Annotated in this window: 52 protein-coding genes and 1 pseudogene (1 of these 53 running past the window's edge); 9 read left to right on the forward strand and 44 right to left on the reverse strand. The window is 71.1% G+C overall.

Annotated elements, in window-relative coordinates; all coding sequences use genetic code 11:
* Complete coding sequence (locus IH48_RS0106995) at positions 1-1854, reverse strand: chloride channel protein (RefSeq protein WP_078849532.1); 1854 nt, start codon at positions 1852-1854, stop codon at positions 1-3.
* Between the two features lie 99 nt (positions 1855-1953).
* Between IH48_RS0106995 and IH48_RS0107000 the strand changes: the two genes are divergently transcribed.
* A complete protein-coding gene (locus IH48_RS0107000) occupies positions 1954-2478 on the forward strand; it encodes a MarR family winged helix-turn-helix transcriptional regulator (RefSeq protein WP_030900582.1) in 525 nt (174 codons plus the stop codon).
* Between the two features lie 33 nt (positions 2479-2511).
* Here the strand turns inward: IH48_RS0107000 and IH48_RS37595 are convergent, their stop codons facing one another.
* Positions 2512-3000 carry a DUF4396 domain-containing protein gene (locus tag IH48_RS37595; protein WP_420705452.1) on the reverse strand — a complete coding sequence of 163 codons (489 nt, stop codon included), beginning with the start codon at positions 2998-3000 and terminating at the stop codon, positions 2512-2514.
* 90 nt (positions 3001-3090) lie between these two features.
* Here IH48_RS37595 and IH48_RS0107015 point away from each other — a divergent pair, with 90 nt between their 5' ends.
* Positions 3091-4089, forward strand: coding sequence for a PP2C family protein-serine/threonine phosphatase (locus IH48_RS0107015; RefSeq protein WP_234434174.1), 999 nt, complete (start codon positions 3091-3093; stop codon positions 4087-4089).
* A 34-nt stretch (positions 4090-4123) separates the two neighbouring features.
* Here the strand turns inward: IH48_RS0107015 and IH48_RS0107020 are convergent, their stop codons facing one another.
* From IH48_RS0107020 to IH48_RS0107030, 3 genes are all read right to left on the reverse strand, one after another.
* On the reverse strand, positions 4124-4840 hold the full coding sequence (locus IH48_RS0107020; RefSeq protein WP_030900590.1) for a class F sortase: 717 nt from the start codon (positions 4838-4840) through the stop codon (positions 4124-4126).
* A complete protein-coding gene (locus IH48_RS0107025; RefSeq protein ID WP_030900591.1) occupies positions 4837-5637 on the reverse strand; it encodes a hypothetical protein in 801 nt (266 codons plus the stop codon). The genes IH48_RS0107020 and IH48_RS0107025 overlap by 4 nt, the downstream gene beginning before the upstream one ends.
* A gap of 153 nt (positions 5638-5790) precedes the next feature.
* The gene (locus IH48_RS0107030) at positions 5791-6591 is read right to left on the reverse strand and encodes an alpha/beta fold hydrolase (RefSeq protein WP_030900594.1); all 801 of its coding nucleotides are present in this window, start codon (positions 6589-6591) and stop codon (positions 5791-5793) included.
* Positions 6592-6701: 110 nt separating this feature from the next.
* On the opposite strand from IH48_RS0107030, the gene IH48_RS0107035 reads away from it, so the two are divergent.
* Positions 6702-7598, forward strand: a complete 897-nt coding sequence (locus IH48_RS0107035; protein WP_051839319.1) for an AraC family transcriptional regulator — start codon at positions 6702-6704, stop codon at positions 7596-7598.
* Positions 7599-7620: 22 nt separating this feature from the next.
* Here the strand turns inward: IH48_RS0107035 and IH48_RS0107040 are convergent, their stop codons facing one another.
* The 17 genes from IH48_RS0107040 to IH48_RS36885 all read right to left on the reverse strand — a co-directional run bounded on the left by IH48_RS0107040 (position 7621) and on the right by IH48_RS36885 (position 25815).
* Positions 7621-8835, reverse strand: a complete 1215-nt coding sequence (locus tag IH48_RS0107040) for a PP2C family protein-serine/threonine phosphatase (protein WP_030900600.1) — start codon at positions 8833-8835, stop codon at positions 7621-7623.
* Between the two features lie 207 nt (positions 8836-9042).
* Positions 9043-10881, reverse strand: a complete 1839-nt coding sequence (gene asnB / locus IH48_RS0107045; protein WP_030900602.1) for an asparagine synthase (glutamine-hydrolyzing) — start codon at positions 10879-10881, stop codon at positions 9043-9045.
* Between the two features lie 124 nt (positions 10882-11005).
* Entirely contained in the window at positions 11006-12034 is a 1029-nt protein-coding gene (locus tag IH48_RS0107050) for a TIGR03842 family LLM class F420-dependent oxidoreductase (protein WP_030900605.1), read from the reverse strand.
* 57 nt (positions 12035-12091) lie between these two features.
* Positions 12092-13483 (reverse strand): dihydropyrimidinase, encoded by a 1392-nt coding sequence (gene hydA, locus IH48_RS0107055; RefSeq protein ID WP_030900609.1) that lies wholly within the window; start codon positions 13481-13483, stop codon positions 12092-12094.
* 35 nt (positions 13484-13518) lie between these two features.
* Entirely contained in the window at positions 13519-14817 is a 1299-nt protein-coding gene (locus IH48_RS0107060; protein WP_030900613.1) for an aspartate aminotransferase family protein, read from the reverse strand.
* A complete protein-coding gene (locus tag IH48_RS0107065) occupies positions 14814-15686 on the reverse strand; it encodes a nitrilase-related carbon-nitrogen hydrolase (protein WP_030900616.1) in 873 nt (290 codons plus the stop codon). The genes IH48_RS0107060 and IH48_RS0107065 overlap by 4 nt, the downstream gene beginning before the upstream one ends.
* A gap of 268 nt (positions 15687-15954) precedes the next feature.
* Positions 15955-17151, reverse strand: a complete 1197-nt coding sequence (locus IH48_RS0107070) for an alginate lyase family protein (protein WP_030900618.1) — start codon at positions 17149-17151, stop codon at positions 15955-15957.
* 571 nt (positions 17152-17722) lie between these two features.
* Positions 17723-18163 (reverse strand): DUF6278 family protein, encoded by a 441-nt coding sequence (locus tag IH48_RS0107075; protein WP_030900621.1) that lies wholly within the window; start codon positions 18161-18163, stop codon positions 17723-17725.
* Positions 18164-18281: 118 nt separating this feature from the next.
* Positions 18282-19346, reverse strand: a complete 1065-nt coding sequence (locus IH48_RS0107080) for a DUF2891 domain-containing protein (RefSeq protein ID WP_037841204.1) — start codon at positions 19344-19346, stop codon at positions 18282-18284.
* Positions 19343-19984, reverse strand: coding sequence for a pyroglutamyl-peptidase I (gene pcp / locus IH48_RS0107085; protein WP_030900625.1), 642 nt, complete (start codon positions 19982-19984; stop codon positions 19343-19345). The genes IH48_RS0107080 and pcp overlap by 4 nt, the downstream gene beginning before the upstream one ends.
* A gap of 21 nt (positions 19985-20005) precedes the next feature.
* The gene (locus IH48_RS0107090; RefSeq protein WP_030900626.1) at positions 20006-20974 is read right to left on the reverse strand and encodes a DUF979 domain-containing protein; all 969 of its coding nucleotides are present in this window, start codon (positions 20972-20974) and stop codon (positions 20006-20008) included.
* On the reverse strand, positions 20971-21684 hold the full coding sequence (locus tag IH48_RS0107095) for a DUF969 domain-containing protein (RefSeq protein WP_030900629.1): 714 nt from the start codon (positions 21682-21684) through the stop codon (positions 20971-20973). The genes IH48_RS0107090 and IH48_RS0107095 overlap by 4 nt, the downstream gene beginning before the upstream one ends.
* A gap of 129 nt (positions 21685-21813) precedes the next feature.
* Positions 21814-22521, reverse strand: coding sequence for a GntR family transcriptional regulator (locus IH48_RS0107100; RefSeq protein ID WP_030900632.1), 708 nt, complete (start codon positions 22519-22521; stop codon positions 21814-21816).
* 149 nt (positions 22522-22670) lie between these two features.
* Positions 22671-23450 carry an exodeoxyribonuclease III gene (locus IH48_RS0107105; RefSeq protein WP_030900635.1) on the reverse strand — a complete coding sequence of 260 codons (780 nt, stop codon included), beginning with the start codon at positions 23448-23450 and terminating at the stop codon, positions 22671-22673.
* A gap of 45 nt (positions 23451-23495) precedes the next feature.
* A complete protein-coding gene (locus tag IH48_RS0107110) occupies positions 23496-24128 on the reverse strand; it encodes an MBL fold metallo-hydrolase (RefSeq protein WP_030900638.1) in 633 nt (210 codons plus the stop codon).
* A 58-nt stretch (positions 24129-24186) separates the two neighbouring features.
* Positions 24187-25539 carry a 4-carboxymuconolactone decarboxylase gene (gene pcaC, locus IH48_RS0107115; protein ID WP_030900641.1) on the reverse strand — a complete coding sequence of 451 codons (1353 nt, stop codon included), beginning with the start codon at positions 25537-25539 and terminating at the stop codon, positions 24187-24189.
* Positions 25540-25551: 12 nt separating this feature from the next.
* Positions 25552-25815, reverse strand: coding sequence for a hypothetical protein (locus IH48_RS36885; protein WP_030900643.1), 264 nt, complete (start codon positions 25813-25815; stop codon positions 25552-25554).
* Positions 25816-26060: 245 nt separating this feature from the next.
* Between IH48_RS36885 and IH48_RS0107125 the strand changes: the two are divergent.
* Positions 26061-26720: pseudogene (locus IH48_RS0107125) on the forward strand (ABC transporter); the annotation flags it as partial.
* Between the two features lie 346 nt (positions 26721-27066).
* Here IH48_RS0107125 and IH48_RS0107135 read toward each other — a convergent pair.
* From IH48_RS0107135 to IH48_RS0107190, 12 genes are all read right to left on the reverse strand, one after another.
* Positions 27067-28380 carry a Dyp-type peroxidase gene (locus IH48_RS0107135; protein ID WP_030900650.1) on the reverse strand — a complete coding sequence of 438 codons (1314 nt, stop codon included), beginning with the start codon at positions 28378-28380 and terminating at the stop codon, positions 27067-27069.
* Complete coding sequence (efeO, locus tag IH48_RS0107140) at positions 28377-29645, reverse strand: iron uptake system protein EfeO (RefSeq protein WP_037841207.1); 1269 nt, start codon at positions 29643-29645, stop codon at positions 28377-28379. The genes IH48_RS0107135 and efeO overlap by 4 nt, the downstream gene beginning before the upstream one ends.
* A complete protein-coding gene (gene efeU / locus IH48_RS0107145) occupies positions 29632-31284 on the reverse strand; it encodes an iron uptake transporter permease EfeU (protein WP_051839321.1) in 1653 nt (550 codons plus the stop codon). Before efeU ends, efeO begins: the two co-directional genes overlap by 14 nt.
* 182 nt (positions 31285-31466) lie before the next feature.
* The gene (locus IH48_RS0107150; RefSeq protein WP_199809903.1) at positions 31467-32609 is read right to left on the reverse strand and encodes a copper resistance D family protein; all 1143 of its coding nucleotides are present in this window, start codon (positions 32607-32609) and stop codon (positions 31467-31469) included.
* Positions 32610-33166: 557 nt separating this feature from the next.
* The gene (locus tag IH48_RS0107155) at positions 33167-34915 is read right to left on the reverse strand and encodes a glycoside hydrolase family 35 protein (protein ID WP_030900662.1); all 1749 of its coding nucleotides are present in this window, start codon (positions 34913-34915) and stop codon (positions 33167-33169) included.
* Positions 34916-35043: 128 nt separating this feature from the next.
* Positions 35044-36036, reverse strand: a complete 993-nt coding sequence (locus tag IH48_RS0107160) for a LacI family DNA-binding transcriptional regulator (protein ID WP_030900664.1) — start codon at positions 36034-36036, stop codon at positions 35044-35046.
* 239 nt (positions 36037-36275) lie between these two features.
* Complete coding sequence (locus IH48_RS0107165; RefSeq protein WP_030900666.1) at positions 36276-37625, reverse strand: ABC transporter substrate-binding protein; 1350 nt, start codon at positions 37623-37625, stop codon at positions 36276-36278.
* A 30-nt stretch (positions 37626-37655) separates the two neighbouring features.
* On the reverse strand, positions 37656-38546 hold the full coding sequence (locus tag IH48_RS0107170; RefSeq protein ID WP_051839386.1) for a carbohydrate ABC transporter permease: 891 nt from the start codon (positions 38544-38546) through the stop codon (positions 37656-37658).
* Between the two features lie 54 nt (positions 38547-38600).
* Complete coding sequence (locus tag IH48_RS0107175) at positions 38601-39536, reverse strand: carbohydrate ABC transporter permease (RefSeq protein WP_030900670.1); 936 nt, start codon at positions 39534-39536, stop codon at positions 38601-38603.
* Between the two features lie 145 nt (positions 39537-39681).
* Positions 39682-39882, reverse strand: coding sequence for a ferredoxin (locus IH48_RS0107180; RefSeq protein ID WP_030900673.1), 201 nt, complete (start codon positions 39880-39882; stop codon positions 39682-39684).
* The gene (locus IH48_RS0107185; protein WP_030900675.1) at positions 39879-40559 is read right to left on the reverse strand and encodes a TetR/AcrR family transcriptional regulator; all 681 of its coding nucleotides are present in this window, start codon (positions 40557-40559) and stop codon (positions 39879-39881) included. Before IH48_RS0107185 ends, IH48_RS0107180 begins: the two co-directional genes overlap by 4 nt.
* Positions 40553-41770 (reverse strand): cytochrome P450, encoded by a 1218-nt coding sequence (locus tag IH48_RS0107190; RefSeq protein WP_030900678.1) that lies wholly within the window; start codon positions 41768-41770, stop codon positions 40553-40555. Before IH48_RS0107190 ends, IH48_RS0107185 begins: the two co-directional genes overlap by 7 nt.
* Before the next feature lie 285 nt (positions 41771-42055).
* Here IH48_RS0107190 and IH48_RS0107195 point away from each other — a divergent pair, with 285 nt between their 5' ends.
* The 4 genes from IH48_RS0107195 (at position 42056) to IH48_RS35725 (ending at position 46610) form a co-directional block, all read left to right on the forward strand.
* Positions 42056-44251: an MMPL family transporter gene (locus tag IH48_RS0107195; protein WP_030900680.1), complete on the forward strand. Its 2196-nt coding sequence runs from the start codon at positions 42056-42058 to the stop codon at positions 44249-44251.
* A gap of 77 nt (positions 44252-44328) precedes the next feature.
* A complete protein-coding gene (locus tag IH48_RS0107200; protein WP_030900682.1) occupies positions 44329-45519 on the forward strand; it encodes a sensor histidine kinase in 1191 nt (396 codons plus the stop codon).
* Positions 45520-45561: 42 nt separating this feature from the next.
* Entirely contained in the window at positions 45562-46239 is a 678-nt protein-coding gene (locus IH48_RS0107205; RefSeq protein WP_030900684.1) for a response regulator transcription factor, read from the forward strand.
* Positions 46240-46352: 113 nt separating this feature from the next.
* Entirely contained in the window at positions 46353-46610 is a 258-nt protein-coding gene (locus tag IH48_RS35725) for a hypothetical protein (RefSeq protein WP_030900687.1), read from the forward strand.
* A gap of 16 nt (positions 46611-46626) precedes the next feature.
* On the opposite strand, the gene IH48_RS0107215 is transcribed toward IH48_RS35725, so the two are convergent.
* The 8 genes from IH48_RS0107215 to IH48_RS0107250 form a co-directional block, all read right to left on the reverse strand.
* Entirely contained in the window at positions 46627-47004 is a 378-nt protein-coding gene (locus IH48_RS0107215; protein WP_030900690.1) for a hypothetical protein, read from the reverse strand.
* 36 nt (positions 47005-47040) lie between these two features.
* Positions 47041-47520 carry a peroxiredoxin family protein gene (locus IH48_RS0107220; RefSeq protein WP_030900691.1) on the reverse strand — a complete coding sequence of 160 codons (480 nt, stop codon included), beginning with the start codon at positions 47518-47520 and terminating at the stop codon, positions 47041-47043.
* Positions 47521-47640: 120 nt separating this feature from the next.
* On the reverse strand, positions 47641-48231 hold the full coding sequence (locus IH48_RS0107225; RefSeq protein ID WP_030900694.1) for a hypothetical protein: 591 nt from the start codon (positions 48229-48231) through the stop codon (positions 47641-47643).
* Positions 48228-49388 (reverse strand): ROK family glucokinase, encoded by a 1161-nt coding sequence (locus IH48_RS0107230; RefSeq protein WP_030900695.1) that lies wholly within the window; start codon positions 49386-49388, stop codon positions 48228-48230. The genes IH48_RS0107225 and IH48_RS0107230 overlap by 4 nt, the downstream gene beginning before the upstream one ends.
* Positions 49389-49628: 240 nt before the next feature.
* Positions 49629-50495: an ATP-binding cassette domain-containing protein gene (locus tag IH48_RS0107235; RefSeq protein ID WP_037841218.1), complete on the reverse strand. Its 867-nt coding sequence runs from the start codon at positions 50493-50495 to the stop codon at positions 49629-49631.
* Positions 50492-51559 carry an ABC transporter permease gene (locus tag IH48_RS0107240; protein WP_030900699.1) on the reverse strand — a complete coding sequence of 356 codons (1068 nt, stop codon included), beginning with the start codon at positions 51557-51559 and terminating at the stop codon, positions 50492-50494. Before IH48_RS0107240 ends, IH48_RS0107235 begins: the two co-directional genes overlap by 4 nt.
* A complete protein-coding gene (locus tag IH48_RS0107245) occupies positions 51556-52602 on the reverse strand; it encodes a sugar ABC transporter substrate-binding protein (protein ID WP_420705453.1) in 1047 nt (348 codons plus the stop codon). The genes IH48_RS0107240 and IH48_RS0107245 overlap by 4 nt, the downstream gene beginning before the upstream one ends.
* Positions 52603-52717: 115 nt before the next feature.
* Positions 52718-53473 carry a GntR family transcriptional regulator gene (locus IH48_RS0107250; protein WP_078849536.1) on the reverse strand — a complete coding sequence of 252 codons (756 nt, stop codon included), beginning with the start codon at positions 53471-53473 and terminating at the stop codon, positions 52718-52720.
* A 102-nt stretch (positions 53474-53575) separates the two neighbouring features.
* Here IH48_RS0107250 and IH48_RS0107255 point away from each other — a divergent pair, with 102 nt between their 5' ends.
* Positions 53576-54580 (forward strand): Gfo/Idh/MocA family oxidoreductase, encoded by a 1005-nt coding sequence (locus tag IH48_RS0107255; RefSeq protein WP_030900706.1) that lies wholly within the window; start codon positions 53576-53578, stop codon positions 54578-54580.
* A gap of 42 nt (positions 54581-54622) precedes the next feature.
* On the opposite strand, the gene IH48_RS0107260 is transcribed toward IH48_RS0107255, so the two are convergent.
* Positions 54623-55798, reverse strand: coding sequence for a cytochrome P450 family protein (locus tag IH48_RS0107260; protein WP_030900708.1), 1176 nt, complete (start codon positions 55796-55798; stop codon positions 54623-54625).
* Positions 55799-55868: 70 nt separating this feature from the next.
* Positions 55869-57040, reverse strand: the 3' portion of a protein-coding gene (gene alc, locus IH48_RS0107265; protein WP_078849537.1) for an allantoicase. Its footprint extends 7 nt past the window's final position; the window shows 1172 of its 1179 coding nt (coding positions 8-1179); its start codon lies beyond the right edge, outside the window; the stop codon is at positions 55869-55871.

Genomic DNA, 57040 nt, shown 5'->3' on the forward strand with positions numbered 1-57040 from the left:
TCAATCCCGGGCGTGACCCACCTGCGCCGGCGCGTTCCGCGTCTCGGCCCCGCTCCCTCCCACCGTGTCCCTGTGGAGAGCGTGCAGAACCGACTGGTGGGTGATCCAGCCGACGAGACGAGTACGGGACGCGTCGAAGACGGGCAGGCCCGCCCCCTCCGCGGAGACGAGCGCGTCGAGCGCCTCGGTCAGGGCCGTCTCCTCGGTGACAGGCCTGGGCAGATGGACGACGGAGCCCACGTCAGGAGGGGACTCCCCCGCGGCTGCCAGCCCCTCCGCCGCGGAGCGCGCCGTTACGGTGCCCAGGTACGTGGCGTCCTCCGCGAGCACCGGCAGCACACCGTGGCGGGAGCGTGCCAGCGCCTCGGCGGCGTCGGCCAGCGGCGCCGAGGCGCGCAGCGGGTCGGGAAGCGCCTCCATGACGGAGGCGACGAGGCGCCCGGCGAGCGGCGCGTCGCGCGGCGTCTCGCCGATGTCCACACCGCGGCGGCGGAGCTTGAGCGTGTAGACGCTGTCGCTGGACAGGGCGCGGCTGACCCCGGTGGCGACGACGATGGCGGCCATCAGCGGAAGGATGATGGAGTACTCGCCGGTCAGCTCGAACATGATGATGACCGCCGTGATGGGCGCTTTCGCGGCCCCGGCGAACACGGCTCCCATGCCGATCAGGCCGTACGCCCCGACGGGCCCCGCGCTCCCCGGCAGGAGCTGGTGGGCGACCGCGCCGTAGCCCGCGCCGAGCATCGCCCCCATGAACAGCGAGGGAGCGAACACGCCTCCGGAGCCGCCGATGCCGATCGTCAGGCTGGTCGCGGCGATCTTCCCGACGAGCAGCACGAGCAGGAACACGACGGTGTACTTGCCGGCCACCGCGTTCTCCAGGACCGGGTAGCCGACGCCGTACATCTGCGGCAGCACCAGCAGGAGCCCCCCGAGCAGCGCGCCGCCCACGGCGGGCCGCGCCCATTCAGGCCCGCGCCAGACGAAGTCGCAGGCGTCCTCGATCCAGTAGAGAACCCGGGTGAAGCCGACGCCCACGGCGCCTGCAAGCAGTCCCAGCACGACGAACAGGGCGTACTCCGACAGGTGGTGCACCGCGAACGGCGGCAGGTGCAGGAACGGTCCACCGCCCAGGGCCGCCCTGCCGATGACGGAGGAGACCACCGAGGCGAGCACCACCATGCCGAAAGACTCGGCGGTGAAGTCGCGCAGGATCAGCTCCATCGCGAAGAAGACCCCCGCAAGGGGCGCGTTGAAGGTGGCGGCGATGCCGCCGGCCGCGCCGCAGGCGACGAGCACGCGCATGCGGTCCTCGGCGACCCGCACCAGCCGGCCGAGCGTGGAGCCGAGGGCGGAGCCGATCTGGACGATAGGCCCCTCGCGCCCCACCGAGCCCCCGCCGCCGATGCACAGCGCGGAGGCGAGGGACTTCACCAGGGCCACCTGCGACCCGATCTTCCCGCCGCGCCGCGCCACAGCGAACATCACCTCGGGAACACCGTGACCCCGCGCCTCCTTGGCGAACAGCTGTACGAGCGGCCCGTACAGCAGCCCGGCCACCACGGGCGCCAGCACGACGAACCACTTGCCGAGCCAGGGCAGATGGGGGTTGCCCGTGTGGGCCGCGGCAGAGTAGTCGGCGTGACCGGAGAGCAGCAGCGTGAAGGTCTTGATCAGCCAGCGGAACGCGACCGCGCCCAATCCGGCGCCCGCCCCGACGACGAGGGCGAGCAGGAGCAGGCCGCCCTTGGCCTCCCTCAGGAGCGCGAGCAGGCGCGGCACGCCCGTGGGAACGAGGAGGGACTCTTCTGCCGCGAGCGCGGGGCGCGGCACACGGCGGGCTCTGATCGGCATGTTTGCATTATGCAATATCAATCATTGCTCTATGCAATGCTCCGCATGGTGAGACACGGCCCTAACCCGCCGCGCCGCCCGGCGCGGTAGAAAGGGGGGATGCCTGAGCGAGCGCCCACCCCACACCCCGCCGACCCGCAGGACGGGGAGGCGGACGAGGTCGTCTCCGCCGTGCTCACCGCGTCACGCCTGCTCGTCGCCGTGTCCGCGCGCTCGCTCGCGTCCGTCGAGGAGACCCTGACGCTGCCCCAGTTCCGGATGCTGGTGGTGCTCTCGACGCGGGGGCCGATGAACATCTCCCGTCTCGGCACGCATCTGGACGTCATCCCGTCAACGGCCATGCGGATGGTCGAGCGACTGACAGGCGCGGGGATGCTGGAGCGCGAGCTGAACCCCAGGAACCGGCGCGAGATCCTCATCCGCCTCACCACCGAGGGCCGCAGGGTCGTCGACACGGCAACGGACCGCAGGCGGGCGGAGATCGCCCGCATCGTGGGCGGCATGCCGCCAGCGCATCGCACGGCGCTCGTCGAGGCGCTGCGGGCCTTCAACGAAGCGGGTGACGAGCCTCCCGCCGCCGAGCAGGCGGCCCCGGCGCGGACGGGAACCGACATGCGCTGGTGAACGCGAGGGCTGGACGATCCCACAGGCCTGCCGTCACCTGGCCTCCTTGACGCCCAGGCGGATGAGCCGGGTGTCGCCCGGCCACGACGTGAGGAACCCCGCGACCATGCCGATCTGCATGAGGAACCAGTGGACGGGAGCGCCGGGGTGCAGGTGGTGCGGTGCCGGGAGGAAGACGAACGCTGGAAGACGAACGCCATGAGCGCCATCCGGCCGAAGAGGCAGGCCTCGGAGACGGCCGGCGACAGCATGTCGCAGTGCGACGGCAACATGGATACCCCGCCCTGGTACCACGAACCGGTGGACCGGAGACCCCGGCGCCCGCAGGCGGCCGCGCGCACGGCCAGGACAGCCGACACGGGGACCGGCCGGGGCATGCGGCAGGCCAGACGTCGATTGAGTAACTTCTGAGTGGGCGGGACACCACGGGGCAGGCCTGTTCCTGTCCTCATGACGCAGAAGCTGAGGGGAGGCCAGGTGACACCTCGGACCGGACGGCCCTCGCCGCGCGCCGCCGCCCACGCCCCCTCGGCCCCCACCGCTCAGGCGGCCGCCGCGGGCCGTTCGCCCGAGGTGGCGCGCAGGATCCTGAGCGTGCTCCCGTTCGGCGTGATGGCCCTCGTCGTGGTCGTCGACGTCACGGCGGGTTCCGGGGTCGGCCTGCTGCCGCTGATCTCCCTGGGCCCCGCCTTCTCCGGCCTCGTGGGCGGGTGGCGGCGCACCCTGGCGGTGGGGCTGCTCTCCCTGCTGCTGTGCGCCGCCCTCGGCTGGTACGACGGGCTCCTCGACAGCCGCCGCGCGTACACCGCGCTGGCGTCCGTGGCCGGGGTGACCGCCGCGGGGCTGCTCGCGTCGGTCAGCAGACTGCGGCGCGAGCGCGAACTGGCCAGCGTGCGCTCCATCGCCGAGGTCGCCCAGCGTGTGCTGCTGCGGCCCGTCCCGCGCCACGCCGGCCACCTGACGACCGCGGTCGCCTACACGTCGGCGGTGGCGGAGGCCAGGATCGGCGGCGACCTGTACGAGGTCACGACCGTCCCCGACGGGGTGCGCGTCATCATCGGCGACGTCCAGGGCAAGGGCCTCGAAGCGGTGGAGACCGCGGCCGTCGTGCTCGGCGCGTTCCGTGAGGCCGCGCCCGAGGAGGCCCTGCTGACCGAGGTCGGCGCCCGGGTGGAACGTGCCATGGAGCGCGAGTTGAACGGCGAGAAGTTCGTCACCGCGCTGCTCGTCGACATCAGCCCGCAGGACGGCGCCACGTTCCTGAACTACGGGCATCCGCCGCCCATGTGGGTGCCGTCGCACGGCGAGCCCGTGTTCCCCGAGCCCGAGGAGTTCGCGCTGCCGCTCGGTCTCACGGCGCACGGCATGGAAGGCCCGAAGCCCTTCCATGTCGACTTCGGGCCCGGCGACCAGATCCTGCTCTACACGGACGGCGTCACCGAGGCTCGCGACGCGGACGGCACCTTCTATCCGCTCGGCGAGCGCGCCGGCCTGCTGGCGGACGCCGATCCCGAGCGGGCGCTCGCCGCGCTCCGTGCCGACGTGGAGCGGCACGTGGACGGGCCGCTGCACGACGACGCGGCGACGCTGCTGCTGCGCCACCGCAGCTGAGCCGGCAGGGGATGGCACGCACGCGGGCGCCGCGCTACTTCGTGAGGTGCCCGTAGACGACGGTGTTCCCGTCGTACTCGTGCCTCGCGGCATTCCAGTCGCTGCACGTGATCAGCCGGATTTCCGGGTCCGGTGTGTTGCCGTAGACCTGGAGCGTGGGGAAGTCCTTCTTCTCGTACTTCCGCACGGCGTCCACGGTGAAGTGGACGGTGCTGTGATCGGCCCGCGTGACAGTGATCCGGTCGTGCCGACGCACGGAGCCGAGGCGGTAGAACACGGCGGGGCCCGTCTCGTACGAATCGACGTGGCCGAGTATGACGGCGGGTCCGTCCTGCCCCGGCCGTGGCGAGTCGTGGAACCATCCGGCCTGGAGGGGCTTCTTCGGCACCTCGACGGTGCCGTCGCCGCCCAGGCCGAGGTCGAGCAGCGTGCTGTGGACGCCGATCGCCGGGATGTCGATGGCGGTGGGACGTGCGGTGGGCGCCTGGGATGTACGGCTCGGCGAGGGGGCCGGCTCCGTCGCGCCGTCACCCGCCGTCGAGGACGGGGACGGCGCCGGGACCGCGGGCCCGGCCGTGTGGACGGGCAGGTGCCCGGCCTCCGCCGGGCGGGGCTGCGGCGGGGGTGACCCGCCGCCGCCCCAGCCCACGGCGACAGCCGTCAGGCCGCCCGCCACGCAGGCCACGACGAGCGCGATGACGAGGATCATGCGCCGCGTGCGGCCGGTGGTGTTCGGCTCGGACGGTGTCATCGCGCGCCGGCGCTCCTGCGGCGCAGGGCGTAGCCGCCGGCCGCCGCACCGAGCAGCGCAAGGGCGCCGCCGCCGGCGACCAGTCCGGTGTCCGGGCCTTGGGCCTGCGTGGCGCCGTCGCCCGTGGCCGCTCCGCCGTTGGGCATGGACGACATCTGCGACGCGGCCAGCGCGCCGCACAGGGCCGGGTCCGTGGCCTCGGCGGGCAGGGACTTGTCGAGCTCGCTGGCGCCGAGGACGTTGTCGTACTTGCCGTTGCCGTTGTAGTCGACGCCGTGCACGACGATGACGGCCTTGCCCGACTTGATGTTGTCGGCGACCTTCGACGAGACGGTCATCGTGCGGCTGTAGTCGACACTGGAGCCGGACGGGAAGCGCTTCACCGCGAGGGCGCTCTTGGCGCTGTTGTCGCCGCTCGTGGTGAGCGACGTGCCGATCATGCCGTAGTCCTTCATGGCGTCGGCGACGTTGATGGAGCTGTGCCCGTTGTGGTCCTTCGCCTCGGACGGCTCGGGGCACGTGCCGTTGCCGCCGATGTGGATGTGCATGGCGTGCGGTGAGGCCCCGCCGACGAGACCGTCGGCCTTGACGGTGACCTTCGCCTGGTCGCCGGAGAGCTGGATCATCGCGTGGCCGCTGCCGGTCACCTTGTTGGCGGTGACGGGGTCGAGGGAGGCCTGGTACGTCGTCCAGCCCGAGGAGGAGGACGTGGACGACGCCCACGCCGTCGCCGGAAGCGCCAGCGGCACGGCCACCACCGCGGCCGCCGTCAGAACACGTGCCTGTATCGCATGCATGATGGTGCCCTTCACTCGCCGGTTCCGCGGGCCGGGCGGCGCGCGGTCCCGGGGGACGTTCCTTCCACCGCCTATTCGGAACGGCGCGGCCCGTGGATTGGAGCGACCCGCGAGAGCCCGGCAGGGACGCCGGTGACGAGGGGACACGCACCTTCATTGCCGAAGGCGCGTCAGGAAGGTTCGCAGAGCGGCCGCGACGGCGGCAGGCGCTTCCAGGGGCAGCAGGTGACCTGCGGCGGGGACGATGGCCAGGTCCGCGTGCGGGATGTGCGGCAGGAGGCACTCGCGCAGCACGGACGGCGGTTCCACCCTGTCGTACTCCGCGGCCAGCACGGCCACCGGGACCCCGATGCCGCCCACGGTGTCCGTGATGTCCCGCGCGATGCCGTGCAGCGGCCACTCGCGCCCGGCCCCGGCGGCCGAGGCGAGGCTGTCGCGCACCGCCGCGGCCCGCCTGTCCGCGGGCAGGGGTGTGGCGGTCAGGACGTGGTCGAGGGCGTGCGCGACCGTCTCGGGCGAGTCGTACGCGTGGGCGAGACCCTGGCGGTACTCCTCGGTCACGGTGGCGGGCGGCCGCGGCGGCGCGGGCGCGACGAGCACCAGGCCCGCGAGCCCGGCCGGCCTGCGGGCCGCGACGAGCTGGGCCGCCTTGCCGCCCATCGAGTGGCCGACGAGGACGTAAGGACCCGGCACGCAGGTGCCGGCCACGCGTGCGAGATCGTCGGCGAGCCGGTCGAGGCCGTAGGGGCCCGGCAGTGCACGGGAGCGGCCCCAGCCGCGCTGGTCGAAGCGGACGGTCGCCTGCTCGGGTGGCAAGTGGCCCAGCACGCCGCTCCAGGTGTCCGCGGAGCCGCCCCAGTAGTGGGCGAACACCAGAGTGGGTCCTTGCCGGCCGCCGGCTCGCGCGTGCAGGACGCCGCCCGCCACGGGGACCGGTATGGTCTTTTCCGTCATCGTCACACCTCTCACTTCGGCTGCGGGGAAACACCTGATGTGCGCATCAGGCCAGTTCCGACAGTACGGATGCGGTCGCGTGCCCCTTGGTGTGAAGGGACTGGAAGATTGTGGAAAACGGACACACCGCAGTGCGGCAGCTGCGCTACCTGCCCGCCGTGGGATCGCCGTACGGCGTGGAGGTCATCGACTTCGCCGCGCTGCGCGCCATGGATCCCCAGCGCCGCCGTGTGCTGCCGCAGCGCCCCGACTTCCACGTCCTCGCCCTGGTCGCCTCCGGCACGGGCAGCCACGAAGCGGACTTCCTCGGCTACCGGCTGACGCGGGGAAGCGCCGTGTGGATCAGGCCCGGCATGGTGCACCGGTGGAGCGACGTCGACGCCTGCGACGGCCCGCTCGTCCTGTTCAGGCCCGGCTTCCTCCCCGCCACGGTGGCGGAGGCGGCCGCGCCCGTCTGCTGGCACCTGGACAGGCAGCCGCTCGACCTCGCACTCCTCGCGGCAGCGCATCTCGGCCGCGAGCACGAGGCGGCGGCGAGGACACCGCGCCCCGTCTCCCCCGCGCTCCTTTCCCACCTGCTGGCGGCACTGGTCCTGCGTGCCCTGCCGGACGCGCCCGCCTCGGCGGACACGACGCGTGCCGCCGGCGGGTACGGGGAGGTGTTCCGCGCCTACCGGGCCGCCGTCGAGGAACACTTCACCGACCGGCACCACGTGGCCGACTACGCGCGTGCGCTCGGCTACGACGTGCGCACGCTCACCCGGGCCACGCGCAGCGCCGCGGGTACCGGCGCCAAGACCTTCCTCGACCAGCGCATCCTTCTTGAGGCCAAGAGGCTGCTCGCCCACACCGACATGCCGGTCGCCGGCTGCGCCCGGCGCCTCGGCTTCCGGGACACGGCCAACTTCGCCACGTTCTTCCGGCGTCAGACCGCCACGCCGCCGGCCGCCTGGCGCACCGCGTACGGTGCCTCCGGCGTGCTCCCCGTCGCACCGCCCGCCGGATGACGCGCCGCCACCGCCCGTTCCCTCACAGCGCGCCGGAGGCTGTGCCGCCGCGCCACTCCGCGAACACGACCGTGGCGTCGTCGTTCAGCTTCCCCTCGTGGTGTGCCATGAGGGCGCGGATCAGCCGCCGCAGTGTCTCGGCCACCGGCAGCCCCTCGGACTGCTCCCTGAGGACGAAGTCGACGAACCGCGCGAGACCGAATTCCTCGCCCGCCGCGTCCCGCGCCTCGATCGCACCGTCGGTGTACATCAGGACCCGGTCCTCCGGCTCGAGTTGCTCGTAGCACAGCTTGGTGGTGAGGCCGAGATCGGTGCCCATCGGATGGCCGGGCTCGCACCGCAGGGTCCGTGCCGAGCCGCCGCGGATCAGGACCGGCTCGTGGTGGCCCCGGTTGACCCAGGCCAACTCGCCCGACGCGGTGTCGAGTTCCGCGAACAGGCCGGTGGCGTAGCGGCCCGTGCCGAACTGGTCGAGCAGCGTGCGCTCGATGACGTTCGTCGTGCCGATCAGCCCGATGCCCCTGCGCCTGCTGGCCCGGCAGGCGGCCATCGCCAGGTTCGCCGTGAGCCCGGCGGCGCCGTCGTGGCCCATCGCGTCGACGATGGCGAGGTGCAGGGTCTGCCCCGCGACGGCGTAGTCGAAGGCGTCGCCGGCGATCTCGTAGGCGGGCTCCACGGTGGCGGCGAGCACGACCTGGTCGTCCGCGAAGGACATGGGCGGCATGAGGGACCACTGCATCTCCGCGCTGATGCCCATGGACTTGGTGCGTACGAGCCGGGCGTACGAGTCGCTCGCCGAGCGCTTGGCGACCAGCAGCATGGAGGTCAGCGAGGCCAGGTCACGCAGCGCCTCCTCCACGGCGTCGCGGTCGGCCGACGCGCCGATGTCGGCGCGCAGCACACCGATGCGCTCCGTACCCCCGAGCAGCGGCAGCCACAACCGGCCGGGTACGTCGCGGGCGGCGGATCCGCCGGTGACGCGTGTGTGCCGGTACACGAGCCCGGCCAGGCTGCCGTCCACCGGGAGGGTCTCGCCGCCGGCTCCCGCGTTCGTCCCGCGGCCGGTGAGCTCACGCAGCACCTCTTGGCGCAGGTCGACGACGTAGATGTGGACGTTGTCGATCCCGAGGGCCGCCGCATGCCGTCTCAGGAGCCCGGGCAGCTGCTCCACACCGACCAGCTGTCCGGCCCGCAGCAGGCTCCGCAGTGTCGACCCGATCGGCGACGGCTCGGGCATATCAACACCACCAAGGGCCCACGCCGGCGCGAACCCGGAGAGCGAGTAGGCCATGGCCCCCGAAAGCCACCCCGGCAGCCGCGGTCGGCCACCGGCACGCGGCGCCCCTCCGGCCGGGAGCGCCCGCGGACACCACCACACCAGCCTATCCCGCCGCGGCGCGCCGGCGGAGCCCGCAGGCCGCGGGCCCCACCCCTGTCACACGCGTCAGACCCGGATCTCGGGGCGGTACGTCTCGAACCACGTCCCGAGGTCGAGCGTCCGCTCCAGCAGCATGCGCTGCCCCTGCGTGACGGCGTCGGCCGCCACGGTCGTGGCCGCCGAAAGAGCCCGCTCGTCGATCAGCCCGACGGCCGGGTGCCCGGCTGTGAGCAGGTCGGCGGCCTGGTCCTGGATGGCGGTGACGTAGCTCGGGTCGAACGTCCCCGGGTAGCCGCTCTTCTTGCGTTCGGCCACCGACGCGGGCAGCAGCTCCCTGGTCGCCGCTCGCAGCAGGCTCTTCTCCCTGCCGTCGAAGGTCTTGAGCGACCACGGCGCGTTGAAGACGTACTGCACGAGGCGGTGGTCGCAGAACGGCACGCGTACCTCGAGGCCGACCGCCATACTCATCCGGTCCTTGCGGTCGAGCAGGATCTGCACCATGCGCGTCAGGTGGAGGTGGCTGACCACCCTCATCCGTGCGTCGAGGCCCTTCTCGCCGGGCAGCAGCGGGGTCTCGGCGACGGCCGTGCGGTAGCTGTCCGCGACGTAGGACTCCAGGTCGAGCACGGCGGCGAGGTCGTCGCTCACCTGGCGTCCGCCCACCAGGGACTGGGCGCCGGGCTGCTGCCGGGCCATCCAGGGGAAGGTCTCCGCGTGCCGGCGGTCGTCGTGGAACCACGGGTAGCCGCCGAACACCTCGTCCGCCGACTCGCCCGACAGCGCCACCGTCGAGTGCTTGCGGACGGCGGCGAAGAGCAGGTACAGCGAGTTGTCGCGGTCGCCGATGCCCGCCGGTATGTCCCGTGCACCCACCGCGGCGCGGCGGACGGCGGGGGCCGACAGCGCGGTGCCGTCGAGGATGATGTCCTCGTGCCGGTTGCCCAGGTGCTCGGCGACGGCGTGCACGTACGGGGTGTCCTGCGTCGGCGCGACGTCGATCGCCTGGAAGTGCTTGTCCTGGTCGGGGAAGTCGACGGCGAAGCTGCGTACCGTCTCGCCCTGCGGGGCGAGGTGCAGCGCGGACAGGGCGGTGAGCGCCGACGAGTCGAGGCCGCCCGACAGCAGCGTGCAGCGTGGCACGTCGGCCACGAGCTGCCGTTTGACGATGTCGTCGAGCAGCTCCCTGACGTGCGCCACCGTCTCCTCGCGGCTGTCGGTGTGCGGCTGAGAGTGCAGCCGCCAGTAGGTGCGCCGCCGCAGGCCCTGCCTGTCGACGACGACGATCTCGCCGGGCTTGACCTCGCGCATACCCTCCCAGATCACCATGCCCGGCGTCTTGACGAAGGAGAACAGCTCGCGCAGGCCGTCCCGTCCGACGACGGGCGACACGAGCGGGTTGGCGAGGATGGCCTTGGGCTCGGAGCCGAAGACGACGCCGTCGTCCGTCTCGCAGTAGTAGAACGGCTTGATCCCCATGCGGTCCCTGACCATGACGAGCCGCTCGCTGCGTGCGTCCCAGATTGCGAACGCATACATTCCGTTGAGGTGCTCGACCAGTTGCTCGCCCCACTGCACGTAGCCGCGCAGCACGACCTCCGTGTCCGAGTCCGTGTCGAACCCGTGTCCCTGGCGGCGCAGCTCGTCGCGCAGTTCCGTGTAGTTGTAGGCCTCCCCCGAGTAGACCATCGACACGTCGCCGTCCGGCGTCCCGACGGTCATCGGCTGGGCCCCGCCCGGCAGATCGATGACGGCGAGGCGGCGGTGGCCGAGTGCGGCGTGGCGCGCGTACCAGGTGCCGGCCGCGTCGGGACCGCGGCACGACATGGTCTGCGTCATCGCTTCGAGATCGTGTCGGTGGCTGGTCAGATCACGCTGGTAGGCGACCCACCCGGTGATACCGCACATGACGATCCTCATTCCTCTCGCAAAGGTTGCCTAAGCGAACTGCCCAGCGGACCCGCCCGGGCACACCTCCGCGCGCCACCGCCTCGCGTGGCGTTTCTCATAGCAAAGGAATGGTCACGTAACGTTACGAGCGGCTGGAAGGCGGATAACGCCGCTGCGCCAGTGCCGGGATGATCGACTCGCCGTAGGCGTCGATCGTCGCCTCCTTGGCGTCGTGCATGTCGTAGAGCGCGAACTGGTCCACGCCCAGGTCCCGCAGGGTCCGCAGCTTCGCGATGTGGTCCGCCACGCCGCCGAGGACGCAGAAGCGGTCCACGACGGCGTCCGGCACGAAGTCCGCCGACGGGTTGCCCGCCCTGCCGTGGTGCGCGTAGTCGTAGCCGCGGCGCCGCTCGACGTAATCCGTCAGGGCCTCGGGGACGGCGCCGGAGTGCGCCCCGTACCTTGCCACCAGGTCGGCGACGTGGTTGCCCACCATCCCGCCGAACCAGCGGCACTGCTGCCTGGCGTGCGCCAGGTCGTCGCTGACGTAGGCGGGGGCCGCCACGCACACGGTGAGCGCGGCCGGGTCGCGGCCCGCCTCGGCGGCCGACGTGCGCGCCGAGGCGATCATCCACGCGGTCAGTGCGGGGTCGGCGAGCTGGAGGATCAGCCCGTCGGCCACCCGTCCGGCCAGCGCCAGCGCCTTCGGACCGTACGCGGCCATCCACACCGGCAGCCGCCCGTCCCGTACCCAGGGAAGCCGCAGCAGACGCCCGTCCACCAGCGCCTCGCGTCCCTCGGCAAGGTCGCGGACCACACCGATCGCCTCGCCGAGGCGCGCCAGCGTGTTCGGGGCGCGCCCGGCGACGCGCATCGCGGAGTCGCCGCGCCCGATGCCGCACACGGTCCTGTTGCCGTACATCTCGTTGAGCGTGGCGAAGGTGGAGGCCGTCACCTCCCAGGCACGCGTCCCCGGGTTGGTCACCATCGGTCCGACCACCAGGCGCTCGGTCTCCGCGAGTACACGGCTGTGGATGACGAACGGCTCCTGCCACAACACCGCGGAGTCGAACGTCCAGCCGTACCGGAAACCCGCCGCCTCCGCGCGGCACATCAGGTCCACGACCCCCTTCGCCGGGGGATCCGTCTGCAGGACGAGGCCGAAGTCCATCGGGTGGTACCTCCTGGAGGTGCTGGGACAGAGCTGGTCCTGCGCCCCCCGACCGGGTCAGTTCGCGTACTGGCAGACGCCTCGCGGCAGGTACGTGCCCTGCCCGGGGTGCCCGACGTACACCCGGTCCTCGATCACGGGGACCCCGCGGGAGAGCACCGTCTCCACGCGTCCCGTGACGCGACGGCCCTCGTACGCGGAGTAGTCGACGTTCATGTGGTGCGTCGCCGCGGACACGGTCTGCTCCCCATGCGGGTCGTACAGGACGATGTCGGCGTCGGAGCCGGGCGCGATCGTGCCCTTCCTCGGGTAGAGGCCGAACATCCTGGCCGGTGTGGCGCAGGCGATCTCGATCCAGCGGCGCAGGCCGATGCGGCCGTCGACGACGGCCTGGTGGAGCAGGTCCATGCGGTTCTCGACCCCGGGCAGGCCGTTGGGGATCTTCGTGAAGTCACCGCGGCCCAGTTCCTTCTGCCCCTTGAAGCAGAAGGGGCAGTGGTCCGTGGAGACCACCTGCAGGTCGTTGGTGCGCAGCCCCTGCCACAGCGCAGCCTGGTGCTCCGCCGGGCGCAGCGGGGTGGAGCACACGTACTTCGCCCCCTCGAAGTCCGGTTCGGCCAGGTTGTCCGTCGACAGGAAGAGGTACTGCGGGCACGTCTCCCCGAAGACGGGCAGGCCGTCGTCGCGGGCGCGCACCAGCTCGGCGAGGGCCTCGCGCGCCGACACGTGCACCACGTACAACGGGGCGCCGGCCACCTGGCTGAGCCTGATCACCCGGTGCGTCGCCTCCGCCTCGAGAAGCGCCTTGCGCACCTCCCCGTGGTAGCGCGGGTCCCGCTCGCCGCGCGCCAGCGCCTGCTCGGCCAGCACGTCGATCGCGAGGCCGTTCTCCGCGTGGGTCATCACCAGGCCGCCGCCCGCCGCCGCGCGCTGCATGGCCCTGAGGATCTGGCCGTCGTCGGAGAGGAAGACGCCCGGGTAGGCGGTGAACAGCTTGAACGAGGTGACGCCGAGCGAGACCAGCCGGTCCATCTCCTTCAGGGACGACTCGTTCACGTCGGACATGATCATGTGGAAGCCGTAGTCGATCGCGCACTTCCCCTCCGCCTTGGCGTGCCAGGCGTCGAGTCCCTCCTTCAGGGAGCCGCCCCTGGGCTGGATGGCGAAGTCGACGATGGTCGTCGTGCCGCCCCAGGCCGCGGCCCTCGTCCCGGTCTCGAAGGTGTCGGAGGCGAGGGTGCCGCCGAAGGGCATCTCCATGTGGGTGTGGGCGTCCACCCCGCCGGGGATCACGTACTTCCCCGTCGCGTCGATGACGCGATCGGCGCTCCAGCCGTGGCTGCCGTGGGCGGCGAGGCCGGCCACGTGCGCGCCGTCGACCAGCACGTCGGCGTGGAGCTCGTCGGCGGCGGTGAGGACAAGACCGCCGGTGATCAGGGTGCGTGTCACGACTCATCTCCGTTCGCGATCGGCCTGCGCGCGCTCTAGAGGGCGCGCAGCGCCCGGTCCATGATCTCCGCGCCTTCCTCCGCCTCGGCCACGGTCAGGGTGAGCGGTGGCGCGATGCGCAGCACGCTCGTGTCGTGGCCGCCGCCCTTGCCGATCAGCAGGCCCCTCTCGCGCGCCGCCTCGAGCACCGCGGCGGCCCGCTCGGGTGACGCCTCGTCCGTGCCCGGCCCGACCAGCTCGACGCCCGCCATCAGCCCGCGGCCGCGCACGGCGCGTACGGCGTCCACCCTCGCGGCCGTCGCGCGCAGTCGTTCGAGCAGCAGCCCGCCGACGCGGCGCGCGTTGCCCTGCAGGTCGTGCTCCAGCACGTACGAGAGATTGGCGAGGCCCGCGGCCATCGTGACGGGGCTGCCGCCGAAGGTCGAGATGGAGTTGGTGTCGAGGCAGTTCATGATCTCGGCGCGCGCGATGACACCGCCGACCGACATTCCGTTGCCGATGCCCTTGGCGAACGTGACGATGTCCGGCGGCCCGTTGTCCGCGTGCGCCTGCCAGCCCCAGAAGTGGTCGCCGGTGCGGCCCCAGCCGGTCTGCACCTCGTCGCTGATCCACAGCACGCCGCGCTCGGCCAGCACCTCGCGGAAGGCCGCGTACAGCCCGTCGGGCGGCATCGTGAACCCGCCCACGCCCTGGACGGGCTCCGCGATCAGCGCGGCGGGCGTCCTGGTGTGCCCGAGCAGGTCCTTGAGGTCGGCGACGCAAGCCGCGGTGAACGCGGCGTCGTCCAGGGCGGCGAACGGGCCGCGGTCGCGCACCGCGCCGTGCACGTACGTCGTCTGCAGCGGCGAGTAACCAGTGGGCGACCAGCCCCGGTTGCCCGTGACGGAGACCGTGGAGAACGACCTGCCGTGGTAGCTGTTGCGCATCGCGAGTACCTGGTTCGAGGCCCGGAAGGCCGTGGCGAGCAGCAGCGCGGTGTCGTTGGCCTCGGTGCCCGACGTGGTGAAGAAGACGCGGGCGTCCGGGATACCGGACAGCGCGGCGATCCTTTCCGCGAGTTCGACCATCGGGCGGTTGAGGTAGAGCGTGGAGGAGTGGATGATCCGCCCGGCCTGTTCGGTGACGGCCTTGGTGACCTCGGGCAGGGCGTGCGCGGTCATGGTGGTGAGGATGCCGCCGAAGAAGTCGAGATAGCGGTTGCCGTCCGCGTCCCACACATGGCGGCCCTCGCCGTGCGTGATCTCCAGGGGGCGCTCGTAGTAGAGGCTGAGCCAGTCGGGCAGGACGGCGCTGTGGCGCTCGTGCAGCGGCGAGCGGGGGCGGGGGGTGGTCATGGGCGCACCAGCCCCTCGTACGCGTCCGGCCTGCGGTCGCGGTAGAACGCCCACTGCCGGCGCACCTCGTCGATCAGCGCGAGGTCCAGGTCGCGCACGACGAGCTCCTCCTCCTTGTCGCTCGCGGTGTCTCCGACGAACCGGCCGCGCGGGTCGACGAAGTAGCTCGTGCCGTAGAAGTCGTTGTCGCCGTACTCCTCGCGGCCCACGCGGTTGATCGCGGCGACGAAGTACTCGTTGGCGACGGCTGCCGCGGGCTGCTCCAGCTGCCACAGATGCGCGGACAGGCCGCGCGAAGTCGCCGACGGGTTGTAGACGATCTCCGCGCCGCCGAGGCCGAGTTGCCGCCAGCCCTCGGGAAAGTGCCGGTCGTAGCAGATGTACACGCCGACCTTGCCCACGGCCGTCTCGAAGACCGGCCAGCCCGCGTTGCCCGGCTTGAAGTAGTACTTCTCCCAGAACCCCTTGAGCTGCGGGATGTGGTGCTTGCGGTACTTGCCGAGGTACGAGCCGTCGGCATCGATCACGGCGGCGGTGTTGTAGTAGAACCCGGCCCCTTCCACCTCGAAGACCGGCACGACCAGCACCATGCCGGTCTGCCTGGCCAGTTCGCGCATCCTGGTGACGGTGGGCCCATCGGGCACCGGCTCGGCCCACCGGTAGTGCTCGGGCTCCTGCACCTGGCAGAAGTAGGGGGCGTTGAACACCTCCTGGAAACCCATCACCCGCGCGCCGCGGCGTGCCGCCTCGCGCGCGTGCTCCTCGTGTTTGGCGATCATGGATTCGGTGTCGCCTGTCCAGGTCGTCTGGACGAGCGCCGCCCGTACGACCCGGTGCGGGGCGCCGGCGGTCTCGGAAGGCTCGGTCACGGGCTGCTCCTCCTCCGGATCAGCGGACCTGTCGAAAGTATGCCCCGGTACGAACCGGGGCAAGACCACCTTCGCCCGAAAGGGTGCGCACGCCCCGCGGGCCACCGGGCCGCGTCCGGCGCAGCCGCCCGTGCTCCCCGGCCGGCGCGCGGGTCGTTGCGTACGCGTGTGGCCTTCCGGGAGCCGGCGGTACGTGGTGAGGCTGACGTAGCGGCCGCGCGTGAGCGAGCCCGGGGCGCGTCGGTCGAGGTTGGCCACGGGCCGCAAGCTACGCCTTGGGTGAGCCGGGGTTGTCGGCGTTGGTGAGGGTCTCCCAGGCGACGAACAGGCCGTCGGTCCCGGCCGGACGCTGCTTCTTGATCAGGCGTTCGGTCTGGGGCAGCGCCATGTGCAGCCGGTTGTGCAGGTGGTTGTAGGCGACTTCGAGGTCGGGGCCCATCGTGCGGGTGACCTTGCCGCCGCACAGCCACTTGGGCGCGGGGGCGCCGAGCTGGTAGCGGGCGTTGAACTCCATGGCGGCGCGCAGCCGCTTCGACACTTCCGCGTACAGGTCGACGCCCTGGTGCCAGGCGGTCTCCGCGATGTGCGCGGTGGCGGCGAGCGAGTAGCCGATGTGCATGAGATTGCGGCAGGTCTCCTGGCCGAGCCCGTCGACATAGGTGTGCTGGCCGAACCAGTACGTGGCGAGCTGGTCCTTGGTCTTGATGGTGCCGCCCGGCGGCGGCTTGGGGAGCTTGCCGTCGGAGGAGAGGTAGAAGTACGCGGGCACGCGCGCACGGAAGCGGGAGACGGCGTGGTCGAACATCGTGTGGTCCTCGAGGAAGACCGACATGCTCATCTCCGCGTCGGTCATGGCGAGTTCCCAGTTGCCGTTGTAGTCGGGCACCTTCGCGGCGACGTTCGGCAGGTACGCCTTGCGCAGCATCCACTTGAACCGCATCACGGCCGGTTCGCGCCACTGCGGGTACGTGGCGTGCACGAGTTCGGCGGCGCGCGCCCAGGTGGAGCCGGTCCACGCGGCCTGCAGGTCGGAGTCGTCCAGGGTATGCCGCTTCATGACGGCGGACCAGGCGTCCATGATCCGCACGGCCTCGCGGGCGTACGCCGGCTTCCCGGTCATCGACCACATCAGCGCCTGGGTGTACGCGGCGATGGCGTCGTCGCGCTCGAAGACGCACGCGGGCGTGCCGTGGTTGGACCGGCAGGCGACGGTGGCCGACGGGTGCGGCGTGTAGCCGGCGGCCGCGTACTTGCTCGTGCTCATCTGCCGGAACGCGGACGCCCAGGGCTCGCGCCCCGCGGCGACCATCTTCCGCGCGGTCCTGAGCTGCCCGGCCCCGACGACGACGCCCGGGTGGTGGAAGGCGGCGGGGCGGCCGTCGGCAGCGGGGCCGGCGTGCGGTGACGAGGGCGCGCAGGCGGGTACCAGGGCGAGGCAGCACAGCGCGGCGGCAGCGGCGATCATTCTGCGTAGAGGCACGGGGACACCGTGTCCCGGCCGGGTACGGCCCGCAATCGGGGCGCCACCCAGGGGTGACGACCGTGGCCGAGTGGCCGAGGCCGGACTCCGCGGCCGGCGGGGGGAACAACGGACATGAAAAGAGAGCGGCGCCCCCACCGCGCGCACACGCGTCGGGGGCCCGCTCCACGTCGAGCACAACCCGGCCGGCCCGCAGCTGACCTTCTCCCCTGAACAGAGAAGTGATCTCCGGCTGCCGCCCGAACCGGGCCATTGCCCCTGAGCTACTGCCCGCCCGGCAGCAGCGTCCCTGGTACGACCGGGGTGCCGCCCCCGGCCGCCGATCCCGGCAGGGATGAACCACCCATCGTAGTCCAGGTTCGGCCCGGAGGTCCTTCTCCGGGGTGATGTGGCTCGATCAACGGTTCGACGGCCATACGCTGCCCTACCCCATTCTCGGCTCTGTCGAGGTCAGCGCAAACTATCCACGCGTCCAAGGGACTTCACGGACGACACGCATGAAACCGGCATAAGCCATATTTGCTTTCAGTTGCCAGCTATTGCGCCGTTCGGGGCGTCAGGCCTCCGCGGCCTCCGCGTACACCTGGGCGAGCTCGGGCACTCCGCTCGCCGCCCAGTCGAGGCCGGCCTGCACGACCTGGATCTCGCGGCCCGACACGAGCCGCACCACGGGGTGCCCCGTGGGCCAGATGTGCCAGATCGCGCCGGGGACCGTGCGGACGATCACCGACCCCAGGTAGAGCCCCGCGTCGTTGCCGAACCAGGGAAGCTCCTCCGGGTCCTGGCGCCACTCCGGCGTCAGCTGGTCGAGCGCGGACAGCGAGCCGGGCGAGTCGTCCAGCCTGAGCCCGAGCCGCATGGCGCGGACCCGCAGCAGCTCGCACTCGGAGAGCAGCTCGGTGATCCCCTCCTGTTCACGGGCGGCAGCGCCGGTCGACGACCCCTCGTCGCCACCGTGCCGCCTGCCGCGCCACGTGTCCAGAAAGCGAATATTCATACCGCTCAGCGTGCCACCCGCACCTGGGCGGGGCCACAGGGCGCGCTGACGTCGTCCGGGACTGTGCGTCGGCTGTGCGGCCTGCGGGGGTGCGCATGCCGTGCGGCCGCGCCGCCGGTCAGGCGGGTGCGTCGGTTGCCGCGGGTTCCAGCGCGAGCACGGCGAACGTGGCCAGCCAGTGGTCCGTCGTGAAGTCGCCGGAGCCGAGCGCGGACATGCCCGCGTCGAGATGGGCCGACGCCGTGTCGCGCAGGATCCGGCTGCGGGAGTCGCCGAGCGCGTCCGCCAGCGTGTGGAGGGCGGCCGCCCGGCTGAAGCACAGGCCGTGCAGGTGGCCGATCTGGCCGTCCGAGTGGTCGGTCACCTCCGGCGGTTCCAGCAGCAGCGCCCGGCCCTCGCGGTCGGCCTCGGTGAGCTCGGGCAGGAAGGACGACATCCAGCCGGTGAACTCGCCGGGCGCGGCGACGCGGCGGAAGGCGTCCGCCTCGGTCAGCAGCGGGGAGAGGAAGTCCTGTCCTGACGGCTCCCAGCGCAGTGCGCCGGCCCGGTCGTCCTCGAACCAGGCGCGCAGCTTCGCCCGGACGGGTTCCACCACGTCGGGCACGGCGGCGCGCTCGGCGCTGTCGAGCACGAGGCCGAGCGCGAAGGCGCTGTTGGCGTGGGTGCCGTGGCGGACGGGGTAGCGGGCCTTCGGCAGCCAGGCGAGTACCAGGTCGGCGACGGTCCTGGCCGCGGGCGCGAGCGCCGTGAACCACCGGCCGTCGTCGTGCGCGGCGCTCTCGGCGGTGAGCATGAGCAGCCATGCCCAGCCGTAGGGGCGCTCGAAGGAGGGGTGGTCGCGCAGGTAACCGGCCTCGGTGGCCAGCGCCCCGGCGGTGAGGTGCGCGTCCAGGGCCTCGGTGGCCCTGCCTGCCGCCGTGGCGGGCAGGCCGTGGCGCAGCAGCCGCATCGCCAGCCAGTGCATGTGGACCGAGGAGTGCCAGTCGTAGGCGCCGTAGAACGCCGGGTGGTGGATGCGGGGAGCCACCAGTTCCTCGGGGCCCGCCAGCAGGTGCGCGGGGAAGTTGGGGTACTCGCGGGTGATGTTGGCGACGGCGAGCCGCGCGAACGTCTCCGCGTGCGGGGCGAGCGCGGCGGGCGGCGGGCCGCCCGCCGCGCCGGGGGCACCGGGTGCGGCGTTCAATGCGTCGCTCCTTCCGGGACGCGCAGGTCGTCCGTGGTCGAGGCCGCCGCCGCGACGATCGCGCCGAGGCCGCGTGCGATGTCCGCCACGGACATGGACGGCTCGAAGCGGTCGGTGACCTGCTCGGGCGCGTACGGCACGTGCACGAAGCCGCCGCGCAGGGCCGGGCGTTCGGTGGCGATGAGGTGGGCGAGGCCGTAGAAGACGTGGTTGCACAGGAAGTTGCCGGCGGTGCCGGAGACGTGGGCCGGCACCCCCGCCGCTCGTGCCGCGGCGACGCACGCCTTCACGGGCAGGCGCGAGAGGTAGGCGACAGGCCCGTCAGGCACGATCGGCTCGTCCACGGGCTGGTTGCCCGCGTTGTCGGGCAGCCGCGCGTCGTCGACGTTCACGGCGACACGCTCGACGCTGAGGCCGCTCCTGCCGCCCGCCTGCCCGGCGCAGACCACGAGTGCGGGGTCCGTGGCGGACACGGCGGCCCGCAGCTCCTCTGTCGCACGGCCGTAGACGCAGCTCAGCCTCACGGCGGTGACGTCGAGGCCGGCGGGCGGTGTCGCGGCGACGAGCCGGGCCGCGGCCCACGAGGGGTTCACGTCCTCGCCGCCGAACGGCTCGAAGCCGGTGATCAGGACTTTCATGGTGCGCTCCGTCCGGCCGGGTCAGAAAGCGAAGAAGTACATGATGAGGATGTTGCACGCCAGGAGGATGAAGCCGGTCGGCGCCTGCACCTTGATCGGGCCGTACTGGTCCTTCAGTTCGAGCAGGGCGGCGGGAACGAGGTTGAAGTTGGCGGCCATCGGCGTGCAGAGCGTGCCGCAGAACCCGGCGAGCATGCCCACGGCCATCACGGCCGGGGCGTTGCCGTGCAGGTGCTGGACGAGGATCGGCCAGCCGACGGCTGCCGTCATGACGGGGAACGCGGCGAACGCGTTGCCCATGATCACCGTGAAGACGAACATGCCGACGCAGTAGAGCGCCACCGCGGCCAGCAGCTGGCCGTTGGGCAGGATCTTCTCGGTGACCTTGCCGACCTGCGTTCCCACGCCGGCCGCCTGGAAGATCGCGCCGAGCACGGCGAGCAGTTGCGGCAGCAGCAGCGCCCAGCCCATGGACTCCAGCAGGCCGCGGCCCGCGTGGATCGGCACGGACACCCGCCGCTCGCGCAGCACCCACATGCCCACGCCGCAGGCGACGATCGCGCCGACGCCCAGGCCGAGGATCGTCTCGTTGCCCTTCTCGAAGATCACGTGGCCGCCGAAGTGAAACTTCGGGACCACGACGGCGCACAGCACGGCGACGACCGGAATCGTCAGGGCGGGGATGAACAGCTTGTTGCCGAACCGCTTGGCGAGTTCGACGCGCTGCTTCTCGCTGGTCGTGCGCGGCGTGCCCTTGCCGACGAGGTTGAAGCCGCCGAGGCAGATGAGGATGAGGACGGCGATGCCGAGCGGCTCGGCCGGCGCCGACTTGTCGACCACCCAGGAGCTGTAGAAGAACGTGGCGCCGAGGAGCGTCCAGAAGGTGCCCGAGGGGTAGCGCTTGGCGTTGCTCCGGTCGAGCAGGGTCTGCAGGCCCATGACGATGAAGACGGCCCCGACCAGCCAGTAGAACCATTCGGCCTTGATCACTTCGCCGGCTCCTCGACGTCGGACTCGGCGTTGGCGACGACGAGTTCACGTTCCAGTGCGCGGTCGAAGCGCAGCAGCCTGGCACCGTGCACGAGGAAGGCGCAGGCCGCGGTGGGTATCGCCCACAGCGCCAGGTCCAGCGGCTCCAGGTGCGTGTGGTACGTGGCGTTGACGAGCCCCGTGATCAGCAGGATGGAGCCGATCGCCAGGAAGATGTCCTCGCCGAAGAACACGCCGACGGTGTCTGCTCCGGCCGCGTGCGAGCGGACCTTCTCGCGGATCGCGTCCGGCAGCGGGCGCCCGCCGTTCCTGCGCTCCGCGGCCGCCTCGGCCATGGGCGCGATCATCGGTCGGACACTCTGCGCGGGGCCGCCGATGGTCTGGAGGCCGACGGCCGCGGTGAGCTGCCGCAGGAGCAGGTAGAGGGTGAGGAACCGTCCCGTGGTGAGGTTGCCCAGCTTGCCGATCAGGGTGCGGGCCTGCTGCTGCAGGCCGTTGCGCTCCAGCAGGCCGATGACGGGCAGTGTGATGGCGAAGATCGTCACGGAGCGGCTCGACGCGAAGCTCTCGCCGAACGTCTTGAGGATCTCGTCCGGGGACAGCTTGCCGAGCGCTCCGGTGACGATCCCGGCTACACCGACGACCAGCAGAGGGTTGCGCCTCGTGGCGAATCCGAGGATCACCACGAGGACGCCGAGTAGAACGATCATGTGCTCTCGGCCTTCCGTACAGGGCTCCGCGACGGCGGCGGACCGGGGGGTGCCCACGGAGGCTAGATGATTGTTGAACGATCCGACAAGGGTGTGACCGTCACAGGTTTTCCGGGGGCGGGCCGTACGTCAGCCGGGCAGGCCGGCGCCGTCGGGGTAGGCCTCGGCCAACTGCCGCCTGGAATCCTCCAGATAGAAGCCCAGCATCTGCTCGGCCCCCGCCGCGTCGCCCGACGCGAGCGCCGTGACGAGTTCGCGGTTGCGGGTGAGGTACGGCTCGTGGAAACGGCGCGGGTCGTCCATGACATGGAAGGCGAGGCGCAGTTCCGCGAGGACGCCGCGCATCATGTCGTCAAGGCGCTCACTGCCCGCGAGGCCGGCGATCGCCTGGTGGAAGTGGATGTTCGCGGTGCCGCAGTCCGCCCAGGCGCCCGCCTCGGCCGCCCGCCGCCCCTCGTCCACCGCGGCCTCGACCTGGTCGAGGGGGCGGGGCGCCATGCCGTGCGACCTGACGGCGGCGCACTCGACCACCTGCCTGACCCGGTAGATGTCGGCGATGTCGGCCGCCGTCAGCACTCGCACGAAGGTGCCGCGGTTGAGCCGGTGCACCAGCAGCCGCTCATGGGTGAGCAGCCGAAAGGCCTCGCGCAGCGTGTTGCGGGAGATGCCGAGCGCCTGGCCGATGCGCTCCTCCGACAGGCGGCTGCCCGGCGGGAACGACCCCTGCGCGATGCGCTCACGCAGTATCGCCGCGACCCGTTCCGCGGTACTCGTCCGGGTCAGCAGGCCCCGGTCGGCGATCAGCTGGGTCACGGCAGGACCGAGGTCTGCGCTCATGCGGTCTTCCCCCCTGGGCGGACTGGTCGGCCCGTTGCAGCCGGGTTGGCGAAAGGAAACCCTAACGGCAGAGAGGATCGTTGAACAATTGTTTCCGGTAGATAACGAGCCATGCGCACGATGGCCGAGGGCCCTAGTGCGCGCGTGGCTCAGACGTCGAGATCGACCACGACAGGGGCGTGGTCCGACGCGCCCTTGCCCTTGCGCTCCTCGCGGTCGACGTAGCTGTCCTTGACCGCCGCCCCGAACGGGCCGTTGCCGTACACGAGGTCGATGCGCATGCCGCGGTTCTTGGGGAAGCCGAGCTGGCGGTAGTCCCAGTACGTGAAGGGGTGGTCGTACTTGAGCGGCCTCGGCACCACGTCCCGCAGGCCCTCCTCCCGCAGCGCCGCGAGCGCGTCCCGCTCGTCCGCGGTGACGTGCGTGGCTCCCTCGAACGCCGAGCGGTCCCACACGTCCGCGTCGGTGGGCGCGATGTTGAAGTCGCCGAGCACGGCGAACGGCCGCTCGCCCGCCGCGTCCTGGGTGATCGTGCCCCTGAGCGCGTCCAGCCAGCGGAGCTTGTAGGCGTAGTGGGCGTGGCCGACCTCCCGGCCGTTGGGCACGTACACCGACCAGACACGCACGGGGCCGCACGTCGCCGCGACGGCCCGCGGCTCCTCGACGCCCTCGTACTCCGGGCCGCCGGGCAGCCCGCGCACGACGTCGTCGAGGCCGGCGCGGGAGAGCACCGCCACGCCGTTCCACCGCCCGGTCGCGTGGACCGCGGACTCGTAGCCGATCTCACGCAGCGCCTGCTCGGGGAACTGCTCCTGGGTGGTCTTGGCCTCCTGGAGGCACAGCACGTCCGTGCCACTGCTCTCCAGCCAGGCGAGCAGCCGGGGCAGGCGGGCCGTGATCGAGTTGACGTTCCACGTGGCGATGCGCATGCGGACCAGCCTATAGGCGGGGTACGACAGTCAGGGCCGAGTCGGTCACAGCTCCACACTGTCGCCGGGCGCGAGCCTGCCGTGCTCCGCGCCCGCGAGCCCGCCGAGCATCCGGTCGTACATGGGCCTGGCGACCTCGGACAGCAGCGCGTCGTGCACGTCGTAGGCGCGGCGCGGCTCCACCTCGCGCAGGTAGTCGACGATCTCGGCGATCTTGTTCCAGGGCGCCATCACGGGCAGCATCAGCGTGTCGACGGGGCGCTCCGGCACGGTCAGGGCGTCGCCCGGGTGGAAGACCGACCCGTCGACCAGGTAGCCGGAGTTGGCGATCCGCGGGATGTCGGGGTGGATCACCGCGTGCAGCTCGCCGTGCACCTCGACGTCGAACCCGGCCGCGGTGAAGGTGTCGCCGTGGCCGACCGTGTGGACGCGGCCGGGGAAGGCGGCCGCGACCTTGTCCGTGACGCTGCGGGGCGCCCACAGCTCGGCCGCCGGGTTGTCGCCGAGCCCGGCGCGCAGCCGGTCCTCGTCGAAGTGGTCCGGGTGCTCGTGGGTGACGAGGACGGCGTCGGCGCCCACCGCCGCGTCCTGCTCGCTGTAGCCGCCCGGGTCGATGACGAGCGTGCGCCCGTCCTTCTCCAGCCGTACGCACGCGTGCCCGCGCTTGGTGAACCTCACCGTCGACCGCCTTCGCTCGGGGATGCGGGGTGCGGGGGTGGCCCGCACCTCCATCCTGCTACTCCTGCGGCCGGGTCTCCTCCCGGATCACTTCGGCGGCGACCTTGAAGGCGGCGTTCGCCGCCGGCACACCGCAGTAGATCGCGGTCTGCAGCAGCACCTCCTTGATCTCGGCCGGGCTGAGGCCGTTGCGCAGGGCGGCCGTGGTGTGGAACCTCAGCTCGTCCAGGTGGCCGCCCGCGACGAGGGCGGTGAGCGTGATCACGCTGCGCGTGCGCCGGTCGAGGCCGTCGCGGGTCCAGATCTCTCCCCACGCGTAGCGGGTGATCAGCTGCTGGAAGTCCTCCGTGAAGGCGTCGGCGGACGCGGTCGCGCGGTCCACGTGCTCGTCGCCGAGCACCTCGCGGCGTACCCGCATGCCGGCGTCGTGGAGGTCGGGGCGGCCCTGCGGCTCGGCGGGCTCCGGCTGCTCCTCCTGCTCGTCCTGCGCCTGCGCCTGCGCCTGCGTCTGCGCCTGCGTCTGCGGGGGCTCCTCGGACTCGGCGGGTCCCTCGGCCCCGGGCACGGAGGCCGCGGGCTCGGGCCTGCGGTCGGGCGGGAGCGTGATGCCGGTGGTCGTCTCGGACGGGTTGTACCAGGCCGTCGAGAAGTGGTCGGTCAGCAGGTCGGTGACGGCCGCGGGCTGCTCGACCGGCGCGAGGTGGGAGGCGCCGGGAACCAGCGCGAGGCGCGCGTCCGGTATGCCCGCGACCAGCGTGCGGGCCTCGGCGGGCCCTGTGACCTGGTCCTCGGCTCCGACGAGCACGAGCGTCGGCACGGCGATGCTGCCGAGCTCGGCGCGGATGTCGAAGGCGGCGAGCGCCTCGCACGCCGCGATGTAGCAGGCGGGCTCCGTGGTGCGGACCATCTGCACGGCCCACTCGACGATCGCGGGCTGCGCCGCGGCGAACCCGGGGGTGAACCAGCGCTCCGGCGCGCTGCGCGCCATCGGTTCGAGCCCGTTGGCGCGGACGATGACGCCACGCTGGCGGAACTCGTCGGCGGTGCCGAACCGGGGCGAGGCCGCGATCAGGGCGAGCGAGGCCACCCGCTCGCCGTGGCGCAGCGCCAGTTCGGCGCCGACAGCCGCGCCGAGCGCGCAGCCCGCGTAGCCGAAGCGCTGGACGCCGAGGCTGTCGAGCGTGTCGAGCAGGCGCTGCGCCAGCTCGGGCACCGCGGCGGTGGCCTCGGCGGGAGCGCCGCCGTGGCCCGGCAGGTCGAAGCGCACCACGCACCACTGTTTGGCCAGCTCGGGTACCTGGCGGTCCCACATGTGCCATGTCGTGCCGAGGGAGGGTCCGAGGACCAGGGCCGGGGCGTCTTCCGGCCCGTCAACGCGGTACTGCAGGGTCTGGGTCGATATCTCACTCACGGGATCAATCCTTTATCTGTCACGATCTGTCACGCTCCCCCTCGCAAGACCGCCCCACGCCTTCGCCACCGGAAGCAAGTCCACCACGTCCGGCTTTACGTACCACTTCTCGGTCGTCTTCACGTCTGTGTGCCCGGCCCGCATGGCGAGCAGGTGATCCGGCACGCCGTTGCCGGCCGGATACGTCAAGCACGACGCCCGAGCATCGTACAGACGAACCCTGCGAAGGCCGTTGTCGTATCCCTCGCCCGCCGCCGGACGCTCCTTCGCCTGCATGGCGCGGGATTCCCGCACAGCTGGATCATGAGCTGCGGGAGGCAACCTCGGTCAGCACCTGTCGGCGTTTCGGCCATCTCCTGCCCCGAGCCGTTCCAAGCCGCAGCAAGGATCCCGGCTACGCAAGGTCCCCTCACGCGGGAAATGGCGGGCTTCGCGGCGCGACCGAATGACATGTGTTCGAAATCGTGGGTCGGGTCGTTGAGCCTCATGACTCTGCCGCAGCGACCGTCTCAGGGGGAACGATGACCTCGGCCATCACACAGGACCAGCCGGCACAACCACCGAAGGGCACCTCGCGGGACGACGAGCCGGAGGAGGCCGGTGTTCGAGACGAGGAGTACCTCTACCGCGACGCGTCACGGCTGCAGGCCGGATCCCTCCTGACCACCCGCACGATGGCACGGCGGCTGCCCGCGCTCGTGCTGCGATCCGTACGGATGGCCTGGCGGGTGGACCGCGGCACGACCGTCGGGCTGCTGGTGTGCCAGACAGCCACCGGTGTGTTCGCCGCGCTCGGCCTCCTGGCTGTCACCGGCACCCTCACCTCGCTGATCTCCTCGGGCGCCGTCGTCCAGCGGCTGTGGGACGCCGCGCCGCAGTTGGCGGTTGTCGCCGCGGCCACCGGACTGCGCGCGCTGCTGGGCATCGCCGTGGTCTGGCTGACCGGGCGTCTGCGCCCCGTACTCGCCCGCGCGGCGGAAGTGACGATGGTGGAGGCCACGCTCGGCGCGGAACCGGCCGCCAACAACAAGCCCGGCTACAACGACGCCTACGACATCGCCGACCGCGGCGCCCAGGTCACCCCCGACCTCGTGGAGGAGGCCCAGGACGTACTCGCCGCGACCGCGACCCTCACAGCCGGCGCAACCGTCTTGACCGTCCTGCACCCGCTCCTTCTGCCGTCCTGAACGAAGGCCGGATCGTGCAGGAGGGCACCTATGCCCAACTCACCCAGCAAACGGGGCTCTTCCAGTCCTTTTGGAAGTTGCAGCGACGAATGAGCGGCGAGGCCGCCTGACCTGACCCCGACGGTGGTGGCCCGGCACCCGACGTGGCTGCGGCACCGGGGAGCCGGCTGCCCACCTTCTGCCGCCTCGCCGCCCACCAGGAACCGGGACCCGATGAGTCGGCGCACTGTGCGACGCCTGAGCAGGGCGGGCCGGCCCCCCGTCATCTGAGCCGCCAACGCCCGCCGTTCCCCCGAAGCACGGCTTTGACCAGTGGGAATAGCGAAGGGCTGCTGGAGCACTAACCGAACAATGGCTTGCCGATGTAGGAGCCCGCCTTCGGCGCCGGTGGCACGGCGAAGACCGCGGAACCTATGTGGGAGATGTATTCGTTCAGCCTGTCCGATGCGCCGAGCCGCTTCTGGAGCCTGACGAAGTGATCAGGGTCGTTCATGTAGGCGATGAACAGGAGTCCGGCGTCGAGTTGTCCGTACTGGTTGATCCCGTCGGTGTAGTTGTAGGACCGGCGGAGGATCTTGAGGCCCCCGTTGTTCTCGTGTGCGGCCAGTGCTATGTGCGACGTCGGGTCGATCGCTTTGCCGCCGCCCGGTAGCGTCGCGTGGAAGTCCGGTGTGGTGTGCTCGCGTCCGCCCGACAGCGGGGCACCCGCCGTCTTGGTGCGGCCGAAGACCCGTTGCTGGTCGCTGATCGGGTCGGCGTCCCAGATCTCGATGTTCATCTGTATCTTGCGCACGACCTGGTAACTGCCGCCTGCCATCCACCCCTCGTCGCTGCCCGCCCACACCCAGCGCCGGTAGTCGTCCTCGGTCCGGATGTTGCGTGTGCCGTCCTTGAAGCCGAGCAGGTTGCGGGGAGTGGCCTGATCGGGGCCGGCCGACGCCCGGCCGAACCCGAGCACCGTCCACCGCACCGCCGCGTTGCCGCGTGCGATGCGGGTGAGGTCGCGGATCGCGTGGTAGGCCACCTGTGGATCGTCGGCGCATGCCTGGAGCGACAGGTCACCTCCGGTGAGGGCGGCGTCAAGGCGGTCGCTGGGCAGCGCGGGCAGCGCGGGCAGCGCGGCGAGCCTCGCGGGGCGTTTGTCCGCGAGGCCGAAGCGTTCGTCGAAGATGCCGGGCCCGAGGCCGAGCGTGACGGTCAGCGAGGCAGGTCCGAGGTCGAGGGCCTCCCCGGTGTCCACCCCGGCTCCCGAGCCGTGGGCCGGCTCGACCAGGCCGACGGTGTTGCCCTTCTGCAGTTGCGCGATCGAGGCCGACCACCGGGCCAGCAGCACCTGGAGATCGGCGGCACTTGACGATGTGACGTCGAAGGCCGCGAGGACACCGTAGCGTTGCGGTGCGGTCCGGATGCCGGCCTGCGGGGAGGCGTCGGCGGTCGCGTAGAACGGATGGCGTCCGGTCAGGTCGATCAGTTCGCCCGATGGCCGGGTGGGTGTGGCGGCCGGGCCGTTCGCGAACAGGGCCCCGGCGCCCGCGTAGACGCCGGCTCCCGCTCCTGCGGCGGCCAGACCGCCGCCGAAGAGGGCTCGTCGCGACACGCCGGGGCGGGCGGCTCGCGAACCGTCCGCCCCGGTGCCGTCATGCTGTGCGCTCACTTTGCGGTCGCGACTTTCTGGGCGAGGTGGGACAGCGGGTCCTGCAAGGCCTGCACCGACTGCGAGATCTTCTTGGCGTTCGCGGTCTTGGTGGCGCCGTCCCAGCGCTGGTATCCGCCGAGGGAGCCGGCGTCGCGGAGCTTGCCCATCACGGTGTCGACGCCGGAGAAGCGCTGCTGGATCGTCTTGGTGAGGGCCGGGTCGATCTTGGTCAGCCCGGGCTGGAGGTAGGCGAACGCCTGCCGGGCACCTTCGACGTTGGCGGAGAGGTCCGCGAGGTCGATGTGGCTGAACGCCTCCTCCTCACCGGTGATCTTGTTCGACTGCACTTCCTCCAGCAGCCCGGCCGCGCCGTTGGCCAGGTCCTCCGGCTTGAACTGAAGCTTCGGGGCCAGCTTTTCGAGCGTGGTCACATTGGTCACCAGCTCGGCGGCGAGTTTCTTCGTCGACGGGGTGATGGCTCCCCCGTGCCACAGGTCGCGCTCGATGGCATGGAACCCGTGCCAGCCGACGGCCTGGTCGAGGTTGGAGGCGCGCATGTCGATGAGATAGTCGAGGTTGCCCGCGTTGTCGGTCGGCTTGAACCCGGGCTTCACGAAGCCTGCCACATCGGATTCGATCTTCTCGTAGAACTGCCGGGTACCCGCGTAGTCGGTCTTGGCCTTCTTCAGGTTCCCGGCGTCTATGTCGGCCTGCAGGGTCTTCGAGCCCTTCAGCAGATCGTTCAGCCGGGCCGTGACGTAGCCGCTGTAACCCTTCGCGCCCTGGGCGAGCAGCGTCGCGGTGCTGCCACTGGCGACCGGGGCCGGCTTGCCTGTGACAGTGAAATCGGTGAGCTCCTTGGCCGCACCAGGGCAGTAGAGCTGGTACTTCCCACCACCGAGGGTGGCCGTGAACGACACGGGGGCCAGGCCCGGTGCGAGGTTCTCCTTCTCGCCGACGATGCGCTGCTGCTGCAGCAACTCGAACTCGATGATCCCGGTGGCCGACTCGTTCTTGACCGTGAAGGTGACCGGGCCGGCCTTCGCCGTCGTCGCGCTCGCCTCACAGGTGTCCCCGGAGCCGCCGCTCTTCAGCGTCACGGTCACCGCCGAGGAACCGCCGGCCTTCGCCCCGCTCTTGGCGGTGCCTGCCGACCCGGACGCGGTGGCCTGCCCGGAGTCGTTCGACGAGCAGCTCACGAGCGTGAGCACGGTGAGCACACCGACCGCTCCGATCGCGGTGCGTCGGCGGGTTGGTCGGGGAAGGCGGTCAGCGGACAACATCGTTGGTGCTCCTTCGAGGTTCTTGCGACGCTTCGTCGTCGGCGTTCGTGGAAAGGGAGGGGTTGCCGGCCCCGTCGGCCGGCTCGGGCGAGTCCGCCGGATCACGGGTCAGACCGCGGCGGGTGCGCCGGCCCGTCAGCGCCAGCCCGACGGCCGCGGCGCCCAGGGCCGCCGGCAGCCACAGGCGCCACAACGTGCGCTCGTGTGCGGTGAGTTCGCCGTCGGCGACCGCTTTGCCGGTCGCGGTGACCGCCGCACTGGGGACCGACCAGTAGGGCTCGGTCATCGTCAGGGTGCGCGGCCTGCCCAGGCCGCCGCCCGTCAGCGTCAGTGTGGTCCGGTCGACGCGTCGCGCGTCGAGGATGCCGTGATGAGTGAGCCAGAGGGTGCTCGTCGTGGTGGTCGTCCACTGCGCGTGGTACGGGCCGGGGTTCTGCGTGTTCGAGATCCCGACCGGCACGCGGCCGAAGAGCGCCGCGAGTTCGTCGATGGTGAGTGTCGACGGCCGACCCGAGCTGCTCGCACGGGCGTGTTCTGTCCACTGCTCGGCCCTCACCCCCGCGTGGTCCGCGGAAGTCCGGGCCGCGCCGGTGAATCTGACGGTCTGCGTGGTCCCACCGCCATGGACGAGCAGGGACGCCGAGTCTCCGCGAACCGTGACCGACGCCGTACCCGCCGAGGAGGCCGGGGGGTGGTGCGGATCGCCCTTGCCCGCGGTGAGCGCGACCGTGGTGGGGACCGAGGGCTTCCCGTCCGGCACTGCCAGCGGAAGTACCACCGCTGACAGTGCGGCGGCCGCGGCGATGGAGAACTTGACGGTGGGCACCCGGGCGGGGGCCGCGCGCCAACGGCGCGGCCACAGTGTGACAGCCAGTACCGGCACGAGGTAACACAGCCACGCCAGCGCCTCGATCATGCGCGGATCGGCGGGGATTCCGAGCACACCGGTGATCAGTGCGGAGCGGATCGAGCCGATCGGCGAGAGCCACGAGAGGTCGACCGTGTGCTGCTGCCCGATGTCGATCCAGCCCGCGCCCCGTGCGGTGCGGAACGCGGTCAGCAGCAGCCCGGCGGCGACGAACACCAGGAAGACACCGGAGATGGTGAAGAACCTGGACAGGTTCAGCCGCGCACCGCCGAAGTAGAGGATGCAGCCGACCACACACGCCACGACGATGCCGATCGCCGCGCCGAGCGCGGCGGCGCCTGCACTGGTCGAGGCGTGCAGGGTGGCCAGCAGGAACACCGCGGTTTCGAAGCCCTCCTTCACCACCGCGAGGAACGCCATCCCGGCCAGTGCCCAGCCGGTTCCCCTGGACACCGCCGCACCGGCCGACCCTTCGAGTTCGGCGCGCAGTCCGCGGGCGTTCTTGCCCATCCAGACGATCATCCCCGTCACGAAGACCACCGCGACCAGGCCGATGACCGACTCCAGGCCCTCCTGCTTTGCCTGGGGCAGCGACTGCTCAAGCGCCTGAAGGGCGACACCGACGCCGACGGACACCAGTACCGCGAGGCCGACACCGCACCACATCGGCCGGCGGGGTACACCGTTGCGCTTCAGGAACGCGGCGATGATGCTGACGATCAGGACGGCTTCGAGGCCCTCACGCAGGCCGATCACGAAAGTGGTGAGCATCAGTTGCCGCCTCGGCGAAGGGTTTTCGCGGGCGGGTCCGACCGCTTCCGAACGGTGTTGCGGTGCACAACCATGGCGACAGCCTGCTTCCCGTCGTGCCTGATGGCCCTGTGAACGACGTAGGTGAGGAAGGATAGCCTTACCTAATCAATAGCGGAACAGCCGGGTGCCGGCCGGCCGGATCAGCCGGTGGTCAGGGCGGGTGCCACGGCGGCGCGACGGCGGGCCAGCACTCCAGAGAACCAGTAGCCGGCGACCATGAAGGCGATCACGACGATCGTCTCGGTCGTGCCCCAGAACCAGGTGGACGCGTGAACCGCCTTGGGCGCGATCTTCGGCAGGTCGGCGAGCGAACCGGTGGCACCCGCGGCGTTCGCCTGGAACGCCTGGTTGCGGGCCGAGCCATGCAGGAAGGGGGCGACGAAGAGCACGGCCGCGCCGAGCACCACCTCGATGCCGACCACGGCCGGGAACCGGCGGACGAGGATCCTGTGCAGCGGCCGGTCGTCCCCCGCCGCACGCAGGGCGTCGACCCGCGGGTGCAGCCAGAACTGGTTGAAGACCCCGAGCAGCAGCAGAACACCGAAGATGAGGATCTTCACACCGAGCACCCGCCCGTACATCGTCGTGAACAGCTGCGTGGGGCCGTCCACATGCTCCCAGTAGAGGAAGAGCCCGGACAGTGTGATCGCGGCGACGCAGCTCATGGCGGCGGCGGAGAAGCGCCGTATCGATGCCGACCAGAACACCCCGCGGTCCGCGGGCGCGACCGCACCGGGGAGCGCGAGCAGGGCGAGGCCGGCCAGGCCGCCGAGCCATACGGCGCCACCGAGGAGGTGCAGCATCCACATCAGGGTCTCGAAGCCGGCACGGCCCCAGTCCTCGGGCACGGCGTCCGGGAACTTGGTGGCACCCAGCGCGACCGCACCCGCGCCGAGGCCGGCCGCGGCCAGCCACGACCCGGCCGGGCCGACTGCCACCTTGCGGATGCAGAGCGGGACCGCCAGCACGGCACCGGCCAGGATCAGCGTCACTTCGAGGCCGGACAGCCGGCCTGCGTTGCTGCCGTCGTAGAGCGCGTTCCAGGCCGCAGCGTAGTCGTACCCGCCGCTTCCCGACGCGTCATGGGCAAGACCGGTCAGCACGGCGGGTACGGCGAGAACGCCGAGCACGGCAGCGCATCTGAACAGCCTCACCATCACCGCGGCCGGCGTCTCCCGCCCGACGCGACGCGCCGCGGGACCCGTGACGACGAGCGCGAGCGCGGCGAGGCCGACGAAGCCCATGAGCGTGATCCAGGTCGCCCAGGCGACGGCACTGTCCACGAACGGACCGAGGGGAGTTGATGGCGCCGACGCCACGAGAACCGACTGATGGTGGGGCAAATCCTCAACACGAAGCACGATCGACCGCCCGTCTCGTTGAATGTCGTACCGTCGTCGAGTTAGGTTAGGCATACCTAACTATCTAGGTCAACAAGGGGTGGCCGCCCGCCGGTAGCTGGTTCGCAGCGTCGCCGGCAACGGACGCGACGGGCCCGATGATCTGCCCGGCCCGGTGGTCGGCCAACGGCCGCCGCCTGGGCGCAGGTTCGTACGCGCCGGACCGTTTTCTTGTGTCTTGTGACGAACGGAGTGGAGCAGACCGAGCGCCGCCCACCCGCAACCATTCGCTTTACCTGGACTGTGTCGACCGTCCTGGAAGGGTTCTGCGACGTGCGCCACGTCGTGCCGAGGGAAGGCCCGAGGACCAGGGCCAGGGCGTCTTCCGGCCCTGCAACGCGGCAGGCCCGGCTCCGCGGTCCTCGCCGTCGCGACATGTCTGCCGCGACGGCTCTCCCGTGTCACATCGAGGCGAACGTGCCCGACGCGGTGACGCGCTCTCACTCCTCCTCGGGGCCCAGATCCGGTGTGTCGCGCAGGGCCACCGCGGGCCGGACGGTGGCGTGGAGTTCCAGCACCACGATCTCGTTGGAACCCGCACGTATGATCGGCGCCGGAACGTAGAGGGAGCGCTGCGGGCCCCGGGACCAATAACGGCCGAGAGGGAAGCCGTTGACCCAGGCGTTGCCCTTGGTCCATCCCGCGAGATCCAGGTAGGAGTCGGCAGGGGTCTCGACGTCGAACAGGCCACGGTAGAAGGCCGGGCCGACCGGCGGGGCAGCCGTGGGTGAGAAGTCCAGGGCCTCCGGGGATGTCAGCCGGAGCGGGCGGCTGGTCCAGTTGCCGGGCGCCCGGCCATTGAGGTGGACCTCGCCCAAGAGGCCCTTGCGATCGTGGATCCCGCGACCGTAGTTGATCCTTCCCTGGTTCTCCACCAGCACCTCCAACCGGGCGCCGGGGCGCGGCACGGTGAAGGTGAGCGCCCTGTGGTGGCTTTCCCGTTCGAGGACGCCGACCGGCTGCCCGTCGATGAAGACCTGGGCACGGTCATGCACGTCGTCGACGCGCAGGTGGGCGGGCCCGGCCTCGGGCGCCTGTGTCCCGTAGAGCACGAAGCCGAAGTCCTGGCCGAGTTCCTCCATGGTCCTGGGGCGGGCAGCGGTGACCGCCTCGCCGAGCAGGGGAGCGCTGCCGAGCAGGGGCGCGCTGCGGTCCAGGGCAATGCCGAGGATGCTGAGCTTTTTCGACGGCAGCGGCACCGGCTCGTCGGGCACGGGGGCGTGGCGGGCGATGACCTCTCGGAAGGCGTCGAACTTGGCCGTGGGGTCGCCTGCCTCGTCCAGGGGCGCGTCGTAATCGTAGGAGGTGACGACGGGGCGGTAGGTGTGCTTGTCGTTGGCGCCGTTGGTGAAGCCGAAGTTGGTCCCACCGTGGAACATGTAGAGGTTGACGCTGGCACCCGCGCCCAGAACGGCATCGAGTTGCGCCGCGGCGTCCGCGGCGTCGCGCAGGACGTGCAGCCCGCCCCAGCGGTCGAACCAGCCGTTCCAGAATTCGGCCACCATCAGCGGCCCCTCGGGCTGCTGTTCGCGCAGGGCCGCGACGCCGGCGGCGGCTCGGCTGCCGAAGTTGACGGCCGCGAGCGCTCCGGGCAGGCTGCCGCGGGCCAGGTCGGCCGGCTGGTCGCAGGTGAACAAGGGGACGTCGACGCCGCCTGCGGTGAGCAGGCTCGCTATACGGCGCATGTGGCTGGTGTCGTCGCCGAAGGCTCCGTATTCGTTTTCCACCTGGACGGCGATCACCGGGCCGCCGTTGGTGGCCAGGAACGGCCTCACGGCGGGCAGAAGGGCGTCGAAGTACGCCTCGACGGCGGCCATGTAGCGCGGGTCGTTGCTGCGCAACTCGATGCCCGGCTCCGCCAGCAGCCAGGAGGGAAGCCCGCCGCCTTCCCATTCGGCGCAGATGTACGGCCCCGGGCGCAGCAGCACGTGCAGTCCCTCCTGGGCGGCGAGGCCGAGGAAGCGGGGCAGGTCGACCGGGCCGTCGAGTTGGAGCCGGCCTCGCTCGGGCTGGTGCAGGTTCCACGGTATGTAGGTGTCGATGGTGTTCAGGCCCATGAGCCGGGCCTTGTGCAGCCGGTCGGCCCACTGCGCGGGGTGGACGCGGAAGTAGTGCAGACCGCCGGAGATGATGCGGAAGGGGTCTCCGTCGAGCCGGAAACCGTCGGGTTCGATCCGCAGCTGGGGCATGGGGTCCTGCTCCTTCCGGGAGCGTCGTCGAAACAGGGATGGTTGCGCAATCATTCTCATGGCCGTTGCACAGGGCCAGGGTGGCGTCACCTTCGCGGCCGGGGCCGGCCGTTGCCCGGCCCGGGTCGTCACTCGGTGTCGGGGGGCGGTGCGGTGCTGGCGCGGGCGACGAGCCGGGTGGGCACGAGCGTCGTTCCGGTCCCCGCCTCGTCACTGCGTATCTGTGCGAGGAGTTCTTCGACGCAGCGACGTCCGACTTCGGAGAAGTCCTGGTGGATGGTCGTCAACGGCGGCAGGAAGGACGCGGCCTCCGGGAGGTCGTCGAACCCCACCACGCTGACCTCCCCAGGAACCGTGCGTCCTTGTTCATGCAGTGCGCGCAGGACGCCGAGGGCCATCTGGTCGTTGGCGACGAAGACAGCGGTGCAGCCCGGTTCCTGGGCGAGCCGCAGGCCGGCACGGTATCCGGAGTCCGCGGTCCAGTCGCCGCGGAGAGGTTCGGGGACCTCCCGCCGCCTGGACCTCAGCGCGGTGCGCCAGGCGTCGACCCGGCGCTCGGCGGAGTAGGAGTCGGCCGGTCCGGCGACGTGCCAGACAGTGTCGTGCCCGAGTTCCAGCAGATGCCGGACGGCGGCACGCGCGCCGCCGATCTGGTCGGTGTCGACGACGCGGTAGCGGTCGCCGGCGTTCGAGTCCGCGACGACGACGTGTGTGCGCGGCGGCAGCGTGACCGTGGAGGCGTCCAGCAGGTGGGCCTCCATGAGGATGATGACGCCGTCCACGGCAAGCTCCCCCATACGGGTGAAGGCGCCCCGGACGCTGTCCTGGGTCGGCACCGCGACTGGCAGGAGGGTGATGGCGTATCCCTCTTGGGCGGCCGACGTGGCGATGGCCTCCAGCGTGCGCGTGTTACCGGTGGTGGAGATGTTGAACAGGATGACGCCGAGAGTGTGGAACCGGCCGCTCTTCAGAGCCCGGGCAGCGGAGTTCGGCCGGTAGCCGAGTTCCTTCATCGCGGCCAGTACCTGCGCCCGGGTGGTCTCCACCACGCCAGGAGAACCGTTCGAGACCCGAGAGACGGTCTGCGCGGAGACTCCGGCGAGTTTGGCCACATCCGTCATCGAGACGCTGCGGCGTCGCCCGGCGGGGGCTCTTCCGCCGCCTTTGGGCGACCCGGCCGCCTGATCGGCTGTTTCGCTGTCGGTCACTTGCTTTCCTGCACCTTCACCCGCTGGCCCGGGGCCTGACGATGGCCGATGTCACAGTGTAGGGACGCTGCCGCGGATGGACCGTCGGTACGGCCCGCGCCGGTACGTGCCCGCCTGGTGCGGTGGGCCGCATCGGCCGGAAGCGGCATCCGTCACTTCACCTGGAATCCCTGTTCCTTGCCGTAGGCGATCGACTTGTCCTGCCACGTCTTCAGTGCCGAGGCCAGCGGTGTCCCCGAGGTGTACGCCTTGCCGACGGAGTCGTTGAACACGGAGTTGGCGTAGACCTGGTAAGGCAGGTAGGACCAGCCGGGCAGCACGTTCTTGGCGGACTGGGCGAAGATCTTGTTGGCCTGCTGGCCGCCGAAGTACGCAAACGCCTCGTTCTGGAACGAGGGAGAGTTCAGGTCCGCGGTGGTCGCGGGGAAGGCACCTCCCTTGATCCTGGCCCGGACGCCTGCGCCTTGGTCGGCGTACTGGACGAAGGCATAGGCGAGGTCCTTCTTGGTGCCGGCCTTCATCACCGCGAGCGAGCTGCCGCCGTTCTCCGCGCTGGCCCGGGAGCCGGAGTGCCACTGCGGCAGCGGTGCCACCCGCCAGTCGCCGGAGGCGTCCTTGACGCCGGAGGCGAAGTTGGCCGGCATCCAGGCTCCGGTGGCCAGTGTGGCGATGGTGCCGTCTCCCAGCCCCTTGTACCACTGGTCGCTCCAGCCGCTGATCGGGGAGACCAGGTGCTCGGAGATGAGCTGCTGCCAGACCTTGGTGTATGCGGCGGTGCCGGGGTCGGTGGCGAAGTCGACGGAGACGTCCGTGCCGTTGACCTTGTACGGCTTGCCGCCGGCCTGCCAGATCAGGCTGGTGGTCATGCCGGCATCACCGGTGTCGCTGGTGATGTACGCCTTCGGGTCGGCCTTGTGCAGCTTGCGTGCGTCGTCCAGGTACTGCTCCCAGGTGGTGGGCACCGGCAGCTTGTACTTGTCGAAGACCTTCTTGTTGTAGAACAGCGCCATCGGGCCGGAATCCATCGGCAGGGCGTAGACACCGCCGTTGATGTTCACCGAGTTCCACGGGCCGGTCGAGTACGTCTTCTTCAGGCTCTTCGCGCCGTAGCCGCTCAGGTCGGTGAGGGACTTCGACAGCGCGAACTGGCCGAGCGCGTAGTACTCGATCTGCGCGACGTCGGGGACGCCCTTACCGGCCTGGACGGCGTTCTGGAGTGCGGTGTACTGGTCGTTGCCAGTACCGGCGTTGACCAGGTTGACGTGCACCTTGGGGTACTTCTTCCGGAAGTCGGCGACCACCTGCTTGAGGGTGGGCTCCCATGCCCACACGGTGATCGAACCGCCCTTGGCCAAGGCCGACCGGACCTCCGAGGCGGACGTCTTGTCACCGCCGGATCCGGATCCGGAGCCTCCGGAGGAGCCGCAGGCGGCCAGGCCGAAGGAGGCCGCGCAGAGCACAGCCACGGCCCGGACACACCGGGAGAGTGTCGGGTTTCTCATGAGTCTCACTCCGTTGTGCGTGATGAGGGGTCACTCCTTGACGCTTCCGGCCGCCAGGCCCGACTGCCAGTAGCGCTGCAGCAGCAGGAAGGCCGCGACGAGCGGGATGATCGTCAGCAGGGAGCCGGTGATCACCAGGTTGAAGACGGGCCGGCCGCCGGCGGTCGCGGCCTGCTGGTTCCAGGAGTTCAGCCCGATGGTGAGCGGGTACCAGTGCGGGTTCTTGATCATGATCAGTGGCAGGAAGTAGTTGTTCCACGTGGCGACCACGGTGAACAGCAGCACGGTGACGATGCCGGGGGCCAGCAGCGGCAAGGCGATCCGGAAGAAGGTGCGCAGTTCCCCGGAGCCGTCCACACGGGCGGCCTCCAGCAGTTCGTCGGGGATCGCCTCGGCGGCGAACACCCACATCAGGTAGAGGCCGAACGGGGAGATCAGCGAGGGGACGATGACCGCCCAAGGGGTGTCGGTCAGGCCGAGCTTGCTGAACATGAGGAACGTGGGCACTGCCAGCGCCGCGCCGGGCACCGCGACGGCGCCGATCACGACGGCGAACACCGCACGCCTGCCCGGGAATGCGAACTTCGCCAGCCCGTAGCCGCCCAGGACCGCCAGGCACGTCGCTCCGCCGGCGCCGGCCACCACGTACAGCAGTGTGTTGAGCAGCCAGCGCAGGAAGATGTGGTGGTCGTGGACGATGGTCCGGTGGACGTTGTCCCACAGTGCGAAGTGGCCGCTGAACCACAGGCCGAAGGAGTCGAGCAGCTTCGGCTGTGTCTTGGTGGCGTTGATGAACAACCACGCCAGTGGGATCAGCGTGTACACCACCATCAGCGCGGTGAGCACAGTCAGGAGGATGCTGCGGCGCGGCCGGTCGGCGGAGTAGCCGCTCCGGCGCGGTGTGCGGCGCAGGGGGCGCACCGCGGACCGGGGCCGCTGGGGGCGTTCCGTCGTGGTGGTGTCGGTGGCCACGGCTCACTTCTCCTTGCGCATACCGCGCAGCTGGACGGCGTAGGCGACGATCATGGTGACGATGCCCATGAGGATGGCGACCGTGGCGGCGTAGTTGTGCTGCCGGCCACCGAAGGACAGGGAATAGGTGTAGAGGTTCGGGGTGAAGTAAGTGGTGATCGCGTTCGGTGCGAGGCTCTTCAGGATGCTGGGTTCGTTGAACAGCTGGAAGCTGCCGATGATGGAGAACACGGTGGCGATCACCAGGGCGCCGCGGATCGCCGGGATCTTGATCGAGCGGATGATCCGCCACTGCCCGGCGCCGTCGATCTCCGCCGCCTCGTACAGCGCGGAGGGGATCACGCGCAGCGCGGCGTAGAAGATGAGCATGTTGTAGCCGACGAACTCCCAGGTGACGACGTTGCCGATGCTCACCAGCACCCAGTGCGGGCTCAGCGGGTCCGGGATCGAGGTGTGCAGGTGCTCGTTGATGCTCGCCACCAGGCCGAACCGCTTGCCGTACATGAAGCCCCACATGAGCGTGGCGACCACGGCCGGCACCGCGTAGGGCAGAAAGATCGAGATACGGAAGAAGTTGCGCCCGTACAGCCTCCCGCTGTCCAGCGCCAGTGCCGCGAGCAGAGCGATCCCGAGCATGACCGGCACCTGGACCACCAGGAACAGTCCGACGCGGCCAAGGCCCGACCAGAACTCATGGTCGTGCAGCGCCTGCAAATAGTTGTCAAGACCGACGAAGTGGTTGCCGCCGATCAACTGGTCCCGGTACAGACTCAGGTAGATCGAGTAGCCGATCGGCGCGAGGAAGACCAGCGCGAAGACGACGGCGAACGGGGCGACGAACCCCCAGCCGATCCAGCGCCTGCTCCGCCCGGGTCCCCTCGGGCGGGAACGGGCGGAAACGGCTCCCCTCCCTCCTGCGGCGGGTGCGCCAGTGGCCATGTTGCATCCTCTGAAGTCGTCAGGCGGACGATCATTTCCGTCGCCGCCCGCCGATGGTTGCGCAACCATCGCCTCTCTGACAAGACTTCGGACACACCAAGATGTCGTCAATCCGTGTGCGGAGGGCGCCGGCGCGTAAGGCGGCTCACCCGGCCCCGCCGAGGTCGATCGCGCTCGCCGGGCACACGCCGGCGGATTCCCGCACGGCGGCATGCCGGTCCGCCGGGGGCTCGGCGTCCAGCAGAACGACGATGCCGTCTTCGTCACGCTGGTCGAAGACCTCGGGCGCGATCAGCACACACTGACCGGCACCGCAGCACTTTTCCTGATCGACAGTGACCTTCATGCTCGGTTGCTCCGCCCTCGCGTCCCTGATGTGGTGGTCGGTGCGCTCAGCAGGCCGACGATCGCGTCGGTGAGCTCATCGGCGGTCGCGTCCCACGAGCCGTGCAGCGGGGCGGAGCCCTCCGCCAGGGCGCGCTCCCGCTCCGCGCAGGTGTGGATGAGTACGTTCCTGGCCATGGCGCCGCGCGCCACGCGGACGTGCCGCGGCAGGTGTTCGAGGCAAGCGCCGAGACCGCCGAGGATGCGGGCGAGGTAGGGACGGGCCACCGCTTCCTCGGAGATCATCAGGCGCATCGTGGGGTCGGTCATCACCTGGGCCGAGAAACGCGCGTTCCACGACGGCACCCCGAGGGAGGCGAGGTGCTCGGTGGCCGGGCGGACCAGGCACCCCGCCCAGTCCCGGATGCCGGTGCTCCCCTCGACCAGGGACAGGTGCCGTCGCCGCAGGAGTTCGGCCTGCTCACCGTGGCGTTCCATGATCACCCGTACCAGCTCGGTCCTGCTGCCGAAGTGGTAGCTGACGGCCGTGACGTTCCGCTGGCCCGCAGCCTCGGCGATCCCCCGGCTGGAGACGTTGGACAGGCCGTGCTCCGCGAACAGCCGCTCCGCCGTCTCCATGATCGCCGCCCGGGTCCCTGCCGTGCGGTCGGTGAGGGAAGGCCTCGTGGCGTTCACCATGTCACCGGCAGTTCGCGCAGCGGTGCGGTGAGCAGGCCCTCGTGGGCCCGCAACTCCTCGGTGCCGACAGCGAGATCAAGGGCGGGCAGGCGCTTCAGCAGGACGCTCAGCGCCGCCTGCATCTCGGTGCGCGCCAGCGGCTGCCCCAGGCAGGAATGCGGGCCCGCACCGAATGCGAGGTGCGGGTTGGGCGTGCGTCCGAGATCCATCTCGTGCGCGTACTCCCAAGCGCGCTCATCACGGTTGGCAGCGGTCATCGCGCACACGACGGTGGTACCTGCGGCCACCGTGCCGCCCGGAAGCTCCACGTCCTCGTCGGCGTAGCGCAGCATGCCGAAGTTCGCGCCGTTCGGGTCGAAGCGCAGGCTCTCCTCGACCGCCAGGCGGACCAGTGCCGGTTCGGCGAGCAGCCGCTCCCAGCGCCTGCGGTCGGACAGCAGGTGCGCCACCATCAGCCCGATGAAACCGGCGGTGGTCTCGTGCCCCGCAAGCAGCAGCGCCTGACCCGTGGCCACGAGAGCGTCCTGAGGCATCGGCTCGCCCTCGCCGTGCGCACCGGTCATCAGGAGGCTGAGCAGGTCGTCGCCCGGGGCCGCGCGTTCGGTCTCGATGAGCCCGGACATGTACGCCGCGAACTCCCGGTGCGCCTCGGCCATTTCGTCCTTGGTGTACCGAGTGGTGTTCAGGAAGGCGTCGGACCAGGCCTTGAAACGGTCCCGATCGCTCTCCGGCACGCCGAGCATGCGGCAGATGACGTACACCGGCAGCGGGAACGCCAGCCCCGTGACCAGGTCGGCGGGACGCCCGCTCCCCACCATGCGGTCGATGAGCTGCTCGGCCATGGCCTCCATGTCCGGTCTCAGGGCGGACATCCGCCTCGCGGTGAACCACCTGCCGACCATCCGCCGCCAGCGCTCGTGTCCCTGGTCGTTGAGCGTCCGCGCCATCGGGCTGTTGAAGACGCCCTCCGAGTCCCCCGCCGACACCCGCGCCGCGTCCGGCCGGGTCAGCCCTTCACGGCTGAAACGCGGGTCGGAAAGCGCCTTCCGCACGTCCTCGTAACGGCTGACCAGCACTGCCGCATCGCCGCTCGGCAGACTGACCCGCGCCACGGGACATTTCTGACGCAGTTCAGACCACTCGGTGGCCGGCTCCAAGGGCGACGGGGCCCTGAACGGGTACGGCTTCGCATCATCGCTCACGAGGCTCACTCGATGCCTCCACTGGTCGCTCCGGACCAAGGGATCGTTCTCGTCCAGCAGTGAATACCCGGCTGCGAGTTAAGTCAATCGACTGAATTACGTCACCGGGCTGGGCGGCGAGCCCCGACGTGCTGACCACCACCTGTGAGCTGCTCGGCCGGGCTCGTCTACCGCGATCGCAGCAGCGGAAAGCTCCTGCGATCGCCCAACGACGAGAGATCGCGGCGGTGCGAGCGTGAGAGTGGGCCGGGATCGTCGGCCCGATCATGTGGCGCACCCTCGAAAGGCTCGTCGATGTCCTCTCTCGCCCGCTGGTGCCACCGGCACCGGTTCGCCGTCGTCCTGGTCTGGGTCGCCCTCCTGATCGGCCTCGGGGCCGGGGCCAGTGCGGCCGGCAGCGCGTTCGGCTCCGGCCCGGCCTCGCAGAACACCGACTCGGCCAGGGCCGCGGCCCTGCTCCAGCACGCCTCCCGCGGTGCGTCGGGCAAGAGCGGCCGGGTCGTCTGGCAGGTGGAAGGCGGCCCCAAGGTCACCGGACCCGCGGTCCAGCGGGTGACGAGCGACGCGCTGGGGCGCATCGCTCACGCCCCGGGTGTCGCCTCCGTGTCGAGTCCCTACACGAGCAGCGGCAAGGCGCAGGTCAGCAAGGATGGCAGGACGGCGTACGCGACGGTCGCGTTCGGCCGTGGCGCGACGGACGCGCAGATCGAGCACGTCAAGGAACTGGCGACGGCGCCGGCGTCGGCCAGGCTGCACGTGGCGCTGAACGGGCAGGCGTTCACGGTGAATCCGAAGCCGAACGCCGTCGCCGACGCCATGGGCATCGTCCTGGCCTTCGTCGTGCTGCTGCTCGCCTTCCGGGCGGTGTGGGTGGCGGTGCTGCCCATCATCACGGCTGTCGTGGGCGTCGGCACCTCCGCGATCGCGGTGATGCTGCTGAGCCACCTCATCACGCTCTCCGACACCACGCTGACCCTCGGTTCGCTGATCGGTCTCGGCGTGGGCATCGACTACGCCCTGTTCATCGTCAACCGGCACCGCGCCAACCTGACGGCGGGTATGGGCGTGGCCGAGTCGATCGCCACGTCGCTCAACACCTCCGGCCGTGCCGTGGTCTTCGCCGGACTGACGGTGGTCATCGCCCTGCTCGGCATGCTCACACTGAACATCGGCATCATCAACGGCATGGCCATCGGTGCGGCCGTCACCGTCGTCCTGACCGTGCTGGCCGCCCTCACCCTGCTGCCCGCACTGCTCGGAATGATCGGGCCACGGGTCCTCGGCCGCCGCCGGCGCCGTGCGCTCGCCGGGCACGCGGACAGTCCTGCCGCCAAGACTGGCCTGTGGGCCAGGTGGGCAGGGCGGGTACAGGCCCGGCCCAGGGCCGTCAGCATGATCGCGCTCGTCGTGCTGGCGGCGCTCGCCTTCCCGACGCTGTCGCTGCGCCTCGGCGCCTCCGACGACGGGAACCTCCCCACCACGTCGACGAACCGCCAGGCGTACGACATGATCGCGGAAGGTTTCGGGCCCGGGTTCAACGGCCCGCTCGTCCTCGCCGCCCAGGCCCCCAGCGCCGCCGGCAAGACGGCCGAGGCGCGACTCGTCACGGCGCTGCGTCAGGTCGACGGCGTCGCCAGTGCCGGCGCGGCGCCCATGGAGAAGGGCCAGTCGGTCGGTGTGATCACCGTTGTCCCGGCGACCTCCCCGCAGTCCGCGGCCACCTCCGACCTGATCGGCCACCTGCGTGACGACGTGATCCCGAAGGCGGAACAGGGCACGTCGCTGAAGGTGTACGTCGGCGGCACCACGGCGAGCAATGACGACTTCGCGTCAGTGCTGATGAGCAAGCTGCCATTGTTCGTGGTGCTGATCGCGGCACTCGGTTTCCTCCTGCTGACCGTCGCATTCCGCAGCCTGCTCATCCCGGCCGTGGGCGCCGTACTGAACATCCTCAGCATCGGGGTGGCCTTCGGCGCGATCGTCGTCGTCTTCCAGTACGGTTTCGGTGCTTCCCTCCTCGGGCTCGGCGCCGCTGGTCCGATCGAGTCATTCGTGCCGACGCTGGTCGTCGGGATCATGTTCGGTCTGTCCATGGACTACCAGGTCTTCCTCGTCAGCCGGATGCGTGAGGAATGGGCCCGCACCCGGGACAGCCACCGGGCCGTGCGGGTCGGCCAGGCCGAGACCGGCAAGGTCATCGCGGTGGCCGCCGCCATCATGTTCTGCGTGTTCGGTTCTTTCGTCTTCGGCGGAATGCGGGTGATCTCCGAATTCGGCCTCAGCCTCGCCGTGGCCATCGCCCTCGACGCCCTGCTGATCCGCATGGCCCTCGTCCCCGCGCTCATGCACCTGTGCGGACGGGCGAACTGGTGGCTGCCGCGGCGGCTGGACAGGGTGCTGCCGCTGGTGTCCGTGGAAGGAACGCCGGACGAGCCGGCACACCTGCCGCACCCGGTGCGGGAGCCGCAGCCCACAGGACTGCCCGACTGAGAGCGGCGCGCACACGGGCAGCGACAGGCCGGGGAGGGTCCGGTACGCCACAGGCGCGCCCTCCGTACATTGGGGAGATGCAGGTGACAGTGGTGAGGGGGTGCCTGGCCCGTCATGACCGGATCAGGGACGCGCTCCCCGCCGTGGTGCTGATCCTCGTCGCCCTGGCCGCGACGGCCGCAGGGGACTCCGGCTGGCACGCGCCCCGGGCAGCGGGTGCGGCCTGGACGACGCTGTCCTGCGTCCCCCTCGTGTTCCGGAGCCGCTGGCCGCTGCCCGTCGTCCTGCTCACGCTCGCGATCGACCTGACCGGCATGGCCGTCGCCCCGGACCACGCCTTGGCTCCGGCAGCGAGCCTCGTCGCGCTGTACACGCTCGCCACCCACAGCAGCCGGCGGACCAGCTGGATCGTCGGAGTCACCTCCTCCGTCGCGATCACCGGGGTCTACGCAGCTACTCACCACGAGCCACTCCTCGTAGGGACCGGTCTGCTGCGCTTCGACTTCGCGATCGCGGCCACCGCCCTGGGCGACGCCGTCCGCAGCCGCCGCCGGCACCTCGCACAGGTCGAGGCACGCGCGGAACACGCCGAGCGCACCCGGGAGGAGGAAGCCCGGCGCCGCGTCACCGAGGAACGCGTGCGCATCGCCCGGGACCTCCACGACGTCGTCACCCACCACATCGCACTGGTCAACGCCCAGGCAGGAGTCGCCCACCACCTTATGCGCACCGACCCCGAACGGGCCTACGAGGCCCTGGCCCACATCAAGGACAACAGCCGAGCCGCCCTCGACGAACTGCGAGCCACGGTCGGCCTGCTGCGCCAGCCCGACGACGCCCCCGACTCCCGGACCCCCGCCCCGGGACTGGCCGACCTCGACGCGCTGATCAGCAGTATGCGCACCGGGGGGCTACCCGTGACCCTGATGTGCACGGGCGCCCTTCGCCCCCTGGCGGCCGCCATCGAACTGACGGCCTATCGGATCATCCAGGAGTCCCTCACCAACACCCACAAGCACGCCGGTGCGGCGCACGCCGTCGTGGCGCTGGACTACGGTGCCACGGCGCTGCGTGTCACCATCACGGACGATGGCGGACCCCACACGGTGAAGGGGCCCGGCACAGGACACGGCCTGATCGGCATGCGGGAGCGCGCCACCGCCATCGGCGGGACAGTCACCGCTGGGCCTTGTGCCGAGGGCGGCTTCCGCGTCTTCGCCGAACTGCCGCTCTCCCTCGCGCCCGCCTCCGCCTCCACATCCGGCTGAATGGGCTCCAGATGCCCTCCAGGACCCAAGGGAGCAATGCCCATGACGATTCACGTGCTGCTCGCCGACGACCAGGCCCTGCTGCGCGGCACCTTCCGCCTGCTCATCGACGCGCAACCGGACATGGAGGTCGTCGCTGAGGCGTCCAACGGCCACGAAGCCGTACGGCTGGCCAGGTCCGAGCAGGCCGACGTCGTGGTGATGGACATCCGGATGCCCGACGTCGACGGCATCGAGGCCACCCGGCTCATCGGGCAGGACGAGAACCTGGCCGGAGTGAAGGTACTCGTCCTGACCACCTTCGAGGTCGACGAGTTCATCCTCGAAGCGCTCCGGGCAGGCGCGAGCGGCTTCCTCGGCAAAGGCGTCGAACCCGCTCAACTCCTCGACGCCATCCGGCTCGTCGCGGCGGACGAGGCGCTGCTCTCCCCCGCCGCGACCAAAAAACTGATCGCCCGGTTCCTCGCTCAGCCGTCCCCCGGCGGGCTCACCGACCCCGGCCGAGTCGCCACCCTGACCCCGCGGGAACGCGAGGTGATGATCCTCGTGGCCACCGGCCTGTCCAACGCCGAGATCGCCGAACGGCTCTTCGTCACCCCTGTCACCGTCAAGACGCACGCCAACCGGGCCATGGCGAAACTCGGTGCACGAGACCGCGCCCAACTCGTCGTCATCGCATATGAGAGCGGCCTTGTCCGTGCCGGAGAAACACGGGCGTGAACACGGCCGACCGCATCACCTACCGGACCGGCCAAGCCCCGTCCCCGGGCAATCCCCGTCCGCCGGGCCGCGTCCTCGTCGGCGACACCGGCACAGCACGCGAAGGAGTACGCATGAAGCACGACCCGGACACGTGTCTGCTCGTTCCGAGCGACCTGGATCGGGATGTCGACCCGGTCCAGCCGATGGCTTCGATGCTGTTCACCAGCGCGGATTCGACGGAGCCCTTCGCAAAGGCCGCCCGATGGCTCGCGGGCTACGACAGCGTGGAGATCACCGTGATCGACACCTCGTGGACGGTCTTCCAAGGCGAGGAGGAGCCCTACGGGCTGAGGGTGGACTTTTCCTGCGGGAACGGCGAGAAGGACTGACGCGGCGCCTGTGCCGTCACTCGATCCAGCGCGCGGCCGCCTTGTAGGTGGTGGCCGGCGTGGTGTTGAACGCGATGGCAGCGCCGGGCGCGAGCCGCCGAATCAGGTTGACGACCTGCTCGAGGAGTTCGGCTTGGTCGTCCGAGTGCCGCAGGCCGCCGCCGACGGTGACGCACTCCCAGGTGTGGGCCCGCAGCGCCTGACCGACGGCCGATGCCACGTCGTCGCTGCCGTCGAGGCCGATCAGGCAGGTCCGCACGCCCACACCGTGTTCGGCGAACTCGGCCAGTCCCTCCTCGATCGCCTCTGCCGCCGGCGCGGGATCCCACGGTCCTGGCACCCGGTAGGGATCGAGCCCGATGACGAGGACGCGGGGTGCGCCGGCGGTGTCCATGTGCGGACGATACGCGCCGGACGAACCCCGTACAGGTCAGGCGGCGTGGCCCTTGATGTAGTCGACCATGCCCAGGACGTCCTCAGGGACGAGCCGGCCGATCGCGCCGCTCGAGTAGACCGAGACCACGACCCGGCCCTGCGGGTCGAGGACGAACCCGGTGGACTGCAGGTACAGCGGGTCCTCGTTGACGAAGGCGCCCGTGGACCGGGATACGGCCCTGGCGTCGGCGCTGTGGCCCACCGGGAAGGTGAGGTGGTGTTCGGCGACCAGTTCCTTGGCGGTGGCCTCGTCGTCCACGGAGAGCGAGATGGTCTTGATGCCGCGCCCGGTCAGCCTGGCCTGGTGGCGCTGGAACGCGCGCAGCTGCGCCACGCAGTAGGGGCACCACGAGCCGCGGTTGAACAGCACCACACCGAAGTGGCCGGCGAGTTCCTCTCGTACGTCGGCCTCCCCGCCGTCCACGGTCGCGATGGTGAGGTCCGGGAAGCGTGCCCCGGCGTTCAGGAGTGTCATGGCGTTCTCTCTCGTCCTGCGCCGCACTGCGGCACTCCGCCATGGAGTGCCGTCTGCATGTGCGTCACGCCCGCGCCGGGTCTTACCGGGCGGCCGGATTCCCGCGAGGAGCGCGAGGCGTCACGGGGTGGCCGTGGAGACGGCGTAGACGCGCGTTTTGGCGGGGTCCGAGAGGTCCACGACGATGTTCACGCTGGGCCGGGGGTCCTTCTGGTTGTACGTGAGCCCCGCCCAGTGGTGGCCCGGCACGGAGAAGTTCCACTTGGCGATGGACTGGTCGCGCTTGGAGATCGTCACCGCTCCCGGCTCGAGCTCGGACCTGTTGGTGCCCATGTTCTGCAGGAAGGTGTCGAGGCGGCCCGAGGTGACGTCGAACTGCGCGTAGAGACGGCTGTTCTTCCAGTTGTTGGTCTCGTAGTAGCGCACGTGGGTGGCGCCCGCCGGGATCGGCACGTCGTAGATGCGTCTCTTGAACCACGGAGGCCGGATCGGCTGCAGTCCGGTGGCGAGCGCCTCCCGCTCGCTCTTGCGGCCGCTGTTGCGGCTCTGCTCCGCGGCGATCGCCAGGTAGCCGGCCGGAATGCCGACGAGCAGCACGATCACGATGAGGGTGAGCAGCCGCCGGCGGTTGCGGTGGTGGCGGTCCTCCGGCGGCTTCCCTGCGGCTTCCGCGGACGGCTGGGTCGTCGGGGAGGCGGACGGCGGGGTCATGACTGCGGTTCCTGCTCCGGGTCGGTACGGGTGTTCCTGATGGCCTGCGCGTAGCGCTCGTAGCGTTCGTGGCGCTCCGCGCGGCGGCGGTTGGCGCGCCGGAAGCGGCGGGCGACGAGGCGGGCCAGGTCGGCCGCGCCGACCATGCCGGCCTCGGGTCCGAGCTGCGCCTTCACGATACGGGCCTCGGGACGGTAGCCGCGCCCGGTGAGCTGCCGGCGGAACGCGTCGCGCGCGGGCGCGATCAGCAGGTCGTCGGCGGCGCTGACGCCGCCCCCCACGACGAAGCACGAGGGGTCGAGCGCGGCCGCGAGGTTGGCGATGCCGACGCCGAGCCACTGCCCGATGTCCTGGAACAGCTCGACACACATCGGGTCGCCCTCACGGGCGAGCTCGGTGATCAGCGGTCCTGTGATCTCGCGGACGTTGCCCTTGACCCGCTCGATGATGTCGTGGGCGACCGGCGAGTCCGCGGCGGCAAGCTCCCTCGCCTCCCTGACCAGCGCGTTTCCCGAGCTGTACTGCTCCCAGCAGCCGCGGTTGCCGCAGGGGCAGCGGTGTCCACCGGGCACGACCTGCATGTGGCCGAACTCGCCGGCGACGCCGTACTTGCCGCGCTTGACGCGACCGTCCTCCAGGATGGCACCGCCGATGCCGGTGCCCAGCGTGATCATGACGAGGTGGTCCTCGCCGCGGCCCGCGCCGAAGCGCCACTCGGCCCAGGCTGCCGTGTTGGCGTCGTTGTCGACCATGACCGGTACCGCGAGCCGCGAGGCGAGCGCGTCCCTGAGGGGCTCGTCGCGCCAGGCGAGGTGCGGCGCGAACAGCACGCGGGAGCGTTCCGCGTCGACCCAGCCCGCCGCGCCGATGCCGACGGCGTGCACGTCGTGCCGGTCGGAGAGGTCGAGGACCAGCTCGACGATGGTGTCCTCGACAACCTTGGGGCTCTTGGACTTGTCGGGCGTCTCGGTGCGCAGGTGCTCGAGGATCGTGCCGTCCGCGTCGACGACGCCGGCCATCACCTTCGTGCCGCCGATGTCGATGCCGACGGTCGGGACCCGGGGCGCGCTCAGGTGGGAGCGGCGCTCGCGGGTGCCGACCGTGCGCAGCACGGTGGCGCGGGAGGAGCGGTGGGCGAGGTCGCGGTAGGTGCTCACAGGCCCGCACCCCTCGGGTCCGCGGACCGGGGCCGTGCGACGGCCCCGTCCTGGCGTGCGCCGTGGTGGCGGTGCCGGCGGCCGGGCCGTGGCCTGGGTGCTCGCACGAGTCGTGTCGTCCCTGCGGGGTCGGGGCCCTGCCCGGTGGCGGGCAGCGCGGCGGACGGCGCCCGCCACCGGCGATTGTGCCATCCGGCGCGTAGGGGCCGCGTGCGCGGCTTGCGAAGCGGTCGTCTCCTCTCAGCCCGCGTCCGTCGGGTGGCCGCCCAGGTGGCCGGGGACGGGGGCGCGCTCCAGCTCGTGGCTGAGTTCCTCCAGCTCGGATCCGCCGGCCATCTGGCGGGTGAGCTCGTCGAGCGCGATCTCGTCCTTGAGGTGGCTGCCCGCCATGACGCCCCGCTTGAGCAGGACGAAGCGGTTGCCGACGAGGTAGGCGTGGTGCGGGTTGTGCGTGATGAGGACCACGCCGAGCCCCGCGTCGCGCGCCGCCGCCACGTACTTGAGCACGACGCCCGACTGCTTCACGCCGAGCGCCGCCGTCGGCTCGTCCAGGACGAGGACCTTCGCGCCGAAGTAGACGGCGCGCGCGATGGCCACGCACTGCCGCTCGCCGCCCGACAGCGTGCCGATCGGCTGGTCGACGTCGCGCAGGTCGATGCCCATCCGCAGCAGCTCGCCGCGGGTCGTCTCGCGCATGAGCGCGGTGTCGAGGCGGCGGAAGGGCCCCCTGCCGCGCGTCGGCTCGGAGCCGAGGAAGAAGTTGCGCCAGACGGGCATGAGCGGGACGACCGCGAGGTCCTGGTAGACGGTGGCGATGCCGCGGTCGAGTGCCTCGCGCGGGGAGGCGAGCGCGGTGGACCCGCCCTCGATGCGCAGGTCTCCCCCGTCGTGCTTGTGCAGCCCGGAGATGATCTTGATGAGGGTGGACTTGCCCGCGCCGTTGTCGCCCAGCACGCAGGTGATCTCGCCCGCGTGCACCTCCAGCGAGACGCCTTCGAGCGCGCGGATGTTGCCGTAGTACTTGCTGACGCCGTCGAGTTCGACGAGCGGCGTGCGGCCATCGCCGCCGGGGTGCTCGGGCGTGACCTCTTCCGGTGGTTCGATCATGATCGCGACGCCTCCGCGCGCTTGCGTACCCACGCGTTGAGCAGGGTGGCCAGTAGGAGCATCGCCCCGACGAAGAACTTGAACCAGTCGGGGTTCCACTCGGCGAAGACGATGCCCTTGTTGGTCATGCCGAAGATGAGGGCGCCGACGGCCGAGCCGATGGCGGAGCCGTATCCGCCGGTGATGAGGCAGCCGCCGATGACGGCGGCGATGATGTAGATCAGCTCGTTGCCCACGCCCTCGCCCGACTGGACGGCGTCGAACGAGAACAGCAGGTTCTGCCCGGTCACCCAGGCGCCGAAGCCGACGCCCATGTAGAGCAGGATCTTGGTGCGCTTGACGGGCACGCCCACGGCGCGCGCCGCGTCGGCGCTGCCGCCGGCGGCGAAGATCCAGTTGCCGAAGCGGGTGCGCAGCAGGATCCAGGTGGCGACGGCGACCATCAGCAGCCACCACAGGATCGTCACCTTGAGGTCCATGCCGCCGACGGTCCAGGTGGAGGCGAAGACCTCGTGTGCGGAGTGGAAGCCCCACATGTCGCCGATGGTCTTGGTCGAGACGGTGCCGTCGATCAGCTTGGTGAAGCCCAGGTTGAGGCCGGTGAGCATGAGGAACGTGCCGAGCGTGATGATGAAGCTCGGCAGCTTCGTCACGGTCAGCATGAACCCGTTGAACGCGGCGATGCCGACCGTCGCCACCAGCGACACCCCGACGCCCACCCAGACGTTCGCGGTCATCTGGTAGCTGAACATCGAGGACAGCAGCGCGGAGCTCGTCACCATGACGCCGGCGGAGAGGTCGAACTCGCCGCCGATCATCAGCAGCGAGACGGGCACGGCCATGATGCCGATGGTCGACGCCGCGTACAGCACGGTCGCGAGGCTGGACGCGCGCAGGAACGAGTCAGCGATGAGCGCGAAGAAGAGGAAGACGGCCACGGCGCCGACGACGGACCCGAGCTCGGGCCGCCCCAGCAGCTTGCGCAGCGGTGAGGACCGCAGCAGGCGCTCGTCGCCGCCCGGGCCGCCGGCCGGGGGTCGCACGGAGGGGGCGGTGGCCGTCATCGCGTGCCCCGCTTGGCGTAGGCCTCCAGGGCGGGCGCGTCCTTCTTCGTGACGATCTGCGGCCCGGTCAGGACGGGCTTGCCGCCGCCGAGGACGTCGCGGTTGTACTTGTACAGCCACAGCAGGTCGACGGCCTCGTAGCCCTGGAGGTAGGGCTGCTGGTCGACGGCGAAGCCGAGCGCGCCGGACTTGAGCTTCGCGGCGACCTGCTGGTTGAGGTCGAAGGTGTCGATCTCGGCCTTGCTGCCCGCGGTCCGCTTCGCCTGCAGGGCGGCGTCGGCGAAGGGGGCGCCGAGGGTGACGACGGCGTCGATGGAGGGGTCGGCCTGGAGCTTGGCCTCGATGGAGGACTGCACGTCGGGGGTGCTCGTGCCGTCGACGTACAGGTTCTGCAACTGCCCGCCGAACGTCTTCTTCGCCCCGGCGCAGCGCTGTTCGAGGCCCACGTTGCCCTGCTCGTGGATGACGCAGAGCGCCTTCTTGCGGTGCTCCTTGTCGAGCTGGTCGCCGACGGCCTCGCCCGCGGTGGTCTCGTCCTGGCCGATGTGGGTGAGCGCGCCGAACGCCTTGGACTGCTGCGCGCCCGAGTTGATCGTGATCACCGGGATGCCGGCCTTGACGGCCTTCTGCACGACGTCCTTCATGGCGTCGGGCTTGGCCAGTGTGACGATGAGGCCGTCGACCTTCTTGTCGATGTACGACTGCACGAGCTGCGCCTGGTTCTGCGCCTGGTCGCTGTGCGCGTACAGGAACTTCACGTTGTCCTTGACGGCCGCCTGCTTGGCGCCGCTCTGGACGATGTCCCAGAACGTGTCGCCGTCGGCGGAGTGGGTGACCATGCCGATGGTCCACTTCGGCGTGTTCACCGCCGAGTGCCCGCCCGCCTCGGCCGCCGCGGCGCGCTCCTCGGCGCGGCGGCCGCCGGTGGCGCTGCAGCCGGCGAGCGCGGTGGCCGCGAGGGTGGCCGCGAGCACCGCGCCGGTGGTCGTTCGGACGGTACGCCTCCCCCACCGGCGTCGTACCCCTGTGCGAATTCTTGTCACGACAATATGCCCTTCCGCTGGTCGCTGGATGTCTAGCCGGGGTACGCGGCCCCGTCAATACTCTGCCTGTACATCGCGCGTTTCCGTGCGCCGGGGGCGGCGACGGTGCGAAGGGTCAGGATCGTACGAGGAGTTGGAACTCGAAGGAGTACCGGGAGGCCCGGTAGACGTGGGAGCCGAACTCGACAGCCCTGCCGGTGTCGTCGAACGTGACGCGCTCCATGGTCAGCAGCGGCGCGCCCGCGGACTCGGTGAGCCGCTCCGCCTCCTCGGCCGACGCGGCGCGCGCGCCGACGGACTGGCGGGCGCTGTGCAGGGTGATGCCGCCGGTCCGCAGCAGGCGGTAGAGCCCGGTGGCCTCCAGGCGCTCGCTCCCGCAGTCGAGGAGCCCGGCCGGCAGGTGGTTGCGCAGGCAGGCCATGGGCTCGTCGTGGGCGTACCTGAGACGTTCGAGGAGACGGACCTCGGTGCCCTCGGCGACGCCGAGCGCGGCGGCGACGGCGGCCGACGCGGGCTCGATCGCGTCGCGCACCACGCGGGTCGCGGGCCGCTGCCCGGCCGCCTCCAGGTCGTCGTAGAGGCTGGACAGCTCCAGCGGGCGCTTGACCTGGCTGTGCACGACCTGCGTGCCGACTCCCCTGCGGCGAACGAGGAGCCCCTTGTCCACGAGGCACTGGATGGCCTGGCGGACAGTGGGCCGGGAGAGGCCGAGGCGCCCGGCGAGCTCTATCTCGTTGCCGAGGAGGCTGCCGGGGGCCAGCCCGCCGCGCTCGATGGCCGCCTCCAGCTGCTGGGACAGCTGGTAGTAGAGGGGCACCGGGCTGGTACGGTCCACTGCGAGCTGGAGTGGCGCGCCTGGCTGATCGGTCACGCCGCCGAGGGTAGACCCCGGTTCACGTGCCGAGAAAGGGTGAAGTCCGATTGTCAGGACAAATGCTTGACACGGCGAGGCGGCGAACGACACCTTAAGGCCATGCGCATCGGACTCATCGGCACAGGCCGCATCGGGAGTTTCCACGCGGCCGTGCTCAGCCGCCATCGCGAGGTCGGCTCCCTGGTGGTGGCGGACACGGACGCGGCACGGGCCGCGGAGGTCGCCGACCGTACGGGGGCGACGGCCGCGCCCTCGGTGGACGAGGTGTTCGCCTGGGGCGTGGACGCACTGGTGATCGCCTCCGCGACGTCGTCGCACGCCGAGCTGATCTCACGGGCGGCACGCGCGGGGCTGCCCGCCTTCTGCGAGAAGCCGATCGCGCTCGACCTGGCGGGCACGCTGGCGGCGGTGCGCGAGGTCGAGAGCGCCGGCACCGTGCTCCAGCTGGGGTTCATGCGCCGGTTCGACGCGGGGTACGCGGCGGCCCGCGAGCTGGTCGCCTCCGGCGCCCTCGGCAGGCTGCACACCGTGCGCGCGATCACCTCGGACCCGGCGCCGCCCCCGGCGGCGTACCTCCCGCTGTCGGGCGGCCTGTACCGCGACTGCCTGGTCCACGACTTCGACATCATGCGGTGGGTGACCGGGCGGGAGGTCGTGGAGGTCTACGCGACCGGCTCGGACGCGGGGCCCGCGATGTTCCGCGAGGCGGGTGACGTGGACACAGCCGCGGCCGTCCTGACGCTCGACGACGGCACCCTGGCGACGGCTACGGCGACCCGGTGCAACGGCGCCGGGTACGACGTCCGCATGGAACTGGCGGGCACGGCCGACCAGTACGCGGTCGGCCTCGACGACCGCACGCCGATCACGTCGACCGAGCCCAAGGGCCCGCCGCGCTGCGAGAACCCGTGGCCCGGGTTCCTGGAGCGGTTCGCGCCGGCGTACGAGGCGGAGATCGACGCGTTCCTCGGCGTGGTGCGCGGCGAGCGCGCGAACCCGTGCGACGCGCGGGAGGCGCTGCACGCGCTGCGCATCGCGGAGGCGTGCGAGCGCTCTCGCGCGGAGCACCGCGCGGTGGCGCTGGCGGAGATCGCGGCGGCGTAGCGGCAGGCGCCCTGAAGGCGGCGTGTCGGCGCCCCCGGCGCCCTACCAGCGCACGGGCAGGCGCCGGGTGCCGCGGATCAGCATGCCGGGCACCCAGTCGTACGCCTGGGCCGCCCCGTCGGGCGCCAGGCCGGGCGCCCGCTCCAGCAGCGTGCCGATGGCGACCTTCGCCTCGAGACGGGCGAGCGGCGCGCCCAGGCAGAAGTGGATGCCGTGGCCGAAGGCCAGGTGGCCGCCGCCCCCGGCGGGCCTGCGGATGTCGAAGGTGTCGGGATCCGCGAAGCGCTCGGGGTCGCGGTCGGCGGACGCCATGCCGATGAGCACCGGCTCGCCGGCGGGGATCTCGGTGCCGCCGAACGCGACGGCCTCGCCGGTGTGGCGGTAGGTGGCGTTCTCGACCGGGCCGTCGTAGCGCAGCATCTCCTCGACGGCGCCGTCGATCAGGTCGGGTTCCGCACGCAGCGCGGCGAGCTGGCCGGGGTGGTCGAGCAGGGCGCGGACGCCGTTGGTGATCAGGTTCACGGTGGTCTCGTGGCCGGCGACGAGCAGGAGGAAGGCCATCGCCCGCACTTCCTCGGCGGAGAGCCGGTCGTCGCCCTCCGCCTCGGTGCGCAGCAGGCCGGACAGCAGGTCGTCGCCCGGCTCCGCGCCCCGCCGCCTGGCGATGAGCGCGTCCAGGTAATCCCGCATGGCCTCGATGGAGGCCCCGGCACGCTCCGGGTCGGTGGGTGCGACCACATCGTTCGACCAGGCGCGGAACGAGTCGCGGTCGCTGTCGGGCACCCCGAGCAGCTCGCAGATCACGGTGATCGGCAGCGGGAACGACAGCGCGTCGACGAGGTCGGCGCTGCCGGCGGGCAGCATCGTGTCCAGCAGTCCGTCCGTGATCTCCTGCACCCGCGGCCGCAGCGCCGCGACGCGCCGGGGCGTGAACTCACGCGAGACGAGCCGCCGCAGCCTGGTGTGGTGGGGCGGGTCGGCGATCAGCAGGTGGCGGCCCATGATCATGTCCATCTCGATCTCGATCGGCGGGCGCTTCAGCAGTCGGGCGTCGCCGAAGGCCGCGCGGCACTCGTCGTACCCGACGATCAGCCAGAAGCGCCAGCCGTCGGCCCCGCGCACCTCGTGCACGGGGCCCAGCTCCCGCATCCTGGCGTAGTGGGGATACGGGTTCGCCGTGAAGTCGGCTCCCAGGTCGGCGAGTTCATAGATGGCCATCAACTCACCCTACGTCCACGTCGCCGTGGGGCGCGCGGCCCCGTTCGCACGTGGCGCGTGACCGCCCCGCTCAGCCGCCCAGCTCGTTGTGGCGGGCGGCCAGTGCGGCGGCTCCGGCCCGGGTGAGCGAGCCGAACAGCCGCAGCCGGGAGATGCCGCCGTCGGGGAAGATGTCGAGGCGCACGCCGTCGCCGGTCGCGGCGGCGGGCAGCACGAAGCGGTGGTCGGCGTCAGGCTGGAGCCGGGTGCGGGGCAGGACCTCGGTCCACTCGCCGTCCTCGCCGTCCCGCACGGACAGTGCGACCCAGCCGGCGGCGTTGCCCTTGTAGCAGGCCGTGTCGATCGCGACGGCCCGGATCTCGGCCTGCGCCACCAGGCGGTAGCGGATCCAGTCGTGCCCGTCGTCGCGCCTGCGGCGGGTCTCCCAGCCCTCGTCCATCTTGGCGGAGCGCCCGGGCGCGATGGTGTTGGAGCCGGGAGAGAAGAAGCGGTCGGAGGTGTCCTCGACCCGGCCGCCGTTCTCGAGCGCCGCCACGTCGAACGTGGAGAGCGCGGACAGCCACGCCGGGTCGGGCACGACCTCCCCGTACACCCGCAGGCGCGCGATGCCGCCGTCGGGGAACTGGCGCAGCCTGAGGTGGGTGAGGCGCCGTGCGACGTCGACGGTGAAGCCGTTGGCCGCGTGGCCGCCGACCGGGGTGCGCTCCACGAGCGGCGTCCAGGTGACGTCGCCGGCCGTGAGCTCCTCGACGGAGGGCTGCCCGGGCAGGGACGCGCCCTCGACCGAGACGGCCTGCGGGTAGTTGCCCCTGAAGTGGGCGGTGTCGACGACGACGCCGCGCACCACGCCGGGCACGCCGAGCCGGACGAGGGCCCAGTCGTGCTCGCCGGGGCCGGGGTGCGGGGCCGCGGTCGTGGCGCCGCGCCTGCGGCGGGTCTCCCAGCCGTCCATGATCTTGCCCTTGTGGCCGAACGCGGCGGGGTCGAAGACCGGGCGCTCGGGCCTCAGCAGGTTCTCCCGCTGGGCGAAGAACTCGTCGTTGGCCGCGACGACCGCGGCGCCCAGCCTGCGGTCGGCGAGGTCGGTGAGGTGGGTGAACGGGTGGTCGGCCGCGCGGTAGTCGGCGTACGGGTCTCCGCCGGCATAGGGGCGTACGTCTCCGGTGAAGGCGGGCGAGGACGCGCCTCCTTCCGGGCCCCGCGCCTGCTGCGCGTCCGGGACGTGACTTGTCTGCGGCGCCT

Source organism: Streptomyces sp. NRRL F-5126, from assembly GCF_000721265.1.
In the GTDB taxonomy this organism is placed as follows: domain Bacteria; phylum Actinomycetota; class Actinomycetes; order Streptomycetales; family Streptomycetaceae; genus Streptomyces.

Bases quoted from the DNA above. Each gene is read 5' to 3' on its own strand.
- asnB (WP_030900602.1), bottom strand. From the start codon at position 10,881: ATGTGCGGTATCACCGGGTGGGTCGCCTACCAGCGTGATCTGACCAGC.
- IH48_RS0107205 (WP_030900684.1), top strand. From the start codon at position 45,562: ATGACGATTCACGTGCTGCTCGCCGACGACCAGGCCCTGCTGCGCGGC.
- IH48_RS0107165 (WP_030900666.1), bottom strand. From the start codon at position 37,625: ATGAGAAACCCGACACTCTCCCGGTGTGTCCGGGCCGTGGCTGTGCTC.
- IH48_RS0107050 (WP_030900605.1), bottom strand. From the start codon at position 12,034: ATGGACTTCGGCCTCGTCCTGCAGACGGATCCCCCGGCGAAGGGGGTC.
- IH48_RS0107075 (WP_030900621.1), bottom strand. From the start codon at position 18,163: ATGAATATTCGCTTTCTGGACACGTGGCGCGGCAGGCGGCACGGTGGC.
- efeU (WP_051839321.1), bottom strand. From the start codon at position 31,284: ATGCTCACCACTTTCGTGATCGGCCTGCGTGAGGGCCTCGAAGCCGTC.
- IH48_RS0107215 (WP_030900690.1), bottom strand. From the start codon at position 47,004: ATGGACACCGCCGGCGCACCCCGCGTCCTCGTCATCGGGCTCGATCCC.
- IH48_RS0107255 (WP_030900706.1), top strand. From the start codon at position 53,576: ATGCGCATCGGACTCATCGGCACAGGCCGCATCGGGAGTTTCCACGCG.
- IH48_RS0107100 (WP_030900632.1), bottom strand. From the start codon at position 22,521: ATGAGCGCAGACCTCGGTCCTGCCGTGACCCAGCTGATCGCCGACCGG.
- efeO (WP_037841207.1), bottom strand. From the start codon at position 29,645: ATGTTGTCCGCTGACCGCCTTCCCCGACCAACCCGCCGACGCACCGCG.
- IH48_RS0107200 (WP_030900682.1), top strand. From the start codon at position 44,329: ATGCAGGTGACAGTGGTGAGGGGGTGCCTGGCCCGTCATGACCGGATC.
- IH48_RS0107040 (WP_030900600.1), bottom strand. From the start codon at position 8,835: ATGCCCGAGCCGTCGCCGATCGGGTCGACACTGCGGAGCCTGCTGCGG.
- IH48_RS0107025 (WP_030900591.1), bottom strand. From the start codon at position 5,637: ATGCATGCGATACAGGCACGTGTTCTGACGGCGGCCGCGGTGGTGGCC.
- IH48_RS0107260 (WP_030900708.1), bottom strand. From the start codon at position 55,798: ATGGCCATCTATGAACTCGCCGACCTGGGAGCCGACTTCACGGCGAAC.
- IH48_RS0107185 (WP_030900675.1), bottom strand. From the start codon at position 40,559: ATGGTGAACGCCACGAGGCCTTCCCTCACCGACCGCACGGCAGGGACC.
- IH48_RS0107095 (WP_030900629.1), bottom strand. From the start codon at position 21,684: ATGATCGTTCTACTCGGCGTCCTCGTGGTGATCCTCGGATTCGCCACG.
- IH48_RS0107225 (WP_030900694.1), bottom strand. From the start codon at position 48,231: ATGACCCCGCCGTCCGCCTCCCCGACGACCCAGCCGTCCGCGGAAGCC.
- IH48_RS0107195 (WP_030900680.1), top strand. From the start codon at position 42,056: ATGTCCTCTCTCGCCCGCTGGTGCCACCGGCACCGGTTCGCCGTCGTC.
- IH48_RS0107220 (WP_030900691.1), bottom strand. From the start codon at position 47,520: ATGACACTCCTGAACGCCGGGGCACGCTTCCCGGACCTCACCATCGCG.
- IH48_RS0107160 (WP_030900664.1), bottom strand. From the start codon at position 36,036: ATGACGGATGTGGCCAAACTCGCCGGAGTCTCCGCGCAGACCGTCTCT.
- IH48_RS0107105 (WP_030900635.1), bottom strand. From the start codon at position 23,450: ATGCGCATCGCCACGTGGAACGTCAACTCGATCACGGCCCGCCTGCCC.
- IH48_RS0107240 (WP_030900699.1), bottom strand. From the start codon at position 51,559: ATGACGGCCACCGCCCCCTCCGTGCGACCCCCGGCCGGCGGCCCGGGC.
- IH48_RS0106995 (WP_078849532.1), bottom strand. From the start codon at position 1,854: ATGCCGATCAGAGCCCGCCGTGTGCCGCGCCCCGCGCTCGCGGCAGAA.
- IH48_RS0107015 (WP_234434174.1), top strand. From the start codon at position 3,091: ATGGCCCTCGTCGTGGTCGTCGACGTCACGGCGGGTTCCGGGGTCGGC.
- IH48_RS0107030 (WP_030900594.1), bottom strand. From the start codon at position 6,591: ATGACGGAAAAGACCATACCGGTCCCCGTGGCGGGCGGCGTCCTGCAC.
- IH48_RS0107175 (WP_030900670.1), bottom strand. From the start codon at position 39,536: ATGGCCACTGGCGCACCCGCCGCAGGAGGGAGGGGAGCCGTTTCCGCC.
- IH48_RS0107180 (WP_030900673.1), bottom strand. From the start codon at position 39,882: ATGAAGGTCACTGTCGATCAGGAAAAGTGCTGCGGTGCCGGTCAGTGT.
- pcp (WP_030900625.1), bottom strand. From the start codon at position 19,984: ATGAAAGTCCTGATCACCGGCTTCGAGCCGTTCGGCGGCGAGGACGTG.
- IH48_RS36885 (WP_030900643.1), bottom strand. From the start codon at position 25,815: ATGCAGGCGAAGGAGCGTCCGGCGGCGGGCGAGGGATACGACAACGGC.
- IH48_RS0107060 (WP_030900613.1), bottom strand. From the start codon at position 14,817: ATGACCACCCCCCGCCCCCGCTCGCCGCTGCACGAGCGCCACAGCGCC.
- IH48_RS0107155 (WP_030900662.1), bottom strand. From the start codon at position 34,915: ATGCCCCAGCTGCGGATCGAACCCGACGGTTTCCGGCTCGACGGAGAC.
- IH48_RS35725 (WP_030900687.1), top strand. From the start codon at position 46,353: ATGAAGCACGACCCGGACACGTGTCTGCTCGTTCCGAGCGACCTGGAT.
- IH48_RS0107000 (WP_030900582.1), top strand. From the start codon at position 1,954: ATGCCTGAGCGAGCGCCCACCCCACACCCCGCCGACCCGCAGGACGGG.
- IH48_RS0107020 (WP_030900590.1), bottom strand. From the start codon at position 4,840: ATGACACCGTCCGAGCCGAACACCACCGGCCGCACGCGGCGCATGATC.
- IH48_RS0107070 (WP_030900618.1), bottom strand. From the start codon at position 17,151: ATGATCGCCGCTGCCGCCGCGCTGTGCTGCCTCGCCCTGGTACCCGCC.
- IH48_RS0107235 (WP_037841218.1), bottom strand. From the start codon at position 50,495: ATGATCGAACCACCGGAAGAGGTCACGCCCGAGCACCCCGGCGGCGAT.